The following is a 57671-nucleotide window of genomic DNA, read 5'->3' as shown; positions in this document are numbered from 1 at the left end:
ATGTACAATATTTCCATTATTACACCACAAGGTTCCTCCATTGTCACAACTGCCTATTGAAGGCGTGATATCAGAGTTGATTTCTGCTGTCCGCACTTGCTCGCAATTGATCCTAAAAGCGGCGCCCGGCGCCGGCAAGTCAACTTACTTTCCGTTGCAACTGCTCAAGCAAAAGGTAGTCGTAGGTAAGATAATCATGCTTGAGCCAAGAAGATTAGCCGCGCGTAATATTGCTCTTTATTTGGCTACGCAGTTGGGAGAGAGCGTCGGTCAGCGCGTTGGTTATCGAGTGCGTGGGGAAAACCGGGTCAGTCATGACACGCAGCTTGAGATCGTCACGGAAGGGGTGCTGACTCGAATGATCCAGTCGGATCCAGAGCTAACAGGCATTGATGTGGTGATCTTTGACGAGTTTCATGAACGTAGCATTCATGCCGATACGGCATTGGCCTTTTGTTTAGAAATCCAAGAGGCTCTGCGTGATGATCTGAAATTGGTGGTGATGTCGGCAACGCTCGATCAACACGCCTTGTCTCGTTTGATGCCGCAGGCGCACTACATTGAATCACAAGGTCGCAGCTACCCGGTGACGTATCGCTATGTGACGCCATCGCCCAACCAGCGCTTAGAGGCGTTAATGGCCAAGCAGATACTGAGCTTGATGGCCAGTGAGTCTGGATCGCTGCTGGCGTTTCTTCCAGGGGTTGCGGCAATTAAACGGGTTGCACAACGACTTGATGGTTTAAGCGCAGACATTGAGGTTTGCCCACTCTACGGTCAATTAGACTTTGCCCAGCAACAAGCGGCCATTTTGCCTGCCCCTGCCGGGAAGAGGAAAGTGGTGCTTGCGACCAACATTGCTGAAACCTCATTGACCATCGAAGGGATTCGTCTGGTGGTGGATTGTGGTTATGAACGGGTGGCCAAATTTGATCTTAAAAGTGGTGTGACTCGATTGGATCAGGTGCGTATTGCGCAATCTTCGGCTGAGCAGCGCGCCGGGCGAGCGGGCCGAGTTGAGCCGGGTTTGTGTGTGCGTTTGTACAGTGAAAGCCAGTTAGCGCAGCAACCCTATGTGCCCCAGCCAGAGATTTTGCATAGTGATTTAGCTAATTTAGTGATGGAGTTAGCACAGTGGGGAGCACAAGACCCGAGCGAATTGTCTTGGCTCGATGCCCCTGCTTCTGCCGCTGTCAATCAAGCGCGTGGTTTATTGACCCAGCTTGGCTTATTCGATGCGAAAGGTTCACTCAGTGATGCAGGAAAATTAGCGGGCCAGCTAGGGCTTGAGCCACGAATGTCAGCGATGCTAGCTAAGGCGGGTGAAGCGGTAACCACCGCGTTGGCCGTGGCGGCTTTACTGGAAGAGCCTGAGCGACAGATGATCAATTTTGTCCATAGTGTACAACGCTTTAAACAGGGGCAGCACAACCGACAAAAGCTCGTTTTGGTGCGAGTCCAGAATTTAGCCCGTCGGATGGGCGTGCAATTTCGTCTTTGCGAGGTGGATGAAGGGGCGGTCGCTTGGCTATTGGCGCTCGCCTTCCCCGACCGCATTGCTCAGGCTCGATCTAATCAATTGGGCCGCTTTGTTTTGGCTAATGGTCATGGCGCCGAACTGCAAGACAGTGAAAAGTTAGCCGCGAGTGATTATCTAGTCGTGCTGGATCTGATGCGTAGTCACTCTGATTCTTCAATGATTTTTAGCGCGATCGACGTGGATATCGCTGTTTTGCAAACGCGCTTTCCAGCGTTGTTTGACAGCGTACAGGTCGTGGATTGGGATGAACACAAGGGGCGCTTAGTGGCAGAGCAGCAGACTAAGCTCGGCCGACTGGTTATCGAGCGCAAAGCCTTGCCGGAGCCCTCTAGCGAAAAAATGACTCAAGCTTTACTTAACTATATTCGTCGTAAGGGGCTGAGTGTATTACATTGGACGCCAAATAGCCGCGAGCTGCTCGAACGATTACGTTGTGGGCGTGAGTGGTTGCCAGAGCAATCATGGCCAGAGCTTGATGAGCAAGGGTTACTTGATCATTTAGAACAGTGGTTAGCTCCCTACTTAAACGGCATTAATTCAGCCAAGGCGTTAACCAAGGTGGATTTACACGCAGCATTGCTCGCGTATTTGGAGTGGCCGTTAAACCAACAGATTAATCAGTGGCTGCCAACGCATTATCAATTACCGACAGGTAGCAACAAGAAAATTCGTTATCAACAAGGCCAAGAGCCCGTGTTATCGGTTCGTCTTCAAGAAGTGTTTGGCGAGCAAAGCTCTCCGGAGATTGCTCAAGGTCGTAAACGTTTAGTACTTGAGCTGCTATCTCCCGCGCAAAGGCCATTGCAAGTGACTCTCGACTTAGCCAGCTTTTGGGCTGGTGCTTACCGAGAAGTGCAAAAAGAGATGAAGGGCCGTTATCCCAAGCATGTTTGGCCTGATGACCCAGCCAACCATACCGCCACGACTAAAACCAAGCGACAGTTAGACAAATGACCAAGAAAAACACCAGTAATAACAAAGCGAATACGACCAAAAAAGCGCCGCGTAAACCTCGTGCATCATCAACAAAACGTGCCACCAAGTCGCCGCAACGCCGCTGGTTTAAAACCCTGTGGAGTGTCGCTTGGAAGCTCGGTTTGGCGGTGTTCGCGATACTCGTCGTGGTGGGGATTTACCTAGATAGCGTCGTGAAGCAACGCTTTGAAGGGCAACTGTTTGATCTGCCGACCGTGGTTTATGCACGGATTCTTAATTTGGCGCCCGGTGATAGCATCAGTATTCAAGAAGTGCGTAACGAGTTGGATGTACTTAACTATCGCAAGGTACGTCAACCTCATTACCCAGGAGAGTACTCATCTTCTGCAACGAAAATTGAGCTGATCCGTCGTCCGTTTGAATTTAGTGATGGGCCTGAGCCTGATCGCCGCGTGATGCTGCACTTCTCTTCTTCGGGGATAGAGCGCATTCAATCGCTAGAACAACGAGGGGAGTTAGGTTACCTGCGTATTGAACCTAAGATGCTTGGCATGCTAGAGAAAAACCAAGGTGAGCAACGTCTTTTTTTGCGTCGCGATCAATTTCCAGAAATGATCGTTGATGCGCTATTGGTCACCGAGGACCGCCATTTTTATCAGCATGATGGAGTGTCACCGTTAGCCATTGCACGTGCGATGGTGGCGAACATTAAAGCGGGACGCACGGTACAAGGGGGCAGCACCTTAACCCAGCAATTGGCGAAAAACCTGTTTCTCTCTAGTGACCGAACCTTATGGCGTAAAATACGTGAAGCTTATATTGCGCTGATTTTGGATTATCGTTACAGCAAAGATCGTATTCTCGAGGCCTATCTTAATGAAGTGTACCTTGGCCAAAGTCAAGGCCAAGCGATTCATGGCTTTGGATTAGCCGCGCGATTCTATTTTGGTCAACCGATTCAAGAGCTACGTATTGACCAACTTGCTCTGCTCGTTGGGATGGTTAAAGGACCATCTTATTACAACCCTGTGCGTTTTCCTGAACGCGCAAAGCAGCGCCGCGATCTTGTGTTACGGTTGATGATGCAGCACGACATCCTAACCGCTCGCGACTATGATATGGCGGCGAGTCGTCCGCTCGATATTCAAGATAATCCTCGAACCGCGAGTCGTCAGCCGGCCTATTTTCAACAGGTTAGTATCGAGCTAAAACAGAAAGTCGGTGATGTTTTTCAGGCGGATAGCGGGCTACGTGTGTTTACCTCTCTGGACCCTGTCTCGCAGCAGCAACTTGAGCGCGCATTGGCCAATAAGATCCCTCAATTAGCCAGTGTGGCAGGGAAGGCTCTCGAAGGTGCCGCGGTAGCCGTGGATCGTCACAGCGGTGAGATCCGCGCAATGGTGGGGGGGAAGCGTACTGGCTACGATGGTTTTAATCGGGCGCTTAATGCTCGTCGCCAAATTGGCTCGCTAGCTAAGCCTGCTGTCTATCTCACGGCATTACAGCAGCCAGAGAAATATAATTTAGCCACAACGTTACACGATAAGCCGATAAGCCTTAAAGGCAGCAAGGGGGATGTCTGGTCGCCGCGTAATTACGATCGAAAGTTCCGTGGTGATGTGCCGCTTTATCTCGCATTAGCTAAATCGCTCAATGTGCCTACTGTTGAACTGGGGATGCAGGTAGGAATTGCTAATGTGGTCAAAACACTAGAGCGATTGGGTGTCGATGAAAATGAAATTAGCCCAGTGCCTTCGATGTTTTTAGGTTCGTTTACCCTGACGCCATTTCAAGTGGCGCAGATGTATCAAACTCTGACTAACTCAGGTCAACGTGCCGAGCTATCTGCGCTGCGCTCGGTGATTGATCTCGACGGTAATATTCTTTATCAATCTCTGCCAAGAGCAACCCAAACCGTTGATCAGCAAGCGGCTTGGCTGACAACCTATGCTATGAAACGTGGGGTGATGGAAGGGACAGGACGCTACCTAAATAACCAATTCGCATGGGCGGCGCTAGCGGGAAAAACGGGTACCAGTAATGATACCCGAGACAGTTGGTTTGTTGGCGTTGATGGTCGTGAAGTGACGACGATCTGGCTTGGACGTGATGATAACAAGTCGACCAAACTGACCGGTTCAAGTGGCGCGCTACGTGTGTATGCGGAGTACCTCAAGCATCGTATTCCTGAGAAGTTATCTCTGCCTTGGCCGCAAGGAATAAGCACTCTTGGTTTTGCACCAACCACGCAAGGTAGCTTAAGTCTCAAGTGTGGGAGTGAATTCACATTGCCAGTTTGGGACGTTAATAACGCTCTGCAACAGCAATGTGATAACCAACCTAAACCGTGGTTGAAGAAGCTATTTAGTTGGTAATGTTATTATGTTGAATATTAGTGCTTTACCGCGTAGTCCGCGTTCAGTATAAACAGTCATTCGGCGAGAAAAAGGATCGTTATCGTGAGGAAACGGATAGGTATATTGTTGTGTCTTATCGCCAGTAGTGCGCTAAATGCGGCCACTGTCAGCAAGACAGAAACAGAGTCTCGTCCTAAAATTGCCGTGGTACTGGCGGGCGGTGGTGCTAAAGGTGCGGCGCATATCGGTGTTCTAAAAGCCTTAGAGGAACTCAAAATTCCTGTCGACATTATTACGGGCACCAGTATGGGGGCTTATGTCGGTGGTTTATATGCGACAGGAATGAGTGCGAGTGAAATTGAGTCGTTTATCGAAACGGTTGATTGGAATAGTGGTTATCGCGACCGAGTTGACCGCAGTCAGCGCAGAGTACAAGACAAAGAGTATGAAGACAGGTATCAACTGACAACGGACCTAGGACTCGGTTGGGGAGGAATTAAAGGTAAGCGCGGTCTGGTTCTGGGGCAGGGCATGCTTAAGTTATTGCGTGAAACCACTGGGAACTTACCGCCGTTTGACTCTTTTGACCAACTCGCCATCCAATATCGTTCGGTTGCGACTGACATCATTGCACTAGAACCTGTGATCCTCGACAAGGGCTATTTGATTGATGCCATGATGGCGAGTATGTCTGTGCCAGGCGCATTACCGCCTTATAAACTCGATGGGCGTCTGTTGGTCGATGGCGGTGTGACTAACAATATGCCAGTTGATATTGCACTCGAACTTGGCGCAGACATTATTATTGCCGTCGATATAAGTACCGAATACAAAAGTGAAGAGGACTTTAATACCTTCTTGACGGTGGCCGACCAACTGTCAAACTATTTGGTTCGCAGTACCAGCAACCGCCAAGCAAACTTATTGAGCGACAAGGATATATTTTTACGCCCTGAAGTCGGGGATATGGAAACCACCGAGTTTGATAGGATGCCGCAAGCGTTCGTTAAGGGTTATCAAACGGCGATGGCACATAAAGCACAGTTAGCCGCCATCAGTCTCTCTTCTGCTCAATATCAAGATTATATTGATGCTAAAGAAGAGAGTCGGCGTCAACTTCGTTATGGGGACGAAATTCGTGTCGAAAAAATCATCATTAATAACCACACTCACTACTCGCAAAAACTACTAGAAAACCGTTTGGATTTATCAGCGGGCAAACAGTACAGCCTAGAACAAGTTGAACAAAGTGTTCAAGATTTATACGCCTTAGACCGTTTCGAATTAGTCACTTATCGCTATGACATTATTGATGGTCAAGACAGCTTGGTAATTGATGTCGATGAGAAATCTTGGGGGCCAAACTACGTAAATTTTCGTTTTTTCCTTGAAGATGACTTTAGCACCGATAGCCAATATTCGATTGGAGTGTCGAGCAATTTTACTGATCTCAATAGCCATGGCGCAGAGTTAAGAACGAATCTTGAAATGGGTACTGATAAGCTGATTGAGGCCGAGTTTCACTCGCCTTTTTTTTCTAGTCAAAAAACCTTCACCTCACTGAGGGTCACCTACCATAATGAGAAGCGAAATGCACCAATTTCAGGCTTTGATGACACCAGCCTTGAGGCGACAAAAAACTACTTCCCAGTGACATTCAATAAATGGGAAACGGAGTGGGCGCTGGGTTATCAAGATACCTTATGGCGCCGCTTTAAGATTGGTGCGCGTTATAGTGATGGTGAAGGGCAATTCTCGACCCTGCCAAGTCTAGGGGATGTACAATTTAAACGTTTAGGTGCTTTTGCCAATTACCGTGTCGATACACTCGATAACTATAGTTTTCCGCGTAAAGGTTTCTATCTTGACCTTGATTATTTGATCTCACACGATGATAGCGTTGGTTATAGTGCTCTGATTGATGACCTGGGGGAAGATACCTCTTATGAGATGGGCGCTAAAATGATCGCCGCTCATACCTTTTCGCGCCATACTTTGGTCGCAAATATCGATTTAGGCGTTGTTAAAAGTAAAAAGTCATCACTGCCGATTGATCCACAAGAAATTGGTGGATTTTTGAACCTTTCAGGCATCCCTCGAAATAGTTTGATTGGTCAGAATAAAGTCTTTGGTCGATTGGTGTATCGTTATCGTTGGTTTGACAATGATTTTGGCTTGTTTGAGTCCCCTTTCTATGTTGGAGCATCGTTAGAGTATGGCGGCGTATGGTCTGACCCTGATATCAAAATAGAAGAAGCGCCGCTGTATGCTGCCGGCTCATTGTTTGCTGGAGTCGATTCACCGATTGGTCCTGTCATGTTGGGTTATGGTCGGACTGAGCAAAACTTCGATTCGTTTTACCTTATTATTGGTACGACATTCAAATAATATGCGGTTGACGAACGTGGCATTGGGGTGTCTTATTTGGTGGTAAATGAACGGATCTTATAAACAAAATCATAGAACTTTAGTCTTAAGTTGCTATGTTGGTCAAAGTGATGAGATTTTAATTTAAGGTTAAATTTGCTATCCTATTGCCCACAGTTTGGCCTCTCTGGCACTGTTTCTCAATCAGCATTGACTGAAAAATACGGCATGGAGAGCCAAGTTTCCAAGGATGTTCACTCCCTATTTTATCAATAACGAGTAATAAAAGGGAGGAACCGCAATGAGAGGAAAAAGTCGTGCTTGAAGCCTACCGTAAACACGTCGAAGAGCGTGCTGCTGAAGGAGTTGTTCCTAAACCACTAGATGCTGAGCAAGTCGCCGGCCTAGTTGAACTTCTCAAAAATCCCCCACAAGGTGAAGAAGCCTTTATTCTTGACCTATTAGAGAACCGAATCCCACCAGGTGTTGATGAAGCCGCTTATGTTAAAGCGGGTTTCTTAACTGCGCTGACAAAAGGTGAAGTGGAATCACCACTAGTCAGTCGTGAAAAAGCTGCTGAATTGCTCGGCACCATGCAAGGTGGTTACAATATTCAACCGCTGGTTAGTCTGCTCGATGATGAGGCGTTAGCACCTATCGCAGTTAAAGCCTTGTCTCATACTCTACTGATGTTTGATGCATTCTTCGATGTAGAAGAAAAAGCGAAAGCAGGCAATGCCCATGCACAAAAAGTGCTGCAATCTTGGGCTGATGCCGAGTGGTTTACCTCGAAAGAAAAAGTCGCGGAAAAAATCACCGTAAAAGTATTTAAAGTGACCGGTGAAACCAACACCGATGACTTATCTCCAGCGCCTGATGCTTGGTCACGTCCTGATATTCCAGTCCATGCGAAAGCGATGCTGAAGATGGAGCGTGAAGGTATCAACCCAGATCAACCAGGTAGCGTTGGTCCAATTAGCCAAATTGAACAACTGCAAAAAGATGGCATCCCACTGGCTTATGTTGGTGATGTTGTCGGCACGGGCTCTTCACGTAAATCAGCCACTAACTCAGTGCTTTGGTTTATGGGGGATGATATTCCTTATGTACCTAACAAGCGCACAGGCGGTATCTGTCTTGGTGGAAAGATCGCACCAATCTTCTACAACACAATGGAAGACTCAGGAGCATTGCCGATTGAACTGAATGTTCAAGACATGCATATGGGTGATGTTATCGACATTTACCCGTACGAAGGTGTGGTACGTAAAGGCGGCGCTGAGATTTCAAGCTTCAAATTGAGCAGTGTACTGCTAGATGAAGTCCGTGCTGGTGGTCGTATTCCTTTGATTATTGGTCGCGGCTTAACGGGTCGCGCTCGTGCCTCTCTGGGATTGGAAGAAACCGATCTGTTTGCCAAACCTACGGATCCTTTAGCCTCTGAAAAAGGTTACACACTGGCACAGAAAATGGTCGGCAAAGCGTGTGGCGTAGTAGGTGTTCGTGCAGGCCAGTATTGTGAACCAAAGATGACCACTGTTGGTTCTCAAGACACAACCGGCCCTATGACGCGTGATGAACTGAAAGATTTAGCATGTCTAGGTTTCTCAGCAGATCTAGTGATGCAATCATTCTGCCACACATCGGCTTACCCAAAACCAGTGGATGTGAATACACACCATACCCTACCTGATTTCATTATGAATCGTGGCGGCGTGTCATTGCGTCCAGGTGATGGTGTTATCCACTCATGGCTAAACCGTATGCTTCTGCCTGATACGGTCGGTACTGGTGGTGACTCACACACTCGTTTCCCTCTCGGTATTTCGTTCCCTGCAGGCTCTGGTTTGGTTGCGTTTGCCGCCGCGACTGGTGTGATGCCATTGGATATGCCAGAGTCAATTCTGGTGCGCTTCAAAGGCAAAATGCAGCCAGGTATTACCCTGCGTGATCTCGTTCATGCCATCCCATATTACGGCATTAAGCAAGGTCTGTTAACGGTAGAGAAAGCCGGTAAAATCAATGAGTTCTCAGGCCGCGTGCTTGAAATTGAAGGGGTTGAGCACTTAACGGTTGAGCAAGCGTTTGAGCTTTCAGACGCCTCAGCAGAGCGTAGTGCCGCCGGTTGTGCGGTTAAACTGTCTCAAGAGTCCGTTGAAGAGTACCTCAATTCAAACATCACCATGCTTAAGTGGATGATTGCGGAAGGTTACGGTGACCGCCGTACTATCGAACGCCGTATTGCCGCAATGCAAGAGTGGTTGGCAAACCCTGAGTTGATGGAAGCGGATAAAGATGCAGAGTACGCGCATGTTATCGAGATTGATCTTGCTGAAATCAATGAGCCAATCTTATGTGCGCCAAACGATCCTGATGATGCGCGTCTATTGTCTGACGTTCAAGGTACTCAAATTGATGAAGTCTTTATTGGTTCATGTATGACCAATATTGGTCATTTCCGCGCTGCAGGTAAATTGCTCGAGAAGTTCAATGGCCAGCTTGATACTCGTTTGTGGGTCGCTCCACCAACCAAGATGGACCGTGATCAGCTTACTGAAGAAGGTTATTACGGCATCTATGGTCGCGCTGGGGTTCGTATCGAAACGCCAGGGTGTTCACTGTGTATGGGTAACCAAGCGCGTGTTGCTGATAAATCGACAGTGATGTCGACTTCAACGCGTAACTTCCCTAACCGTTTAGGTACGGGAGCAAATGTGTATTTGGCTTCAGCTGAACTTTCAGCCGTTGGTGCAATTCTTGGTAAGATCCCAACTAAAGATGAGTATCTCGCTTACATGAAGCAGATCGATGCAACGGCAGCCGATACCTACCGTTACCTCAACTTCCATCGTATGGAGCAGTACACTAAGAAAGCCGACCAAGTGATTTTCCAAGAACCAGCGTAATTTGGTTGTCAACGTCTAACGAAACGCCTACTCATGAGTAGGCGTTTTTTTATCTCGTGATTTTGTACTTGTTCGCTCTTGGCGATATACTCGCGTCCTATTTTTTTGCAACCCACGAGTAGCACGATGGAATTTGAGTTTATTAGAAATACCTTGATGGGCGAATATTACGTCAAGTCCAGTATGGGGCATGAAATCATCGCTCGTTGGCTGCAAGAAGAAATTGGTAAAGATTGGTGCAAGATTGAGCAAGTTGAGGCGTTGGCTCAACAAGCTAAATGTGCACCACAGCAAGAGTTCAATCTATATGGCGCTGAAATATCTCTTACTATTCATGGAGATGAAGTAACCGTTCAAGAAAATGTACTCAGCCATGATAGCCAAGTGGAACTTGAAAGTGAGTTTGACTTTTACGATTGCGAAAGTACCGCTTGTTGTGGAATCGAAGACTTTGATGACCTTATCGTACAGTGGAAGACCTTTTTGACCACCCGATAATGCACTTATATGGTGAAGTCAGGCAGGACTGCTTTAAATTTGTGAATAAGGCGCACCCTTTTGGTGCGCCTTATTGGTTTCTGCGCATTGAAAACTTGTTGTTTTTATATAAATCAATAAGTTAAAAAGTTGGCACGTACCTTGGATTATATAGAACAAAAGGATGACAGCTTCAGAGAGGATACGATGAAACTTATAAATGCAATTATCAAACCGTTCAAATTGGATGATGTACGTGAGGCTCTCGCCGATGTTGGTATCGAGGGGATGACAGTGTCGGAAGTTAAAGGTTTTGGCCGTCAAAAAGGTCATACCGAGCTTTACCGTGGAGCGGAGTACCAAGTCGACTTTCTACCGAAAGTGAAATTGGAAATCGCTACACAGGCTGAAAACGTAGACCGCGTTATCGACGCTATATCAAAGGCGGCCCACACTGGCAAAATTGGTGATGGCAAAATCTTTGTTTACGACCTCAGTCAAGCAGTACGTATTCGTACCGGCGAAATGGACAATGAAGCGCTTTAAGAATTCAAAGGATTGGAGACAATAAAATGGAATTAACAACGACGGTAACAGAATTACGTTACGCACTAGACACTTTTTTCTTTCTCATTTCAGGTGCGTTAGTGATGTGGATGGCAGCCGGTTTCGCAATGTTAGAAGCAGGCTTAGTTCGCTCAAAGAATACCACGGAGATCTTAACCAAAAACGTCTGCTTGTACGCCATTGCTTGTACTATGTACTTGGTTGTGGGTTACAACATCATGTATGTCGATAACGGCTCAGGCGGTTGGCTACCTTCTTTTGGTGCGCTGATTGGCACCCAAGGTGAAGGCGCCGATCACTCACTAGAATCAGATTTCTTCTTCCAGGTCGTGTTCGTTGCGACAGCGATGTCAGTCGTATCGGGTGCGGTTGCTGAGCGTATGAAGCTGTGGTCATTCCTGATTTTCTCTGTGGTACTGACTGGATTTATCTACCCAATGGAAGGCTACTGGACTTGGGGTGGCGGTTTCCTATCGGAAGCAGGCTTTAGTGACTTCGCTGGTTCAGGTATTGTTCATATGGCTGGTGCTGCGGCGGCGTTAGCGGGGGTTATCTTACTTGGTGCTCGTAAAGGCAAATACGGTAAGAATGGCGAAATCTACCCGATTCCTGGTTCTAACATGCCACTGGCGACGTTAGGTACTTTCATCTTGTGGTTCGGTTGGTTTGGTTTTAACGGCGGTTCTCAGTTGATGGTTTCTGACTTCGAAAACGCAACGGCAGTCGGTCAAATCTTCCTTAACACTAATGCGGCGGCAGCCGCTGGTGCGATTGCAGCGTTGTTGGTGTGTAAGACCACTTGGGGCAAAGCTGATTTAACCATGATTTTGAACGGTGCCTTGGCTGGTCTGGTCGCGATTACCGCAGACCCACTATCACCATCACCACTTTATGCTGTCGCGATTGGCTGTGTGTCTGGTGCGCTAGTGGTGTTTAGTATCATCGGTCTAGACAAGCTTAAGATTGACGATCCAGTAGGTGCAATCTCAGTGCACGGTGTATGTGGCTTCTTTGGCCTGATGGTGGTGCCACTAAGTAATGGTGATGCTAGCTTTGGTGCTCAGCTTCTCGGTGCGGCAGTTATCTTTGCTTGGGTATTCGGAGCAAGTCTAGTGGTTTGGGCGGTATTGAAAGCAACCATGGGTATCCGTGTTACAGAAGACGAAGAGATGGAAGGTATGGATATGCATGACTGTGGTGTCGGTGCGTACCCTGAATTTGTTACGGTTAAGTAATTTACTTTAAATATGACCTAACATTTAGTTACAAAGAAAGTGATAAAAACCTGCTCGAATAAGCAGGTTTTTTTGTGTCACATCATTGTTTTCAAAACCCAGATGAATATAATAACGCAACTGATAGACATTATCATTTCGATATTAAAGGATTGCACCAATGAAAAATCTGCTAACTCTTTCTGCTTTAGTTTGTGCATCAATTGCACCTAGCGCAGCCATCGCTGCAGAAGAAGTGAACGTATACTCTTATCGTCAGCCTTTCCTTATTGAGCCCATGCTTAACGAATTTACCAAAGAGACCGGCATTAAAGTAAACGTTAAGTTTGCCAAAACAGGTTTAGCTGAAAAGCTAGCTCAAGAGGGTGAATACAGTCCAGCAGATGTGCTTCTAACCGTTGATATCATTCGTCTTTCTGAACTGACTGAAAAAGGTCTAGTTCAAGCCGTTGACAGTGAAGTGCTTGAGGAAAATATCCCAGCACAATACCAAGCCACCAACAATGAGTGGTTTGCACTAACTACGCGTACACGTAGCGTTTACTCTTCGCGTGATCGTGTTGGTCGTTTAGGTGCCGATTTTACTTACGCTGATCTAGCCAAGCCTGAATTCAAAGGAAAAATCTGTACTCGTAGTGGTAAGCACCCATACAACGTCTCCTTGGTTTCATCGATGATTGCTCACGAAGGTAAAGCTGAAACCAAGCAGTGGCTAGAAGGTGTTAAGGCTAATTTAGCCCGTAAACCTCAAGGTAATGACCGCGGACAAGTGAAAGCGATCAAAGAAGGTCTATGTGATGTGTCTTTGGGTAATAGTTACTATCTAGGTAAGATGGTTAACGACGCGGAGCAAAAAGCGTGGGCTGACGCGGTATACATTAACTTCCCTAACCAAGAGACCACAGGTACGCACGTTAACATCTCTGGTATGGCAATGGCGAAATACGCACCAAACAAAGACAATGCCGTTAAGTTGATGGAATTCCTATCAAACGATGCTGCACAAAGCCTATACGCAGAAGTAAACTATGAATACCCTGTTAAAGAGGGGGTTAAGCGTTCTGAGTTGGTTGCGTCTTGGGGGGACTTCAAGGCGGATACTATCTCTCTAGATGAAATCGCGGAACATCACGAAGCAGCCATCAAGCTGCTTGACGAAGTGAAGTTTGATCTGTAATCAAAACTCACAGCTTGAATTGAGATAGCCTCAAGTCGCTCTTTTGCTAGGGTGACTTGAGGTTATTGATTTATACAGGTATAAGTACCCTTAATCTATTAAAGGGATATGAGATTTATTTGCAAACGCATTTATGTTTCATACAGCCTCGTTGTATTTAGGCGATGAAAGAAAAAAATTACTTATGGAAAACCAGTAGTGGAGCGCTAGCCCTGCTACTGGTTTTGCCGATCTTAGCTATATTCACTACTGCTGTTGGCGAAACAAATGAGTTGTTTGCTCATTTGCTGTCAACGGTTATGCCGACTTATGCCTTCAATACCCTAGTGTTGGTGACCGGAACCATGTTGTTATCAATGTTACTGGGGATTCCGGCAGCTTGGGTGATGGCGATGTGCCGTGTTCCAGGTGAGCGTGTATTGCAATGGGCTTTGGTGCTGCCATTGGCGATGCCGGCGTATATTATTGGCTATATTTTTACTGACTGGTTTGATTTTGCTGGCCCGATCCAAATCTTATTACGGGATTTAACTGGTTGGAGTGCGGGAGAGTATTGGTTTCCTGATATTCGCACTCTCACTGGCGCGATTATTGTGCTTTCATTGGTGCTTTACCCCTATGTCTACTTGTTATGCCGCGCAGCATTTATGGAGCAAAACATCTCTTTGCTGCAATCAGCGAGATTACTCAAGTGCTCGCCTTGGGATAGCTTTCGCCGCATCTCATTACCATTAGTGCGTCCTTCGGTGGCGGTCGGATTGTCTTTAGTTGCTATGGAAACTTTAGGCGATTTCGGAACCGTGAGTTATTTTGCCGTCAACACCTTAACGACGGCGGTGTACGACACTTGGCTCGGTTATTCAAGCTTAACTGCCGCAGCAAAAATTTCAGCCATTATGCTGGTGGTTGTCATCGTATTGCTCAGCAGTGAGCGTTATAGCCGCCGTAAGCAAAAGCTATTTCAAAACCAATTTAGTAGCCGGGAAGATTTTCGCTATGACCTCACTGGTTGGAAAAAGTGGTTAGCCTTAATTTGGTGTTGGGGCTTAGTCTGCGTTGCTTTCTTATTTCCTCTTGGTCAGTTACTGATCTACGCCTATAAATATTTCGCGCAAAGCTGGACGGGTGAGTTCCGAGCATATGCGTTAAACAGCCTCTATGTTTCGCTGACCGCAGCAGTAATTGCCGTCTTGGTTGCCATCACTGTCAACTTTTGTCAGCGTTTATCGCCAAGTCGTTATAGTTTAGCCATGATGCGTTTATCGTCGATGGGCTATGCGGTGCCTGGAACCGTGTTGGCGATTGGTGTGATGGTTCCCGTGCTGTTTATGGATCATTTAGTCAACGATATCGCTAAAGCGATGCAGTGGAGCAGGCCGGGACTGATTTTCTCAGGTTCAATGTTTGCGTTGATTTTTGCTATGGTCGTGCGTTTTTCAGCAGTCGCGATTGGTAGTATCGAAAGTAGCTTAAGCAAAGTATCACCATCACTGGATATGGCGTCGCGCACCATGGGCTGTAATGGCAATCGCATGCTATGGCGAGTTCATTTCCCCTTAGTGCGTCGTGGTGCCTTGATCGCTGGGTTATTGGTGTTTATTGAATCAATGAAGGAGCTCAATGCCGCTTTGCTTTTGCGTCCATTCAACTTTGAAACGCTCGCGACTTATGTTTACAACTTTGCCTCTGACGAGCATCTTGAACTTGCAGCCTTACCGGCGGTTCTGCTGGTGTTTGTTGGCTTAATTCCGCTAGTTATTGTTAACCGTTCACTGGAGCATTCCCACTAATGAGCTGTGCATTATCGATCAATAATTTGACCTGCAAGTACGATCAACAAACAACGGTGCTTGAGTCGCTCTCATTAGAAGTGGAGCAGGGCGAAATTGTTTGCCTGCTGGGTGCCAGTGGTTGTGGAAAAACCACATTGTTGAAAGCGATCGCGGGTCTGCTGCCATTAAGTTCTGGCACCATGAGTCTCAACTGCATGTTGATTGATGATGGGGACAACTGGTTACCACCAGAGCAGCGCAATATCGGTATGATCTTCCAAGATTATGCGCTTTTCCCTCATTTGACTGTGGCGCAAAACGTAGCTTTTGGTTTGCGTGATATGAGCGCTGAGCAAAAACTGAAAAAAGTGTCTGAGATGCTAGATTTGGTTCATTTGGCCGGTTTTGAACAGCGTTATCCGCATCAACTCTCTGGTGGTCAGCAGCAACGAGTAGCCATTGCGCGCTCTTTAGCCTACAAACCCGATCTATTGTTACTGGATGAACCGTTTTCCAATATAGACACTCAAGTTCGTCATGAGTTGATTGGCGAGATCCGCAAGATTTTTAAAAACCAAGGTGTGACCGCGATCTTTGTTACCCATAGTCGTGAAGAAGCGTTCGCTTTTGCTGACAAAATGGCGGTAATGAACCATGGTGTGATTGAGCAATATGGTTCGGCCAGTGAGCTCTACTATCGTCCTTCGAGTAAATTCGTCGCCGACTTTCTTGGTGGCGGTAGCTACCTTCCGGCGACCCGACTTTCGGCGGGTGAATACCAAACTGAGTTAGGCACGATAGAAGCCAAAGCTCAGCAAACCATCGAAATTGGCCGCCAATGTGAATTACTATTACGTCCCCAACATGTACAGATTGCTGCCGCCGAAGAGAGCAGTGTCACGGTTCTAGAACAGCATTTTATGGGCGATCATTGTCGTTACGTGATTGATGCGGGTGGCAAACGTCTATTGGCCAGTTCGCCAGAACCTCTGACGATAGGACAACAAGTGTCGGTCAAAGTCGAAACTCAAGGCGTGCTGGCGTTTTAAGTTAAACGCTTTGGCCAAAGAAGAAAAAGCCCGGCAGTGATGCCGGGCAAGTGTTCTCACCTATAGGGTAGGGTAAAAGAGCGCAGTTATAGTTGCAAAAACGCTTTCATTTGTTGAAGAACATACTCTGCTGTCTCTTGGTCGGCCATTTCTGAAAAAATGCGCAACAAAGGTTCAGTGCCTGAAAAACGAGCAATCACCCATCCGCCATTTTTGAAGTAAACTTTAGCGCCATCTTCATAGCTGACTTTGTCTATTTCAAACTCAAATTCTGGCAACTGTTTCTCTACATAAATACGGTTGTAAAGCGTCTCTTTCTGAGCTGGTTTAAAGGTACAATCACCTTCTGCTGTATAGGCGTAGCCATATCTCGCATAGATCTCATCCAGCAGCTCAGAGAGTTTTTTGCCCGTCACTGAGATCATTTCGACCAACAAACTTGAAGCAAAGACGCCATCTTTGCCTTTGATATGACCACGAATGGTTAAACCGCCAGAGCTCTCGCCGCCGATTAACGAATCGTCCGCTTCCATTTGTGAGCTGATGTGTTTAAAGCCAACCGGAACCTCGAAGCACTTTTCGCCATGATCGGTCGCGATTTTATCCAGTAGATGTGTGGTCGCGATGTTACGCACGACGGAGCCTTTCCAGCCCTTGTATTCGAGTAGATAGTAGTAAAGTAAGATCAAAACTTCATTTGGGTGAATGAAATTACCTTTTTCATCGATGATGCCTAAGCGGTCAGCATCGCCGTCTGTACCAATACCGATATCGTAACCTTCTGCTGCGACTAAGTGCTTGAGACGATAAAGCGTCGCGGCATTGGGTGAGGGCATCAAACCGCCAAAGTCGGGGTTTTTGCCATCATTGATCACATCAACATCACAGCGACCATTGATCAGTACGGTTTGCAGCGCATTCTTGGCCACGCCAAACATAGGATCGATCAATACGCGAAGATTGGCTTTTTTGATCGCTTCAATATCAATAAAGTCGATGATGGAGTCGACAAACTCGTTCATAGGGTTGATCACTTCGATCAACTTATTTTCAATCGCTTGCTCAAAGTCGACAGATTTAACTTGGTCTTGAGTTAGGGCTGCGATTTGAGTTTCAATTTTCTCTGTGATGACTTCATCGGCGTCGCGTCCACCTTCAATGAACACCTTAACGCCATTATAATCCGCAGGGTTATGTGAAGCGGTAATGCAAGCCGAGTAAGCACAGCCCATCTCTTTTGCTTTAAACATCACGATCGGTGTTGGGACAAATTTATCGATAAAGCTGACAGTAACGCCATTCGCCGCAAGAACTTCAGCAAACCAGCGTCCTGCTTTGTCTGAAAGAAAACGACGGTCATAACCGATAACAAAGCCTTTATCCGCAACTTGTTCGTTGTTGATGATGTTCGCTAAAGATTGCGCCACTAAACGAACATTGTCTTTGGTGAACTCTTCACCAATAAATGCACGCCAGCCGCCTGTTCCAAATTTAATCATATTGATCATCCTTTAATCCAAGTTACGAGCCTCCAATGAGGCTCGCGCTTGGTCAATTAACCGAGAACAACGATAACTTCGTTGACGCTGCCTTCAGCTTGAACTGGAACTGCGCCGCTGATGAGCTCGCCGTTGACAGTAATGGATTTAACGCCCTTGCTAACGGAGCTTGGGTTCTCGACTTTGATGTCGTAGGTCGCACCTAGCCATTGGCGTGATACTTCAAAACCTGGCCAGCTGGTCGGAATACATGGGTCAATCGTTAAGCCATCAAAACCAGTACGCACACCCAAAATGAAGTTTGTAACAGCAAAGTAAGCCCAACCAGAGGTACCCGTTAACCATGGGTGGTTTGCACGACCATGATCTTGGTGATCGCGGCCCATAATGAACTGTACGTATGAGTAAGGTTCAGCAATACGCTTGTCGATGATGTCATTTTGATTGTATGGATTAAGGGCATCGTAAAACTTCATGGCGCGGTCACCGCGGCCCAATTTAGCTTCTGCAACCCAAGCCCAAGGGTTAGGGTGTGAGAAGATAGCACCGTTCTCTTTGACGCCTTGGTAAACGCGCGTGACAAAGCCGATATCATCGTTTGGTGTCGCGAAAGAAGGCGCATTGAGATGCAGACCATACTCAGAGAACAAGTTTTCATCTACTGCGTCCATCGCTTGTTTACCGCGCTGTTGAGAGACTGCGCCAGAAAGTACCGCGAGCGTATTTGACTCAAGATGAACACGGCCTTCTTCTTGCTGCGCAGTGCCAATCTTGTCGCCATTTTTAGTCAGACCACGAATGTACCAACCGCCTTCGTCATCCCACAGGTGCGTTTCACACGCTTCGCGCACGTTGGCTGCCATTTGTGTGTATTTCTCAACATCGGCATCGCGACTTAGGTACTTAGCTAAATCGATAAACTCTTGCAGTGCCCAGAAATGTAGGAAGGAAACCATCGATGATTCGCCACCACCTAGGTTCAAACAGTCGTTCCAGTCGGCGCGTAGGCCTTTACATATGCCTGTTTGACCCACGTATTCAGCCGAGAAATCAAGCGCAGCTTTCATGTGATCATAAACGCTAGCGTCACCGCCATCAGCGTATGGGATCATCTCATCAAAGAAGCTGTGCTCACCCGTTTCCATCACGTACTTACAAATGGTCGGCACCAGCCATAAATGATCGTCTGAACAAGTGTCTTCAATACCGTGGATCTTGTCTTCGTCTGAGGGTGTCGGTACCACTGTCGGAGACTTTGACGGTTTGACATCGGCTTTTTCTGGATCAAACCAGTCGGGATCAAACAGGTGTAAACCGTAGCCAGCTTTGACCTGACCTCGCAGTAAGTCGACTAAGCGTTTGCGTGTCATTGCCGCATTAGAATGTGGTACAGAGATAGCATCTTGCGCGGTATCGCGGTAACCCAGACCAGTACGGCCACCCACTTCGATAAAGGAAGCAAATCGAGACCAAACCACACAGGTTTCTGCTTGGTAGAGGGTCCACGTATTGATCATGGTGTCGAGGCCTTCATTCGGCGACTTAACTTGGAACTTGGCGCAGCGCTCATCCCAGTGATCTTTAATGCCTGCAAACGCCGCATCGACATTGGCCAAATCTTGGTATTTGGTGCGCAGACGTTCACCATTGCTTTTACCAATACCAAGAATGTAGGCAAAACGCACCTCTTCTCCTGGTTGGATAGTGAATTGTTTATGCAGTGAACCACAATGGTTGTAACAAGTTTGTGCACTGTTGAAGCACTGGCCTTGTTCAACGGCGATAGGGTTGGCTTCGTCGCGGTATAGACCGAGGAAGCTATCGCGCTGACCGTCATATGAATCAGGATCAAATGTTGATGCTAGGTAGTAAAAACCTTCGAAATCATTGGTGTTGTAGTACAAGTCGTATTCAATCACCCCTTGGCGGTATGAGGTCCCCGCAGAGTAGAGTGACATCTGGTGATTTTGATTGTCTGACTGAATATGACTAAATGAGAATTCAACGAAGGAAAAAGCGCTAATCGTACGCGGTTTATCTGATGTGTTTTTGATCACCACATCCCAAATTTCTGCGTCTTCACCTTTAGGCACAAATAGGGTTTTGGTTGCTTCGATGCCGTTGTAGTCACACTTAAATTTAGAGTAAGACAAGCCATGACGGACTTCGTAGCTGGCTTCATCAAGACTTTTAGCCACCGGCTGCCATGAAATAGACCAGTAATCACCACTTTGGTCATCACGCAGGTAAACGTAATGGCCTGGGCGGTCAAACGTCGCATTAGGGCGGAATTTAGTGACTCGGTTATATTCTGGTGAATTATAGAAAGAGTAACCGCCAGCATTGTGTGAGATAACCGTGCAAAACTTCTCGGTACCCAAGTAGTTGGTCCATGGCGCAGGGACATCAGGGCGTGTGATGACGTATTCACGATTGTCGTTATCGAAATAGCCGTATTTCATGTTAATTTCCTTTTTACCAAGCTACCACTTTGGTAGCCAAAACGTTTAAAGCTAGTGAAAACGGCGAATGATGGTCATTCGCGGTGATGGTTATTTCCAAGGTGGTCGATATTCAATCTTTTGTTTATCGAGCAACGGCAAGTGGCCTTTTAACCGCGCCAGATAGTCGAGCCAGTTGCGTTGTGATTTCTCTGTCCAACACGCTTCTGCTAATGCGGTTAATCGAGGGAAAATCATATAGTCGAGGCGTGACTGGTGAGTGACAATCTCACTCCATAGCGCGCACTGAATACCTAAAATACGTTTACGAATAGGGTCGTTGTCGGGAATGTGCGCTAAAGGCTCATAGCGGTAAGCATTTTCAAGTGGAATCACTGCCGCCCAATCAACGCCTGGCTCTTCAGGTCTGTAGTCTTGCGCCATATCGAGATAGGTTGATTGGCCAGGTTGTAAGACCACGTCAAAACCTTGCTTGGCGCAGTTGAGGGCCGCTTCTTCGCTCAACCAAGAGTAGATAACGGTATCTTTACTGACTTTGTTACCATGCTGTGCCTCTTCCCAACCGACCATGCGTTTGCCTAAAGAACGAAGCTTCTTCTCTGCATAGCGAAGCAGATGACCTTGCAAATCTTTAGCGCAGTGGTAGCCGTACTGTTGCATCAATTGCTGACAAGCTGGGCTCTCTAACCAGACACCATCGGGCACTTCGTCAGCACCGATGTGTACCCAAGGAGAAGGGAATAGCTCAGCGACCTCTTCAAGTACCTTGTCTAAAAACTGATAGGTGCCGGATAGCGCCGGAGAAAGCACATTATCACTGTAATGTTGAATGCTGCGATATTGAGAAGAATCTTGTCGGTCGACAAGCAGGTCAGGCAGTGATTTGAGCGCCGCGCGGCAGTGACCTGGGATGTCGATCTCAGGAATAATGTTAATCCCACGCTGTTTCGCGTATCCAATCACCTCGATAACCTCTTGCTGCGTGTAATAGCCGCCGTAGGTATTCGCGAGACTACTAAACTGAGGCTCTAGTGGATGATTAGCCCCACGATAGGCGCCACATTTAGTCAGTTGTGGAAAGGCTTTGATTTCGAGTCGCCAGCCTTCGTCATCGGTCAGGTGCCAATGGAAAGTATTAAATTTGTAGTGTGCTAATTGGTTGATTAAGCGCTTAACCATGTCGACCGAATGGAAATGACGGGCGCAGTCGAGCATCATTCCGCGGTACTTAAAGCGTGGTTTATCGCAAATTTTCACATAAGGTAGGGTGAGTGTACTGAGGTCCTCGTCATGATCGATAAGCTGCAATAAAGTTGCGCTGGCATGAACAAAGCCTGAGCGTGATCCCGCCTCAAGCCGTACGCCAGAACCAGTAATACTGATTTGGTATTCACCCTCGTCTAAAGTTGGGTTTTTACGATAGATGATGTCACTTTGACCGACCGTTTGGGCACGAAATTGATAGAGGCGTTCGATCTCTTGTTGTAACCACGTCGCGGCATGCTCGGCCAGTGAAGCTTGGAGCGTGATTTGGCTCGAAGTGGTTAAGTGAAACTTGCCATCAAGTCGCTCGATTCGGCTAGGCTTGGGGATCACCGCGAGCGCCGCCGGCTCAACGGAGGGCAGTTCGCTTTTTCCACGATAGGGTGAGGCCAGCATGATCGGCGTTAACGTCACCGTGTGCTGAGTCGCACCGCCATCAGCAATAATCAGCGCGTCTTTTAATCCATCGGTGTAAAAGCGCAGCGGCGCCGTGTTAATACTAAATTCGCAATAATAGTGTTGATTGGCAGGCAGCACTGCACGGTCAGGCGTTAGACAACAGAAACTGCCAGTCTGTTTGATAGCGCCGTGAGTAAAACTGTCGGGCTGAATGAATCGGTCGATAATGAACTGGAGGTGCCAGTCTGTGAGATTTTGGTCGCTGAGATTGTGCAGCGTTAAACCAAAGCGGCAAAAATGCTTTTTCTCGGCAAGTACGGCAAGTTCGACTCGATAGCTCATATTCGTATTCCTTAATACAAATTGTGTTCAGGCTTGCCAGCAAACATTAAGGCGCCTTCAATAGCGTCATACTGCGGCTCAACAATCCAGGCTTGAACAGGAGGCGATAACCAAGCTTTGATGCGCTCGGCGATACTGCCCATTAAACAGATACGCGTCGCCCCTTGGCGATTGAGCGCAACGAGAAACATTTCAATATCGGCAGCGGTGTGCTTGAGCATGGCAATAGCGAGAGTGTCACCTTGAGCTGCGTGTTGAAAAATAGCCGGTGAAAATTGGCCATAATCGCGCGGTAGTGCGTGTTTAGACCAACTAACAATTTGGTCTATGTCATGGTTGAAATGCTGCATTACGTGCTCTGTGAGCGGTGTTGCTTGACCAATTCCGTCTTGAACCAACAGCACCTGCTGAATCAAGCGCAGTCCCATCACGGCGCCGCCGCCTTGATCGGAAATAGGAAATTCTCGTCCGCCAACAACGTGTTGTTGCCCATCTGCGAGATAGATACCACAGGATCCGGTGCCGGCGATCATAATCGCGCCTTCATCGCCTTGGTGTGCACCCACACAGGCGCCATAAGCATCGGTATTAAGGACTATCGAAGCGAAAGGGTGCGCGACTTGCATAAATTCAAACCACGCGTTTTTTTGCTCTGCACCAGCAAGTGCAAGCCCTACATCCATGTCGGCAAAAGCGGACGCACTTAAACCGCCTTGAGCTGCGGCTTGGGTAATTGCGTCAACAATCGATGTCATGGCTGTTTCGACACCGAGTAATATATTGGCGCTGCCGCTTTTGCCTTCACCAATTAATTGACCATGTTGATCTCGAATGCGAGCACGGCAAGAGGTGCCACCACCGTCAATTCCGACTAGATACTGGCTCATGATTGACACCCCTTAAAGTAGTGGTACTGATGAGAAATGGCGAGTAAGTACCACGCGCCGTGAGGAATCCATTGCTCTCCCCAGCGCCAGTTTTGCAACATGTCCTCTTTTTGTGGTTCAGGATTGAAAGCGATATCTTGCTCATCCTCAAACCCACCAGTGATACCGTTACACACGCCGCCTTTTGCGTTGAAAAAACCCAGCTGAGGCAAGTAATCTGGGTTGTTATGCCCGTGCCCGTCGAGCATGCACATATGGTACGGATTAAGGCCAACAATCCAGTTAAGGCTGTTTTGGCTAAACTTGAGTAAGCGTTGCTGCGTGTCGCTTTGTTGAAGATAAGGTAAGGCACAAAAGGCCATGGCACTAAGAGACCCTAAACGGGCATTTTCACCTTGCCACCAGTAGCCAGATTCATTGTTATGCGCAACGAAGTAGGCGTCGCGCTTGGCTTCAGTTAGCCCTTTAACATATTGACGTGGATAACCAAATGGGTTGGCCACTTGGGTGGTAATGCTGAGTTCAAACTCGACGGCGCGAGCAATGGTCTGTTTTGCCAGCGCGGTTTTATTGCTGTCTGTTTCGATCTTTAAGTACTGGCATAGCGCAATCACAGGCAGGCCTGCTTCTGCAGCGTGATAGTAAGGTCGGCTGCCATCGTGATTGGCTGACCAAAAATGCGTTTGTTGTTCATCGCTGCATTGACGTAGCTGGAGGCGTTCGCTCCAGTAACGACTCTCTGCTAAATAGTCGCCGTTGCGGGTGGTTCGATATAACTCGACCGCTGCAAGTAGTGCGCAATATTCATCGATAATGTTCTCTTGACCATCATCAAGATAATCAAGATTGTGCTGTTTGAGGTGCCAGTATCCGGTTTGGGCTGCATTGAGGTAGTCGGCCTGAGTATATTGCCCGCTTTCATCAAGGCGCGCGGCAGCGGCAAGGGCTGCAATTGCCATCCCGCCACCTTGGCGAAACCCAGCTTGATAGTCGGCTGTTTTATCACCTTGTTGGGTTTGATAGGCGCAAATTTCACGTTGGTTGATATCTTTTGACCACTTATCAAACACCGTCATGTAGAAAAAGCCAGCTTGGTTTTGCATTCGGACTAAAAAGTCGGCGCCAAACAGCGCTTCTTCGATTAAACGCACGTGAGTGAAAGCCGCGACATCTGCGCTTTGGGCTAATAGCTCAAGTGCAGAAAGCATGTTCCAAACCACCATCGGAGTCTGCTGTGGGTTGAGATAATTGGCGTACGAGAGATGGCTGAGATACTTACTGATATCACCAGAGGCGTCATACCAGCCGCCATGGACATCGACCTGTTCGTCACTGCCCAATAAAGGAATATGATGATCTTGTTTGTCAAAACGGCCACCACAACGCTGTGATTTAAAGTAGTGCAACACGTCGGAAAAAGTGTTGTTAAACAACAGCCCAGTTACGAGCGAGAAAACCTCAGAGCGAAGGTTGTCTACCTTAAGGTAGTAGTTACCCGTTTGTTCAAAGTGCGAGAAATCAATGCGAAAAAAATACCCTTGGTGCCAATGTGCAACCTTAGTGCCTTTCTCAATGGCAAAAGTCGCGACAGTTTGATGGCTATCGGCACAGACTAACAGTGCAGTGGTAGAAGATAGACGCGCTTTACGAGTCATCAAAACAGCCTGCTTTGGCCCAAGGGGTTCATAACCAATATGGTTAGTAAGTAGCAGCATTAAATTCTCCGAAACATTTATTCATTATTGTTATTGAGCCAAGAGCGCTCTCTTGGCTCGGTCGGTTAATTTTCGTATAAGTAGCAACGTACAAAGTGGTTGTCAGACAACTGAGTCACCTCAGGTAATTTCTCACGACACTTGTCACTAGCTTGCTGACAACGACCTGCAAACGGACAGCCAACAGAAACGGGGGTCCAAAGAGGAATTTCCCCTTTATTGCCCTTGAGCTTCTCGTGGATCGACTTGCTTGGGTCAGGCACTGCCGAAACCAGCAGTTGAGTGTAGGGGTGCTGAGGATCGTGAATGATCTCTTCGGTGTCGCCCCATTCAACCATATGACCGACGTACATAACGGCAAGATCTTCGGCGATATAACGTGCAGTGGCGATATCGTGAGTGATGTAAAGCAGAGACATCTGTTTCTCAAATTTCATCTCTTCCATCAGGTTCAATACACCAGCACGAATCGAGACATCCAGCATAGAGGTTGGCTCATCAGCAAGAACCACTTCGGCGCCAACCGCAATGTTACGTGCGAGATTGACACGCTGACGTTGACCACCGGAAAGTTGATGTGGGAACTTCTGCGCGGTTTCTTTTGGTGGAATTAATCCCACTTGTTCAAGCAAGTCATAGACGCGTTCTTCGAGCTCTTTTTTGTTGCTCGGAGACACCTTGTGGTGAATCAATAAAGGACGCGCAATATGGTGAAAAATATTATGCGTTGGATTTAATGAACCGAACGGGTCTTGCCATACCATTTGCACACCTTCGCGGTAGTGCATGAGATCTTTTTTGGTGGTGATATCTTGAATATCGCGACCTTTGTACTCGATAACGCCATCGGTTGGGGCGTACATCTTGGCGATCATTTTCGCCGTGGTTGATTTGCCAGATCCTGACTCACCCACCACAGAAAGACCGCGGCTTTTGTACATTTTGAATGATACGTCGTTGATCGCACGCATCAGAGGTTGTTTTAGTGCGTTACTGTTGATTGGAAAATCTTTGACTAGATTTTTGCCTTCAATCAGTAGTTCGCCAAATGCTTTGCTCATAATTCTCTCCAGTAATATTCGTTCTTATTTATCAATCAATTGCTAGAGCTTGGCTTGAGCAATGGTTTCACCGTAAAGATGGCAATTTGAGAAACGATTTGGCTCAACTTGTCTTAACGCGGTCGGTACCTTAGTACAGGCTTCATGCACGCGGTCACAGCGAGCTTGAAAGCGACAACCTTGCGGAATTTCCAACAAGTTGAGAGGGTTGCCTGGAATACCGGTTAACTTGGTTTTTGGGCCGATTAATGGAGGAAAAGAACTGCCCAACCCTTTGGTGTAAGGGTGGAAAGGCGTTTGCAAAATCTCTTTAGAAGGTGCGACTTCGATTAATTCGCCCGAGTACATGATGCCAATTCGGTCTGAGAACTCGACCATCAGTGACAAGTCATGGGTAATGAACAAAATAGAGAAGCCAAACTCTTCTTTTAAAGCGTAGATTTTTTGCAGAATCTCGCGCTGTACCACTACATCCAGTGCCGTTGTTGGCTCATCCATGATGATCATTTTTGGATTTAGGGCTAACGCAATCGCAATCACCAAACGCTGGCGCATACCACCAGAGAATTGGTGCGGGTAGTCGGTTAAACGACTTGGGTGGATATCAACGATTTCCAGCAGACCTTCTGCACGCTTACGTGCCTGTTCACGAGTCATAGTGGTGTGACGCATGATGACGTCACAAAATTGATCTTCCATGGTCAAGACTGGGTTAAGCGCATTCATTGCACTCTGGAACACCATTGACATTTCACTCCAGCGGAAAGATTGCATTCTTTCGTCGCTGTATTGGAGGATATTTTCGCCGTTGAAGATGACCTCACCACCGCTAATATACGCGGGCGGCTTATGTAGGCGCATCAGCGAGAAGGCAACCGTCGATTTACCACAACCGGACTCTCCGGCAAGGCCAAAAACCTCGCCTGGAGCAATATCGAAGCTGACATTGTTACAGGCGCGCACGTCGCCAGCATCGGTAATATAATCAACGCAGAGATTGCGGATCGAAATAAGTGGATTCGTCATAATTATTTATCTCCGCTCCAAAGTGCATTTTGTGGTGCTAGTTGATCTGGTTTGCGCTGTTGTTTGTCTTGTTGAGCCAGTTTTTTCCAACGCTTCATACCCTTATGAGAGCGAAGCTGAGGATTGGCGATTTCGTCAACGGCAAAGTTAAGCAGAGCAAGGCCAGTAACAAGAATGGTTAATGCGACACAAGGAGCAAGTACTTCCCACCAGGCGCCAATCAGCATTGCTGAAGAGGTTTGAACGTTGTACAGCATGATGCCCCAACTGATGGTGCTTGGGTCGCCAAGGCCGAGGAATGAAATTATCGACTCCATACCAATGGCATACATCACCGAGCCGATAAAGCTCGCGCCAACGATAGGAATTAAGTTAGGTAAAATCTCAACGAAGATGATTCGGAATGAAGACTCCCCCAGTACTTCCGCCGCTTTAACAAACTCTTTTTCACGTAAGGCAAGAGTCTGTGAGCGGATAACCCTTGCTCCCCACGCCCAGGAGGTACAGCCGATAATAATGGCAATGGTTAGAGGCCCTGCCTCACCGATAAAGGCTGCTAAAACAAACAGTAGTGGGTATTGCGGAATAACTAACATGATGTTCATCGCGGCAGTTAATATGTCATCAACCCGTCCACCAAAATAACCCGCAGAGATTCCGATAACGGTGGCCAAGAAGCACACTGTCAAACCCGCACCGAAGCCGACACCAAGAGAGATGCGTGCGCCGTAAACTAGTTGAGACCATATATCGCGGCCCATGCGACTGGTACCTAATGTATGATCGGCCTTTTTCGACATGATCATTGTGCGGCGGTCAGTCGCTAAGTTCTCTGCGACCCAACCGGTTGGATTCGCTTGCGCGGCTTTTACGACGGTCGCAGGGTATTCATGAGGATTACCGGTGCGCTTGTCTGGAGCGTGTTTAGTAATCAACGGAGCCGCAATTGCCATGAAAATAAATAGCGAGACAATGGCTAAGCCAACACGAGCGTAGGCATTACCTAAGATGAGTTTAAATAGAGATTTCATAATTATTTCCCTCCCTTACGCAAGCGAGGATCAAGCACAACGTAAAGCATGTCGGCGATTAAGTTAAACGACAGCATAAATAGCGTCATGATGATCAACTGGCCCTGAAGAACTTGGTAATCACGTGCGTGAATCGCATTCAATAACACAGTGCCAAGTCCTGGGTAGTTAAAGATAATTTCAATGATCAACTGACCACCGATGGCCATACCAAGTGACATCGACAGAGCGGTGACACTTGGCAGGAGTGCATTGCGCGCAGCGTAGTTGAATACCACGCGGTTTTCGCTCAACCCTTTACCCTTTGCCATCGTAATGTAGTCTTCGGCCAATAAGTTGATCATGTTGTTACGCATGTTGACCAAGAAGCCGCCGATTTGAATGATAGAAGCACAGAAGAGAGGCAGCACGGCATGATAGCCGACGTCTTTATAGAACTCCCAGCTTGTCCAGTCAGGCGTGGTGCCAGCGGTATAGGCATAACCAGTTGGGAACCACTTCAAGCCGATAGCGAAAATGAACAATGCTAGCATCGCAATAACCACTTGAGGGACGGCTTGGACAATCAGCATGCCAGGTGTGACAAACGCATCGTATTTACTTCCTCGTTTCCAAGCGGCAAAGATACCTAGCGTAGAGCCAATAGAAAAAGAGAGGATAACCGCGCTACCTGCAAGGAAGAGTGACCAACCAAATGCGCCGCCTAGAAGCGTATTAACTGAAAGAGGGTAAAATTGGATTGAAGTCCCCAACTCCCAGCTCAGAATGTTTTTCATGTAGGCAATGTACTGTACGAACAGGCCACCATCGACAAAGCCGAGCAGTTCTTTCATGGCCGCGATACGTTCTGGTGTTACCTGAACGGATGCGTTGGCAAACATCATAGTGACTGGATCACCTGGCATTGCCCGAGGAATAATAAAGTTTAACGTCGCAGCAACTAACAGCGCGACAAAATAGAACGACAAACGTCTTAAAAAATAACCCATAACTCACACCTTACTTACCCAGATTTTCCCTGTTTCTGGTTTCAGGTCGCTCCTAGCTAAACGACAAATTTGGAGCGAAAAATCCCCTGACGACGGGCGTCATACTTTAAACAAGCTAAAGAGTGGGGATTGAGCGGCGCACAGAAAATGCGCCGCAAGATTGAACAACGACTTATTGAACTGGTTTTAGGTCCAGTACATGCAGTAGACGTTCTGGGATACCAGCCCAAATATTTGGACGACCTTGTGGATTCTCTTCGTTCCACCAACCCGTGAAGCGAGTTGTGTTGTATTGGTACATGTAAGCACCAGACATCACAGGAATCGTTACTTGGTCAGCCGCAATGATTTGCTGGATGCCGTGAGCGATTTCTAGCTGCTCATTCTTATCAGCGGTTTTATAGAAGCTGTTAAGAAGACCATCTAGCTTGTCGTTCTTGTAGAAGTGCATCGCGAAACGAGGCATACCATCACCCGCTTGTAATGCAGAGTTGTATGCACTGTTCCAGTAGGTATGCGGATCGGCACCATGGAAGTAGTTGGTGTACGCTACGTCATACGTTCCTTCTAGCATCGCTTGGTTGTAGACAGAGAAATCAGGAGTACGAGCTTTCGCTTTGATCCCGACTTCAGCAAGCTGTTCAACCGCAAGTTGTACTGTATTATTGAAATCAGTCCAACCGTTTGGTGATTGAATCAGCAGCTCAAATGATTTACCTGATGGAGTGTCAACGAAACCATCGTTGTTGACATCTTTAAAGCCGGCCTTTTTAAGCAGCGCTTTCGCACCCTCTTCATTGTACGTGTTGTAACCTTTGTACTTACCGTGGGTCTTTTCGTCAGACCAAGCTTCAAATGCGTAACCAAGACCAGAAGCGAAATCATTGACTGTACCGCCGCCGTAGAAAGCGATATCAATGATCGTTTGACGGTCAAGCGCCATAGAGAATGCACGACGGAAATCGACGTTATTCAGTGCTTCATTCTTCGCTGCGTCTGGGTTTTTGAAGTTCACGACGAACGCTTGAGTGCCTGATGGCGGGTACCAGTACTGGTGGTTTGGACTTGATGCTGCGTAAGTACGATCGATGTCTGGAATGAATGAAGAAGTCCAGTCCATTTCACCGTTAACCACTTTACCCAAGAACTGGTCGTTGTTAGCGATTTGTGGCACACGTAAACAGTCAATATCTAGGTTGTCTGCATCCCAGTAATTTGGGTTGGCACACTGGATGTAAAGTTGCGCTGTGAACGTATCGATCTCAGTGAAAGGCCCAGAACCTACAGGGTTTTCGTTAGTGAATGAGGCCGGATCTTTGATATCTTTCCATACGTGCTGAGGTACAACGGGTACTTTTGCAATTTCGTAAGGAACGTTTGAGTTCGCTTCTGTTAGGCGGAATTTAACTTGGTAATCATTGAGTTTCTCAACACTGGTTACCCAAGAATTAATACCACTTTGGTCCAGTTCAGGCTTCTCTTTAACTAAGTTGAATGAGAATACCACGTCGTTTGCATCAAATGTTTCACCGTCTGACCATTTTACGCCTTTACGAATGTCGAAAGTAACACTCATTAGGTCGTCAGACATTTTGTAGTTTTCTGCTAAACGGAATACTGGAGTGTTACCGTGCATTTCGTTAAACACGACAAGAGGCTCATACATAAAGTCTGTTGTTGTGTGCAGGTTAGTTGCACCCAAGAACGGGTTAAAGTTACGTACAAAAGTCGTAAATTCTTTAGGGTGTACAGTTAATTCACTGCGCTCAGCTGCTGTTGCAACAGAGGCAAAGCCTGTTGTTGCTGTAGCAATAATTGCTGTTGCTAGTGCTGTTTTTTTTATGTTGGCAAGCATAGCTGTTCCTTACTATTTGCTTTCATTTCACTAATGGATGGAATGTTATCAATTGATAAACACTCACTAAGGTCTACCTCTATCGTTAAAATTAAATCGGAGGGGATTTAATTTCTAGAGTGGCCTGTAGTCCTTAGGCAAGGTAAGAAAACACCTTAATGTTAAAATACGCAATCGCTATTCCCGTCAAAAACGTAAAAACTGCGCCATTCCACGTCAATACTGTTAAAAAACGTCATTGTGTTTAATTTTTGCACCAAAAACTGGCTTTGAACTCGGTCGCACAATGCTTTTTGAAGTTTGTTGGTGTGAGCGCTTACTTACTCCTTGGATCTTTATTTGACTGTTGTTTTTGGCGTTAGTCTTTGAGTGAGATCTAAGTCACGTGTGGTCTTGACGATTAATTCTCGTGGTTAAATAAAAACTGCCGTCTTGTTGTGATTGGTATCGCAATCTGAGTTCTTTGTGCCCGTTTTAGCATCAAAAAACCACTGGCAAAGCTTAAATGGGCGTAATTTAAGCGGTGGTTATCCTGTAGGAATATAGGTTGTTTTACGTAGCGTATTAACTCTTTCGTCAGTGAAGTTACGCTTAGCGATGGGATAAAAAAGCCCGCATAAGCGGGCTTCATCGTGTTGACTCGTTCGGACTTAGTTCGTCAGTAAGTGTTGTAATTTATCTTTTAGCGCCTCGATGTGGGCGCGCTCAGGGCTCTGCTCATTGCAATGCTCAAGAATGTAATCGAGTGAGCTAAGCACCGTTCGCCAGCGTGGGGTTTTTGGTAGCGTCTCTGGTCGAAGGTATTTGTCGAGCGTTCTTGTTTGCAAGGTACTGCGATCAAGATAAACGCGCCACAGACCACTTTGCTCAGCAAAGGTAAATTTGGTTTGTCCTGTCACCGACTCCCAGTAATCCAAAGCGCTGGTCATCGCATCAACCAGTACCTCACGCATCACTTCTTGCTTGGATTTGTTGTCACCCGCGACACGATCAGCCAAACGGGTAAACTCACCGCCGAGCTCTTTCAATTCCTGTAGCTTCGCTCGGTCGCCTTCAAATGCAAAGCTGGATAGCGCTTCGATTGCGGTTTCGAGGTTGTTGATGCGGTTCATATTAATGCTGCCGCCGACATTAAAGATATACATTGAACGTAATCCAGAGCCCGGGGGTAATTTGAGAATATCTGCCGAGAGGTGCTGTCTGACATCTTCAACATAGATATCGATTTGGCCACAATAGTGTTCTTGTTCAACATTGAGGTACTTAGGAGCGATGATCTCATCAGCGGTTGAGCGTTTGAGTTGTTCTGTAGAACGTTTGAACAGTTTCGAGGCGGCTTCGTTGGCAAAGCGAATCTTGTTATCGTCGCGAACACAAATAATCGCTTCAGGCGCTGTCTCTAATTGCTCGAGCAGACGACCTTGAGTTTCAAGCAAGCCCGCTTCTACCATTGCACGCTGCTTGAGTTCGTGTTGTAGCTGCTGATTTTCAATACGGCGTTGCTCGGCTTTGCTCGCCGTGAGATGGGCAATGATACGCGCCGCTAGTTCTTGTTTATTGAATGGTTTAGGCAAATAGTCATTTGCGCCAACGCTAAATCCGCGCACACGGTCATCGGTCTGATTTAGCGCGGTAAGCATGATGATCGGTAACTGCGCGTGATCATAGGTTTGACGTAGCGTCTCACACACTTGATAGCCACTCATGCCAGGCATCATGATATCGAGCAACATCAGTTCAGGTTTTTCCTTATTGATCGCCTCAAGCGCTTCATAACCATCTTTAGCGGTGCGAACACGATACCCTTCAAGGCGTAGGAAGCTATCAAGGACACGTAGGTTAACGGGTTCGTCATCAACCACCAGTAGCAGTGGGCCGTTACTGTTCTCTGGTAAGTTAGTTGGTTCTTCGAACTCGATGTCGTTATTTTCTGGTACTTTAAAGTGTGGCGCTTCATAGTGGTGAGTTGCTTGGATTTGCTCTTGCGTAGCCAACGGTAGTGTAAAACTAAAGGTGGTGCCAACCATTGGCTGACTACTCACATACAATGAGCCTTGCATTAATTCGATCAATTGACGGCTAATGGACAGACCTAACCCCGCTCCTTGACGATAACGGGTTGAATCATTGCCCGCTTGAATTAAGGGTTCAAAGATGTTCTCAAGTTGATCGGCGGGAATCCCTTGGCCAGTATCGACCACCTGCACGCGGATTTGATCATCGATCACACCGGCAGAGATGACAATTTTACCTTCACTGGTGTATTTGATCGCATTACCAACCAGGTTATACAGTACTTGCTCAAGACGCTGCGGATCCGCGCTGACCCAAACTGGATCTTTTGGTACTTGATTGATAATTCGAATGGGCTTATTACCCAGTAGGTGTGACGATAGCTCCAAAACCAAGCGGGTCGATCCGGCTAGATCAACGGCGCAGGTTTCTATGTCTAAATTGCCATAGCGCATTTTGTGATAATCAAGTAAGTCGTCAACTAAGGTCGCCAAACGCTGGCCACTGTTAATAATAATGTCGAGTTGATATTTGTGCTCGGCTGTTATTGGCCCATTGGCGCCAGAGGCCAACGCTTCAGCAATTCCCACCATGCCGTGCAGTGGCGTACGTAACTCGTGCGAGGTGGTCGCAAGGAATTCATCTTTGAGTTTATTGGCCAGTTGCAGCTCGTCATTCTGCTTTTGAATCAACGTAATGTTACTTTCTAGCTCTTTGTTTTGTTGTTTGATGAGCAGGATTTTTTCTCGGATAGAGCGCTGCATACGTTCAAAGCTGACCGCTAGGCGGCCAATCTCATCTTTACGCTGGGTGTTGATCATATCGGCATCAAGATCGCCCGCCGAGACTTTCTCTGCAGCCCAGGTTAATTTAAGCAAAGGAGAAGTAATAAAGTTAGATAAGTAGTGTGATGCCATCACAACCAGCAAAATAGCAATAAGCATGGCAAAAACAAACACGGTTTCAAGTTGGTGCACACGAGCAAAGGCAACTTTCTCTGGCACTTCGACGACGATCGCCCAGTCAATGCCTTTGACGGAAATAGGGCTATAGGCCGCAATGATAGACTCATTGTCAGTATTCGAATAGGTCCCCACATTGGTCTGGCCTGATAGCGCTAAATCAATGACGGCTTTACTCTTATCAATATCTTGCTGCTGATAAGCAAGCGAACGCGATTGATGGTCACTTCCAACCAATAAAGTGCGTTTGGGGTTATTCGGATCATCGGCGATGAGTTTGGTAATGCCGTTGTTTGGTAAGCGGAACATGGCAAAACTGTGCAGATAACCTTGTTGAATGATTGGGGCGCCAAGCCAAGCGACCGATTTACCGTCTTCGGCTGAAAAGTCAGAGATGATCACTGGCGTGAAATCTTCGTTGGTCTTACGCTTTTCATTAACAAGATTGCGCAGTTTGGCAAAGGTTTGACCAAGGTTGTTATCTTTATAACGGCCAGTAAGTAGATTGGTGGCAAAATTGTCATGCTTGTAGATGGAGTAAGTTACGTTACCATCGCGATCGATTAGTAAGACATCATCAAAGTCAGAGCGTTTGAGCAGTTCTAGATAGGCCCAATGGTAGCGTTTGTGGAGCAAACGGTAGCGTTCTGTACCATTAAATACGCTCGATTGTGGCAGTATCGAGGTTTTAATTTGGTCCCCTGAGCCTTGGATGTAGCGCTGCTGAGCGTTTTTACGCGCTTGTTCAATATCTAAGCCTAAATTACTAAACGCATTGACCAAGCCATAGAAACGGCCACCACTAGCATAAGCAAGTTCAGAGCGGACGAAGCCCATCACCTCAGATTCTTTGGCATATAAGTAATCAATCACCTGCTGCTGCTTGCTGTCGCGCACTGACACTAGGTGCGAGGTGCTCTGCTCTTGAAGATCCTTGGTATGGGACTGCAAGAAAAAGATCGCAATGATGGTAAGTGGGGTAATACTCAAGACCAAAAACGCCCACATTAACGTACTTTGCAGACGCTTAAATTTCTGCTTTCGATACAACTTAAACATGATTTCTCTAGACTTTCCGTGCGAATGCGGCTTACCAGAACGTCGTGAGTACTAGCAAGCAAGATAAAAACGTTATTTTTAATATGACAAAACTAACGAGTTTTTTTACTTTGACAAGTAAGTTGCAAGCAAAGCGTGCAGAGAGGCGCAGTTTTCAACTTGAGGGGTGGGGTAACGCCTAATCTTAGGCCAAAATTAGGCGTGAAAAGTTACTTTTTCGCGTGGTAGATGACGAATTTATTGGTCTTATTTAACGTCTCACAATTATTGTACGCTTGCTCAATGATTGGTGGGTATTTCAGAAAACTATTGGCAACAATAAACAACTCGCCACGTGCTGATTGATGCTTTGGTCCTTGGGCTAATAGCGTCTCAGTGGCGCTATAGCTTGTCTCTAGGCCTGAATGAAAAGGCGGATTACTGATGATATAGTCATACTGCTCACCTGTATCTGAGTAGACATCAGAAGCAAACACCTTGCCGCTGAGACCGTTGGCCGCCAAAGTGGCACGGCTAGACGCGACCGCAAGGGCGCTAATGTCACACATTTCCAGTTTGATGTCAGGGTTGAGTGAGGCCATCACAGAGCCAATCACGCCAGCACCGCAGCCGAAATCAAGTACAGTCCCTGATAGTGGTGGTAGGGTATCGAGCAATAATTGGCTGCCAATATCGAATTCGCCATGGCTAAACACGCCTGGCAGACTTTTAATGGTTAATTCGCATTCTCGATAGCGGACGGTATAGCTTTTGTACCACTGATCAATATGAAAGCTGTCAGGTGCGTGTTGGCAGATGCCCCAATAGAAAGAACAGCGCCGCGCAGAATCATATTTCTTGATTGAACCGTATGGTGCAAACATCTTCTCTGCGCTTTTTATCCCTGAGCGGTTTTCACCGACGATGACAATTTCTGTCTCACTGCCGAGTTTTGCCATCAGCATCGCCAGAAGGTATTCCGCCTCGGCTTTGGCTTTAGGCCAATAGAGCAGCACCATATCAGCCTGAGTTGGACGGTCAAATTCAGCGCCAAAAACACTGTTAACTTGAGAGTAGGCTTGCAGCTGGCGGTGATAGCCATAATGGGTAGTGAAAACAGTCACAGAAAGACAGTGTTGAGATAACTCAACAGGGAATAAGTCTTCAGCTTCACCAGCAACCAGAACATGTTTGCCAGCAAAATAGTCAAGTTGTCTTTGAGCGATTTGGCTAGGCGCAATATAGGCGGACATAACGGTCTCAGTATAAAAACGAAGGGAGGATTTTCGCATAATCCTCCCTGATCATAAACCAATCTTAGTCGTTAACTGCGATCTTGTTGATCCAAGAAACTTTGGAACTCTTCTTCATAAATATTAAACAGTACAATGGTGACGGCAAAAATAAGCGGGCCATAGATTAAACCGATTAAGCCGAACACGTGCAGACCGCCCAAAAGAGAGAAGAAGATCATCAAGGTGTTCATTCCGCCACTGCCTTGCATTAACAGAGGTCGGAGCAAGTTGTCGATGGAACCGACAATCACAATACTCCAGATAGTCAGGAAAATAGCCCAAGTAGTGTCGCCAATTAAGAACAGATAAATCGCGGCAGGAATCCAGATAAGCGCCGTTCCGATCACTGGGATAAACGAGGCAAACCCCATCATGGTCCCCCAAAACAGGCCAGGGAATCCTGCAATCCACATCCCAATCCCACCAGCTAAGCCTTGTGCAATAGCGGTTAAAAACGATCCCATCACTGCCGATTTCGACACTTGTTCTATTTCATCGAGCAGCTTGTCTTCTTGGCTGCGTGAGAGTGGCAAGATATGGCGTAACGCACTGATTATTTTGTCGTGATCGCGCAGCAAAAAGAACAACACAAACAACATCAAGAAAAAATTGACTAGGAAATTGGTCGCATCACCTAAGATCTTGGCGCTGATACCGACTAGGTTACTGCCAAACGAGGTCGCAAACTGGCCGATTTTTTGTGCAATCTCTTGCGGTTCGATGCTATCAAACGGCAAATAAGTGTTCGCAATCGAAAGTACTTTGACGACCCAAGGGTGAGCAAAAATCGTCTGGATGCCCCCATGGGTGACCCATTGATAGAGATTTTGTGAAAAGGTCGACCCTTGTTGAACAATGGCTGCAAAAACGAATAGTAACGGCACGACAATGATAAATGTCAGCACCACACAAGAGAGCAGCGAGGCAATATTGGCATGGTTTGGCAGCGTTTTTTCAAACCATTGATGTATAGGAAACATCAGTAGTGAAATAATAAACGCCATCACAATCGAGTTAATATAAGGCTCGACCAATAGAAAACAGGCAAAGGCTGCGACCAATAAGGCGACAACCAACACCCAGTGGCTGGAAGTAATTTTGATTTTATTTGACACAACCATTGTCCAAATGTTTGACATGTCCTTGTATAATGGCGTCAAACCAGTGAGACATCAACGTAAAATCAAAAAGTTAACCATAGGAGAGAAATCGATGGGCTGCTGTAACAAAGAGAAAAGCTGCCAGACACCTAAAGCGTCGATGCGCCGTATTCCGTGGTTTGGGTTGTTACTCGGCTTATTGGCCGTATTAGTGATCGTTAACTGGCGATAGCCGCGACCAAAAAAGGCTGCTCAGTGCGCAGCCTTTGATTGTCTGTATTGGCTTAAGGTTTTTACGCCTCGTCAGCGAGGATGGCAAAACAGCGATCGGCGGCTTCTAACGTCGCTTCGATCTCTTTGCTACCGTGTGCCAGTGAAGTAAAGCTCGCTTCAAACGCAGAAGGGGCGAGATAGACACCGTGCTTTAGCATCAAGTGGAAGAAGCGCTTAAAGCGTTCGATATCGCATTTAGCGACCTCTTCGTAACGCGTTACACTCTCTTGATCAGTAAAGAAGAAGCCGAACATCCCACCCACTTGGTTGACCACCAATGGAATTCCGTGCTCATCCGCGAGTGACTTAAAGCCTTCGGCGAGCTGTTTGGTTTTAGAGGCCAAACGTTTTTCGTTGCCTTCTTCTTTTAGCAGGTTCAAACACGCGTAACCTGCCGCCATTGCGACTGGGTTACCAGAAAGAGTACCTGCTTGGTAAACCGGACCCGTTGGTGCGATGTATTGCATCACATCTTTGCGACCGCCAAACGCGCCAACAGGCATGCCGCCGCCAATCACTTTACCAAGCGTGGTCAAATCTGGTTTGATGTTGTAATAACTTTGTGCACCGCCAAGAGCGACGCGGAAACCGGTCATTACTTCATCAAAAATCAGTAGTGCGCCTTCTTCATCACAGATTTGACGCAGACCCTGATGGAAGCCTTCAACTGGCGGAATACAGTTCATGTTGCCCGCGACTGGCTCAACGATAATACACGCGATCTCGCCTTTGTTCGCCGCGAACAATTGACGCACTGAGTCTAAATCGTTAAAGGTAGCGGTTAATGTGTACTTGGCGAAATCCGCGGGTACACCCGGAGAGCTCGGTTGACCAAGCGTAAGGGCGCCTGAGCCAGCTTTTACTAACAAGCTATCGGCATGGCCGTGGTAGCAGCCTTCAAATTTGATGATTTTGTCGCGACCGGTGTAGCCACGTGCCAAGCGAATTGCACTCATGGTCGCTTCGGTACCTGAGCTGACCATGCGGATTTGCTCCATTGATGGCACCAGTTCAGAAACCAGTTCAGCCATCGCAATTTCCATCTCCGTTGGCGCACCAAAACTGAGACCACGTTGCGCAGCATCAATGACGGCTTCGCGAATGACAGCATGGTTGTGACCCAAAATCATTGGACCCCATGAGCCTACATAGTCGATATACGCCTTGCCATCAGCATCAAAAATCAATGGACCGTCGGCGCGTTCAATAAAGATCGGGGCGCCGCCTACGCCGTTGAAAGCACGCACTGGAGAGTTAACTCCCCCAGGAATTTTTTGTTGTGCTTTTTCAAATAAGTCTGCTGATTTGGTCATAGGATATCCTCTTTATGATTGCTCGGACCAATTTGGGAAGGCATTGTACCTGTCGAACTCGATCGAATAAAACGCTTTGCGCCACATTATCAGCACTTTGGTAGCGAATAACGTTAGTTTTGCTGAAAAGTTGCTTACAAAGGTGGTGAATACTTGAACGCTTTACTCAGGTATTAGATAATCACGGTTAGTATTCTAAATATAAGGCTTCAAATGGAGTGATTCATTTGAAGACCGACGACTGAGAGAGGTCATCGTGAGCGAAGTAAATATTCCATTAACATTCTCTGATGCAGCCGCTAAACGAGTGGGAACTCTGATTGAAGAGGAAGAAAACCCAAACTTGAAGCTGCGCGTTTATATCACGGGGGGGGGCTGTAGCGGTTTTCAGTACGGTTTCACGTTTGACGAGAACGTCAATGAAGGCGACACCACGATTGTCAACAGTGGTGTCACGTTAGTCGTTGACCCAATGAGTTTGCAATACCTTGTCGGTGGTCAGGTCGATTATACCGAAGGTCTTGAAGGCTCGCGCTTTTTCATTGATAACCCCAATGCCACGACGACTTGTGGTTGTGGTGCTTCATTTAGCGTGTAGTTCTAATCACTAGGCTGTAGCCACTGCAGCCTAGTCATTTCATTGTCATATCACGACTTTTCCCTGCTAATTATTTCTGTATTGAGAATCCTGCTAAATAGTTGTCCATACAGCTATATTTTTATTTGATTAATTTATATCCTAGTTGTTCAAATTTACTGCAATGGTCAGTAAGTGCTAGATCTTCAACTTTTTGCTCGTCATTTGTCGTTCGCAATCAGTATTTGGATAGATAGAGACACACTAAGGATAGTTATGGCTAGATTCTCTCCACTGCGATTTATCGCGGTTAGACCTTATATCGTTTCACTTTTTATCGTTGTGATTCTCACTGTCTGGTTAGGTGTTGGTATGCTCAATGCCGATGATTCTGCGCCGCCAAACAGTGCTGAACCCATTCCTTTGGCGAAAGTGGCATTCCGCACGTTTGTTGCCGAGTCGACACATCAAACTCTTGAACTTTATGGACGAACTGCACCGAATAAGCAGGCTCGACTCGGCGCTGAAATTGCTGGAACGGTCGTCGCTTTGCAAGTGCAAAAAGGCGATGTCGTGACAAAGGGGCAGGCGATCGCCTTGATAGACAAAGGCGATTTAGAGATTCAATTACAGCGCGCTGAGGCGATGCGCAAAGTCCGCGAGCAAGAGTACAAAGCGGCGCAGTCATTAAAAAGCAAAGGGTTGCAAGGTGAGGTGGCTTTTACCAATGCTGAGGCCAACTTGGTTGAAGCCAAGGCCATAGTGAGTAATGCCAAGCGTGCATTAGCTAATACTCAAGTTTTAGCACCGTTTGCGGGTGTCATTGACCATTTATTTGTTGAAAGAGGCGATTTTGTTGCTATTGGTGACCCGGTTGCTACTTTGCTCGACCTAAGCAAAATTGTCATCGAAGCAGACGTCAGCGAGCGTCATATTCAGAATCTGCGCCTCAATCAACCCGCGCAGGTGCGGTTTATTGGTGACGAACAAACCACGGGAACTGTGCGTTATATATCGCGCGTCTCTTCTACTTCGACCAATACGTTTCCGATTGAAGTTGAATTGCCTAACCCACAGCAGCGTATTCCGGCGGGGATCAGCACCGAAGTGGCACTCAATCTTAAAGAGCAATTGGCTATCAAGATCACTCCGGCGATGCTGGCGTTAAATGAAGCCGGAGACTTAGGAGTAAAAACCTTGGTCGACGAGCGAGTGAAGTTTATTGCCATCAAACTGGTCAAAGCAGAGCAAGATGGAGTATGGCTCACAGGTCTCGGTAAGCAAGTAGACATTATTACCACAGGACAAGGTTTTGTGCGTGATGGTGACCCTGTGCTCGCCGTACGGCAGCAATAAGGAGACGAATATGTTTGCCTTAATTGATGCCGCGCTGTCGCGTACGCGCACCATGATGGTGCTATTGGTGTTTATTCTCATCGCTGGGGTCGGGACGTACATCACCATCCCCAAAGAGTCGAGTCCAGACATTACCATTCCAATCATTTATGTCTCTGTCGGCCACCAAGGCATTTCCCCTACCGATGCCGAGCGATTATTAGTTCGCCCGATTGAACAAGAGCTGCGTTCTATTGAGGGCGTAAAAGAGATGACCTCAACGGCGGCGGAAGGGCATGCGTCAGTGATGCTAGAATTCAGTGTCGGCGTTGACCTTAACAAAGCCATGGCCGATGTGCGTGAAGCGGTCGATTTGGCAAAGCCTAAATTGCCCAGTGACAGTGATGAGCCGACGGTTAACGAAGTCACCCTTGCGTCAGAAGAACCGGCTTTGTCGGTGGTACTTTATGGGACGGTACCTGAGCGAACCATAGTTCAAATTGCCCGTCAGCTTAGCGACAAGCTCGAAGGTTTCCGCCAAGTACTTGAAGTTGATATTGCTGGCGATCGTGAAGATATCATCGAGATCATTGTTGATCCGCTGTTGATGGAAAGCTACGGCCTTGATCAAGGCGATATCTATAACTTGATCGCCTTGAATAACCGAGTGGTTGCTGCTGGTTTTGTTGATACTGGCTATGGGCGTTTTTCGGTCAAAGTTCCTTCCGTGTTTGATTCCTTAAAAGATGTATTAGAACTGCCAGTTAAAGTGGATGGAAAGCAAGTGATCACTTTTGGCGATGTTGCCACGGTGAAGCGTGCGTTTCGCGATCCTGACAGTTATGCGCGATTAGATGGTAAATCGGCCGTGGTGCTCGACGTGAAAAAGCGTGCAGGCGAGAACAGTATTGAGACGGTCGCCTTAGTCAAAGAGGTCATCGCGCAAGCGCAGCAACGTGATGATTGGCCTAACAATCTATTGGTTAAATACACATGGGATCAATCTAAAGACGTTAAGATGATGCTTAACGATCTGCAAAATAATATCTTGTCAGCGATTATCTTAGTGGTGATCGTGATCATCGCTATTTTGGGTGTGCGAACCGCATTTTTGGTCGGTGTGTCGATTCCAGGCTCTTTCTTAACGGGTTTGCTAGTGTTATCGGTATTTGGCTTAACGGTCAATATCATCGTGTTATTTGCGTTGATCATGGCGGTGGGTATGCTGGTTGATGGTGCGATTGTTGTGACTGAGTTTGCCGATCGGCGCATGCAAGAGGGTATTTCAAGACAACAAGCGTATCGTGATGCGGCCAAACGTATGGCTTGGCCGATCACGGCGTCAACGGCGACCACATTAGCCGCTTTCGCTCCTTTGCTGTTCTGGCCGGATGTGACGGGCGAGTTCATGAAGTTTCTGCCCTTGACCTTAATCGCAACGTTAAGTGCGTCTTTGATGATGGCGCTCTTATTTGTGCCCGTGCTCGGCAGTGTGATTGGACGACCACAGCATGTGACCCAAGTACAGCGTGAAAAAATGGTCGCACTGCACGATGGCGATTTTTCTAAAGCGACCGGGATTACTAAGCTCTATTTCCAGACTTTAGATATTGCGCTCAAGCACCCGTTTAAGATTTTACTCAGCGCGATTTTACTGGCGATTGGTGTTGGTTTTACTTACGCCAAAGCGGGATTAGGCGCCGAATTTTTCCCGGAAGTCGATCCGCCGTTTTTTACGGTTAAAGTTCGTTCTTACGGTGATCTGTCACTGGATGAAAAAGACACTATTATTCGTGATATTGAAGCGGTAATGCTCGGTCATCAAGAGTTTGAAAGTGTCTACACTCGCACCGGGGGGGATGACGAAATTGGTCAGATTCAAATCACCCCAGTTGATTGGCAATATCGTCGCCCAGTCAAAACCATTATCGAAGAGCTGAAACAGCAGACCGATGGATACGCTGGTGTCGAGATAGAGTACAAGTTCCCAGACGCGGGACCGCCAGTCGAACACGACTTAGTCATTGAAATGTCAGCACGTATTCCTGACCAGCTTGACGAGTCCGCTAAACAGGTACGCCAATGGGCTGATAGCTATCCAGCATTTACCAACTTGAGCGATACCTCGAGTAAAGAAGGCATTGATTGGCAAATCGATATTCGTCGTGATGACGCGTCGCGTTTTGCGGCCGATGCGACCTTGGTTGGCAATACGGTACAGTTTGTGACGAATGGATTGAAGATCGGTGATTACCTACCCGATGACTCAAACGAAGAGGTCGATATTTTAGTTCGCTATCCGGCTGATAAGCGAGATATTGGCCGATTTGATCAACTGCGTGTCAAAACACCTGCAGGCTTAGTGCCGATCACCAATTTTGCCACGATTGTGCCAGAGCATAAGCAGGACACCATTCGTCGTATTGATGGTCATCGTGTGATCAATATTATGGCAGATATTAAAGAGGGGTATAACTTAGCGCTTGAACTACCCAAGATTGAGCAAGCGGTTGCCGAGCTCGATCTGCCTCCAGGTGTTGAGTTTAAAATTCGTGGCCAAAATGAAGAACAGGAAAACTCGTCGGCATTTTTACAAAATGCCTTCTTAGTTGCGCTGGTGGTCATGGCGCTTATTTTGATCACTCAGTTCAATAGTTTCTATCAAGCCTTCCTGATCTTAAGTGCGGTGCTGTTTTCGACCGTCGGAGTATTTGCTGGCTTGTTGGTGTTCCAAAAACCGTTCGGTATCGTGATGTCAGGCATCGGTGTTATAGCATTGGCAGGGATTGTGGTGAATAACAATATCGTTTTGATTGATACCTATAATCAACTGCTACGGCGCGGCTTAGATAAGCGCGAAGCGATTTTACGCACTGGAGTGCAACGTTTGCGACCGGTATTGTTAACCACAGTCACGACCATCTTAGGTTTGCTGCCGATGGTACTTGAAATGAACGTTGATCTTATCAATCAGAAAATTGAGTTTGGCGCGCCCAGTACCCAGTGGTGGTCACAATTAGCCACTGCGGTGGCCGGAGGCTTGGCTTTTGCCACCGTTCTGACGTTGGTTCTTACACCTTGTCTGTTGATGCTTGGCCGAGTGCATCAAGTGGAAGATAAGGCTAACCAAGTGATTGAAGTTGACCAGTGATTGACGCTTGAATCATCGGCCTAACCAAAAGACCCGCTTGAAGCGGGTCTTTTGGGTTTATGGGGTAGCGAGTAGTTGTCCGTATCGCTCAAGCTTATCTAAACGCAACTTTGCATTGGCGATAAAGGTGGTTTTAGCTTTACCAGCTAGCGATTTGGACTGGGGCAGTTTGACCGTGCGTGGATTTCTATGTACGCCATTAACTAAAAATTCATAGTGAAGATGAGGGCCTGTCACCCGGCCAGTGCCGCCTAATGTGCCAATGGTTTGGCCTTGTTTGACGCGTTGGCCTGTTTTTACAGTACGTTTGGTTAAGTGCAAGTATTTGGTGATGTAGGTATTGCTGTGTTTAATGAACACATAATTACCATTGAATTGGTTGTAGCTCGATTTTTGCACTATACCGTCACCTGCCGCCCAAATAGGGGTACCCACGGGAGCGGCATAATCGGTGCCTCGGTGAGCGCGTACTTTTCCAGTGACTGGATGACGACGGCTTGGGTTGAAGTTCGAGCTGACACGACGAAAATCGAGTGGAGAGCGTAGGAACGCTTTCTTCATTGCGCGTCCGTTTTCGTCATAGTAGCTGCCAGTTTTGTCATCCAAAATAGCTTTAAAGGTATCACCTTGGTTGGTAAACGTTGCGGCGATAATTTTGCCGCGATCAACCACTTCGCCTTCAACCACTTTCTCTTGGTAGAGAATTTTAAAAGTGTCTCCGCTGCGAATATCGAGCGAAAAATCGATATCCCAACCAAAAATTCCGGCTAATTCCATAATCTGATTCGGAGTAAGGCCCGCAGAGGCGGCCGCATTCCAGAAATTAGAAGTGATCATCGCCTCGGCATAATTATATTGATAATTGACCTCTTTTTTATCCAGCGACGAAACATAGCCATCTTCTGATTTCGTGATCAGGAAGGTTTCGAACGGGTTGATTTGACGAGCAATTTGAACCAATTGGTTGTCGCTATCAAACCCAAGTTGGAAGGCGTCACCAGGTCTAACTCGGGTCAATTGGCGTTCTATCTCTTTGTTAGTCGATGTGAGTTGATAGAGTAAGCGAGAAGAAAGTCCGGCTCGCTGAAACAGCAGCGCCATACTATCACCAGAACCAATAGTGTGCTTTTCCCAGCGTAAGAACACTAACTGAGGAACCGACTGTTGCTGAATCAGGGCATCGATATTAATCGATAAAGGGTACGCCTTTCCTACCTGATAGAAACTCTCATGTTGGCGAAGTTCTTGAGGAGCGGGTAATAATAGCGCTATCACCATAAAAGCACTGAAAAAAGCAATAAGAGCTCGATGAATCCAAGGCAGGCGAGCAAAAAGAGACAACATCGTATGTCCGTTCTAAAAAATCGTTAAAAAAGCATAGCTGTTTAGTCTAACTGGTTTCAAAAAGCATCGCTATTCAAGTAAGATGGCAAAATATCAAATTTTTGCCAAATCTGTGGGAGTGAACAAGAATGGCGAGCATTGAAGCTGCACTAGCCGAGATTAAACGCGGTGTTGAAGAGCTAATTCCAGAAGACGAACTGATTGCTAAATTAAAAGAAGGTCGCCCTTTACGCATTAAACTAGGTGCCGATCCAACCGCTCCTGATATTCATTTGGGCCATACCGTTATTTTGAACAAGCTGCGCGCTTTTCAAGAACTAGGTCATGATGTGACGTTTCTCATCGGTGATTTTACTGGCATGGTTGGTGACCCAACGGGTAAGAACACCACTCGTCCGCCGCTAACTCGTGAAGACGTTTTGCGTAACGCAGAAACGTATAAAGAGCAGGTGTTTAAGATTCTTGACCCCGCAAAGACTAAGATTCAATTTAACTCTGAGTGGCTTTCTGATCTAGGTGCAGAGGGAATGCTTCGTCTTGCCGCTAACCAAACGGTTGCTCGCATGCTTGAGCGTGACGACTTCAAAAAGCGTTACGCAGGTGGTCAGCCAATTGCTATCCATGAATTTATGTATCCACTCCTACAAGGCTATGACTCAGTCGCAATGGAAACGGATGTTGAGCTAGGTGGTACTGACCAGAAGTTTAATTTGCTGATGGGACGTGAATTGCAAAAAGCACACGGCCAGAAACCGCAAGTTGTTCTGACAATGCCGCTTCTTGTTGGCCTTGATGGCGAAAAGAAAATGTCGAAGTCTGCTCACAACTACATCGGAATTAGCGAAGCACCAGGTGAAATGTTCGGTAAGATCATGTCAATCTCTGACGATCTAATGTGGAGCTACTATGAGTTACTTTCCTTCCGCCCATTGGAAGAAATTGCTCAACTGAAAGCGGATGTTGCCGCTGGTAACAACCCACGTGACGTCAAAGTTGCGCTAGCGAAAGAGATCATCGCTCGTTTCCACTCACAGGCCGATGCTGATGCCGCAGAGCAAGAGTTTGTTAACCGTTTTGCGAAGAATCAAATCCCTGAAGAGATGCCAGAGTTTGATTTTGATTCAGGCTTACCAGTGAGTAATCTGCTAAAAGAAGCGGGTCTTTGTGCATCAACATCTGAAGCGATGCGTATGGTAAAACAAGGCGCAGCGAAGATTGATGGTGAAAAAGTCGGCGATTCTAAATTGACGCCTAAAGCGGGCACTTATGTGTTCCAAGTGGGTAAGCGAAAATTTGCTCGCATTACTATCAAATAGTAATGTTAAGTAACTGAAATTAATCTGAATTAAAGCGCTTTTTGGGCGCTTTTTTCATTACTACCGTTGGTAAAACATAGCGTAATGAAAAATCAGTTTTTTTGTACGATTTTGACTGTTTTTTCTCAGCACTTTTGTTATTATCCCCGCGCTGCCAGTTAGGCGGTTTATTCGGAGACTTTTATGAACAATATCGACCATCCTCCTAGTATGAAAGGGGAAAAATAAACCACCTCGGTATTGTCGTCTCACGTCTCTACTTCAGTGGTAGAGCCTTCTCTTTTTAATGTGAATCCTCACGTTTTTCTCCTTTAAATTCTAGAATTCAATTCAGCGTCAACCGCGAAACAGTGTGCTCTTTTTTTAATAATGCCTGCTGTTGTTAGCTACTGCTGTCGCTGTATTCGATGGTCGTTACCATTTGCCAATCGGGAGATTCGCCATGACGGTAATGAGCAATGCATACATTGAAAACAATCAACACTTCTCTCAGCAAGAGATCGGGGCAGCTCGTAATGCCTTTTTGCAATATGAGCAAAATCAACAAGTACACCTATTAACCGTTATGCCAGTTGAAGAGGCGGTTGCGATACTCAATCATTGTTCGATTGGCTATGTGCAACAACTTATTTCAGCATTGGAGCATGAGGGATATGACAAGCAGGCGCGCCATTATGCGCACCAGTTAGGCTTTATTCATTCAGAGGTGGAAACATCAAGTAGTTATCTTGAAACGTCGGTACTTGAGCATGTGAAACAGCGTATTGGGTGGATTATCGCTTTAGCCTTATTGGGCATAGTGTCGGGCTTAATCATTGCTCAATATGAAGACATTCTGAGTCAATTGGTCCTGCTGGCGGTTTATATGCCAGTGATTGCAGCGGCTGGGGGGAATACTGGAACTCAGGCGGCCACCTTGGTGATTCGTGCCTTAGCGACTGGTGAACTGCGTAAACGGCAGTGGTTAGCGGTGTTTTGGAAAGAGAGCCGCGTAGCGGTTTGTCTCGCACTTGCGATTGCGCTCGTGATTATTGGGCGAATCTTGTTGTTCAGTGATGCAAACAGTGCTGGTGGCTTTAACTTAGATATCATTGCCTTCGCGATTGCTGTGGCGCTGTTTATCCAAGTGACGATGTCGACGGCTTTAGGCGGGCTACTACCGATTTTAGCGCGGGCGTTTAAACTCGACCCTGCGGTATTGGTCAGCCCTGTGTTGGCATCAATAGTCGATATCACCGGGATGTGGATCTACTTTAATGTGGTTAACTATTTGTTAGGTATTGCCTGACTAAATTTGATCACATCTTGATAAAACAAGGTTTCAAACTGGGTAATGGGAGCCGTGGTCTTAGGGGCATCGCTGCTTTTTTTGACTGGATGATAATCCGCCACAAACTGGACAAACAAAGTGCTCGGTTGCCCTTGTGGGTTTAAACCAAAACCGGCCATATTATGGCTGCCGTACACAGAGCCGCTTTTAGCCACCAACTGACCTTTAATCGGTGATTGACGCATACTGCGGCGATATTTTAGTGTGCCATTGGTGCCTGAAGTCGGCATCAAGGCGATCAGATCAAGCTCACTATCGTGTTGCCAGATGTAGCGGAGAACGTCGGCCATCTTTTGGCTACTAAAACGGTTATTGCGTGATAGACCACTGCCATCCGCGAGTGGCAGCGAATCGAGGTTGATGCCCGTGTGCGAGAAGACAATTTGTTTGATCGCTTTGGTGCCATTAGCAAAGCTACCAGGTTGAATATAAAACGTTGCGCCTAAGGCCTTGGTTAAGTTATCGGCAATGAGATTGTCAGATTGTCTTAACATGGTTTCTAGCAACTTTGGTAGTGGTTCAGATTGATGGTTGGCAAGTGGGCGAGTGGCAAAAGGCGCCGGACCAATCTTTATTTCACCGTGCAAAGTGATACCGAGCTGAGCAAGAAAAGTGTGCACGATACGCTGGGTGTAAAGCGCAGGGTCTTGAATTGCAAATTTAAGCGGGAGTGGTTTACTTCTGCTTTGCAAACACCCTTGTAATTGATAGTGGTTATCTGGTGATGACAGCAGCTCTAAATCGCACTGGGTGCTCTCTTGCTCTATTTTTGACACCGACTTGGCCGAGGTTGTGACATAAATAGGTTGATGCTCAGGCACGTAGACGCGGGTTTTCCCCTCTTGCTCGGTGTAAATCGATGCCTGGACACAATTACCGTCGAGCGATATCGCTGACGCTGGTGCACTGTAACAGACGCCGAGTATGTCCCAAGGCCAACCAACCGCACGATCATAGCCAGTAAAGGCGCTGTTATCGAGCCATAAATTTCCTTCAATGGCGTCGATACCTTGTTGTTTTAGCTGAGCTAATAAGCGTTGAAGATCATCACTTGATAACGTTGGGTCGCCGGAAAAACGTACCACGATGTCTTGATTTGATTGCTCAAGTCGAGTCTCAAAACGAAACGTGTCGCCTAACTCAAGCTTAGCGGCTAATGCAGTGACTAATTTTAGTGTACTGGCGGGTGGAAAGAGTTGTTGTTGATTGTCGGTTTGTTGATAAACCGTCGACTGCTCTAAGCTTTCTACTCGAGTGGAGACTCGGCTACCTTGCGGTAATAGTTCGACACTGAGGCTCGCCAACGCTTGGGAAGTCAATAGCGTCAAACAAAAAGCGGTTAGCAAAGTATAGCGATAAAACAGCATGGGAAGATAACGGGTCAGTGAAGGTTAACCCCAGTATAGCGATAAAAAAAACCGCCTACTAGAGAGCAGGCGGTTTAGATTGGTGACGTAGAGTCAGCAAATTAGAAGTCGTAACGTAGACCTAGTGCTAGCTCGTCTTCAGCATCGGCTTTAGTAATACCTTTCGCTGCATCTTCATCAAGTAGGTTGAAGTTGTACGAGATGTAAGTGCGGAAGTTTGGCTTGAAGTAGTAAGTTGCGTCGATAGCGATATTGTCTGCAGCTTCTTCTTTCAGACCAGAACTTTTCTCTTCCAAGTAGTTGTATGTTGTGCTGAACACCGTTTTGTCTAGCTTGTAAGCTGCAGCAAATTCGTAACCAGTTAGATCTATTTTATCGCCAGTTGTTTTTTCTTTGTCTTGACCGTCAACAAATGTACCAGCAAAGTAGAAATCACTTACTACGTATGACGCGGCAAGCATGTACTGGTTGCGTTCATTCAATTCGTTGTCGATAAATTGGTTACCATCAGCGTAACCTGCAGCTAGTTTAACGCCAGAGTCACCGATTGCGTAGATAGCAGATAGAGAGTAGCCGTCCGCATCGTTATTATCGTAGCCGTTAACTTCTTTGTTTTCAGCGTCAGCGAAACGGTAGCTTGCTTTAAGACCTAGGTCAGCAAATTGGCCTTTGTAAGACACCATGTTATCAGTACGGTCTGCTACAGCAATTTTGTATGCTGCTGAGTTGCCGTGGTAAGACATGATATCGGTAAAGTCAGTGATAACACCTAGTGCACCCTCGTTTTTACCGTAAGTTACTTCACCGAAGTTACCGCCGATACCTGCGTAAGCGTAACGGTTAGTTAGGTCACTACCAGATTCGTCTGTGCCTTTACCGTTTTCCGCGGTGTTGAACTCACCTTCGTAGAAACCAACACCGTACAAGCTATCAGTGATTTGAGTCTTACCTAGGAAGTTTAGACGCACACGAGTTTTGTCTTCAGCTTTACCATCTTTGAGAGATAGACGGGCTTCAGCACGGCCACCGATCTCTAGAGAGTTACCGTTTGCGCTGTATACAGAAGTACCTTCGATACCGCCTGCTTGAATACCTTCTGCCGCGTTTGCGCCAGTTGCCACTGCTGCAGCTGCAACTGCTAGAGCAATCAGAGTTTTGTTCATCTTGTTAGTCCTAAATTTACTGTCCATAAATAGTTGTTATGCGAGCGACAACTCACAACGAGCTATCCTCTAACGATTACTCAAGTGAATCATGCCCATAAGTAAGATTGTAATCATATACATGAGCAGCCAAGAATCATCTTGCGAGCAATTGGTGACCAATGTTGTACCGCTAAAGTTCCAGTCAATGGTAGTAAAACGATATAAATCACACTATTGAACACTGTTTTGTTTTTCAAAAAAAATATCAAGCTTATGATTTTAAGTGTTTTTTATTATTTAGTGAGTATTGTGTAAATAGTGGGTGTTTTAGTTTTTTTTTGATGGGAGAAGGGATTGTTCTATCGTTGTGGTGAATGTTAATTAGCGTAGGCTAATTTAACCGAAGTGTTGACTTAACAATTACAAAGCAGAAAACGCGTTGGCATGGATTTAAGGTGATTTCAGTGCTAACTTTGTTTACACTAGAGAAAATTGGTTAGCTTATAACACTACCTAATCCCCGCGGTTGGGTGGTTTTGTTTTGTCCAAAGAAAGCTTTGGAATGAGGTATAAAATGGAAAAAGTCCCTATGACATTGCGTGGCGAACAAAAGCTACGTACCGAACTTGAACGACTATTAAAGCTTCGTCCGCAGATCTCTGAAGCAATCGCTGAAGCTCGTGAACTCGGTGATTTAAAAGAGAATGCTGAGTATCATGCTGCTCGCGAAGAGCAAGGTATCTGTGAAGCGCAAATTCGTGATATCGAATACAAGCTCTCTGTTGCTCAGGTTATCGATGTGACTAAAATGGATAACACGGGCAAGATCATTTTTGGTGCGACAGTGACCTTGATTGATTGCGATACCGAAGAAGAAAAGACTTACCAAATCGTTGGTGAAGACGAAGCAGATATTAAAGCTGGGCGTATCTCGGTAAGCTCACCGATTGCTCGTGGCCTGATTGGAAAAATGGAAGGTGATGAAGTCGTAATCTCGACGCCAGGTGGCGACCGCGACTTCGAAATCGACCGTGTTGAATATATCTAAGTACTCACGAGTGCACAAATATTAAAAAAGGTCGCCTTGGCGACCTTTTTTATTGCTCATTGCAGTACAATTACTTGCGTGGCAACTCGATTTTACGCTGGTCTGCTGATTGACGGAACAGTACCAAAGTTTTACCGATTACTTGGACCTTCTCTGCGCGAGTTTCGCGCACGATAGCTTCGATAATCAGGTTTTTGGTGTCGCGATCTTCAGAGGCAACTTTTATTTTGATCAGTTCATGATGATCAAGAGCAATTTCGATTTCCGCTAGAACAGCTTCAGTAAGTCCATTTGCGCCCATAAGCACAACAGGTTTTAGACTGTGCGCTAGGCCTTTTAGATGCTGCTTTTGTTTCGTGCTTAGGTTCATTACGCGGCCAATTTTCTATACTATGAGGGTTGAAAAATACCATTTTAGCGCCATCTAACCCTGAAGACTATAATTTATTGGGTTAGTTGCTCCCTCTCTCTATTAGGAAACGAATGAGTAAACAAAAACACTCAGCCAGCTCAGGCCGTTGGCTGAAAGAACATTTTGATGATAAGTATGCTAATGAAGCTCGTAAAAAAGGCTATCGTTCGCGTGCTTATTTCAAAATCGAAGAGATCCAAAGCAAAGATAAACTACTAAAACCTGGTATGACAGTGGTTGATTTAGGTGCTGCGCCAGGTGGTTGGTCTCAATATGCTGCTAAGATAGTAGGGGAACAAGGCCAGATCATCGCCTGTGATTTATTGCCGATGGACCCAATCGCGGGCGTCAGTTTCCTTCAAGGTGACTTTCGTGACGAGGCGGTTTTAGAAGCACTGCTTGAACGCATTCAGCCGTCAATGGTTGATGTGGTGATGTCTGATATGGCGCCCAATATTGCGGGTAACAACTCGGTCGATCAACCCCGTGCAATGTATTTGGTTGAATTGGCTTTAGATATGTGTCGACAAGTTCTAGCGCCTAATGGTAGCTTTGTGGTCAAGGTTTTCCAAGGCGAAGGGTTTGATCAATTCGTCAAAGAAGTCCGAAATGAATTTAAAGTCGTAAAAACGAGAAAACCAGACTCCTCGCGAGCTCGCTCAAGAGAGGTCTTTGTTGTAGCCACCGGTTACAAAGGTTAACTATTTAAGCCTTGATAGGTCAGTTAACACTATAGCTACAGGTTATGAACTGTAGTACCCTACCTTTAATTACAATTAGTTATCGAGAGGCTGACACCTTGAGTGACATGGCAAAAAATTTAATTCTGTGGCTTGTTATCGCCGTCGTGTTGATGTCGGTTTTCCAGAGCTTTGGCCCTGGAGAGAGCAATGGCAGAGCGGTGGACTACACCACGTTTGTACAGGAAGTTGGCCAAGGCCAGATTCAGGAAGCAACTTTTAAAGATGGTGAAATTTCCTTCACTCGTCGTGGCGGTGGCGGACGTTTTGTCACTTACATGCCAGTCTATGACCAGAAGCTGCTTGATGACCTCATTAATCAAAATGTGAAAGTACAAGGGACTCCGCCTGAAGAGCAGAGTCTGTTGGGAACTATTTTCATCTCTTGGTTCCCTATGATCTTACTGATTGGCGTATGGATTTTCTTTATGCGTCAAATGCAAGGCGGCGGTGGCAAAGGCGCCATGTCGTTTGGTAAGAGCAAAGCTCGTATGATGAGCGAAGAGCAAATAAAGACGACTTTTGCCGATGTTGCTGGCTGTGACGAAGCGAAAGAAGACGTTAAAGAGTTGGTTGATTATCTACGTGATCCGAGCCGATACCAAAAACTGGGCGGTAAAATTCCGACTGGTGTTTTGATGGTTGGTCCTCCGGGCACGGGTAAAACCTTGCTTGCAAAAGCTATTGCTGGTGAAGCCAAGGTACCATTCTTTACTATTTCTGGTTCTGATTTCGTTGAGATGTTTGTCGGTGTTGGTGCATCTCGTGTGCGTGACATGTTCGAACAAGCGAAGAAAGCGGCGCCTTGTATTATCTTTATCGATGAGATTGATGCAGTCGGTCGTCAGCGTGGTGCTGGTGTTGGTGGTGGTCACGATGAACGTGAACAAACACTAAACCAAATGCTGGTTGAGATGGATGGCTTCGAAGGTAATGAAGGCATTATCGTTATCGCGGCAACTAACCGCCCTGACGTTCTAGACCCAGCGTTACTACGCCCTGGTCGTTTCGACCGTCAAGTTGTGGTTGGATTGCCCGATGTTCGTGGTCGTGAGCAGATTTTAAAAGTCCACATGCGCAAAGTGCCTTTGGCTGGTGATGTAGAACCATCATTGATTGCACGTGGTACACCGGGTTTCTCTGGTGCAGATCTTGCGAACTTAGTTAACGAGGCGGCGTTATTTGCCGCCCGCGGTAACAAGCGCAACGTCTCTATGGTCGAGTTTGAACTGGCGAAAGACAAAATCATGATGGGTGCAGAGCGCCGTTCAATGGTGATGTCTGAAGAGACCAAAGCGTCAACGGCTTATCATGAATCGGGCCACGCAATTGTTGGTCGTTTGGTTCCAGAGCACGATCCTGTGTATAAAGTCTCGATCATCCCACGCGGTCGTGCGTTAGGTGTGACGATGTACTTACCAGAGCAAGACCGTGTCAGTATGTCACGTCAGCATCTTGAGTCGATGATCTCTAGTCTATACGGTGGTCGTCTTGCTGAAGAGTTGATTTACGGTGCCGACAAAGTGTCTACAGGTGCTTCTAACGATATTGAGCGTGCAACTGATATTGCACGTAAGATGGTGACGCAATGGGGCTTCTCTGAAAAGCTAGGTCCGCTTCTATACGCTGAAGATGAAGGTGAAGTTTTCCTTGGTCGTAGCGTAACGCAAACTAAGCATATGTCAGACGACACGGCTAAACTCATTGATGATGAAGTTCGTAGTATCATCGATCGTAACTATGCGCGTGCAAAGAAAATCCTTGAAGAAAACATGGATATCATGCACTCAATGAAAGATGCGTTGATGAAATATGAAACCATTGATGCCGGTCAGATAGACGACCTGATGGAACGTAAAGAAGACATTCGTCAGCCTGCTGGTTGGGGTGATAACCCGAGTAATAAGTCAGAGGCAAAAAGCGATGATACATCAGTGCAAGTGAGTCAAGAGCAACAGCCAGAAGCTCAAGACGACGCCACTGTTGAGCCTTCAGAGAAAAAAGATTCTGAATAATTAAGTATTATGATTAAACCCCGGGGCGACTCGGGGTTTTTGCGTTTATGATGAAAATTACTGCTAATAATAAAACCCTCGACCTTTCTCAAACCCATGTCATGGGTATTGTTAACGTTACCCCAGACTCTTTTTCAGACGGTGGTCAATATTGCCGTTTAGAAGATGCTCTCGCCCAAGCTAAGCAGATGATTAACGCTGGCGTTACTATTATCGATATTGGTGGCGAATCAACGCGACCAGGTGCGCCCGAGGTGGAACTTGAGCAAGAACTAGCGCGGGTAATTCCGCTGATCAAAGCGATTCGAGCTCAGTCTGATGTGTGGATTTCGATTGACACCAGTAAAGCTGAAGTGATGCGTCAAGCGGTTAACGCCGGGGCAGACCTGATTAATGATGTACGTGCACTGCAAGAGCCTGGAGCGCTTGAGGTTGCGGCTCAAGCTGGCGTGCCTATTTGTCTGATGCATATGCAAGGGCAGCCAAGAACCATGCAAGCCAGCCCTCATTATGATGATTTACTGACCGAGGTCGAGGAGTTCTTACAACAAAGAATAGAGGCGTGTGAGGCGGTCGGTATTCATCGTCAGCAACTGATCCTAGACCCAGGTTTTGGTTTCGGTAAAACTCTTGAACATAACTATCATATGCTCGCCCACCTTGAGCAGTTTCATCAATTCGGTCTCCCTCTGTTAGCGGGGATGTCACGTAAATCGATGCTGTTTAAGCTGCTCGATAAAAAGCCGGTAGAGTGTGTCGCGGCCAGTGTCAGTTGTGCAACCATCGCCGCGATGAAAGGAGCGCAGATTATTCGCGTTCACGATTTTGAACAAACGCTTGATGCGATAAAAATAGTCTCAATGGTTAACGCTAACCGTTGAGCTGAGAAAAAAGATAAAGGAATCACTATGTCGACGAAAAGACGTTATTTTGGTACAGACGGGGTGCGAGGCAAGGTGGGTCAATACCCAATTACGCCAGATTTTGTATTAAAACTAGGTTGGGCTGCAGGTCGTGTCTTGGCTAAACAAGGTACAAAGAAGGTCATTATCGGTAAAGATACACGCATTTCAGGCTACATGCTTGAATCAGCCTTAGAAGCAGGGTTGGCCGCTGCGGGTCTAAAGGCAACATTTACCGGCCCAATGCCGACGCCTGCGGTTGCCTACTTAACACAGACTTTCCGCGCTGAGGCGGGGATTGTTATCTCTGCCTCACACAACCCATACTATGATAATGGTATTAAGTTCTTTTCGTCAGAAGGCACTAAATTGCCTGATGATATTGAGTTGGCGATTGAAGCTGAGTTAGATAAAGATATTGAGTGCGTTGAATCTGCGCTGCTAGGTAAAGCCACTCGTCTCAACGACGCTGCTGGTCGTTATATCGAGTTTTGTAAAAGCACGTTCCCATCTGCGTTGAGTTTGGCGGGCATAAAAATCGTGGTTGACTGCGCTCATGGTGCGACGTATCACATTGCGCCAGCGGTGTTTAGCGAGTTAGGTGCAGATGTCATTGCGATGGGCGTTGAGCCAAACGGTACTAACATTAACGCTGAAGTCGGCGCCACTGATGTTCGTGCATTGCAAAAGCGCGTTGTTGAAGAGCAAGCGGCTCTTGGTCTAGCGTTTGATGGTGATGGTGACCGCATCATTATGGTTGATCACTTAGGTAACAAGGTCGATGGCGACCAAATTGCTTACATCATCGCACGTGACGCATTGCGTCGTGGTGAGTTGAAAGGCGGTGTTGTTGGTACACTGATGACCAACCTTGGCATGGAAAACGGCCTAAAGCAGTTGGGGATTCCATTTGTTCGCGCCGCTGTTGGTGACCGCTATGTGATGGAACAATTGATCGCCAAGGGTTGGAAGATCGGCGCCGAAAACTCGGGTCATGTGATTTTACTAGACAAAGTCACGACTGGTGACGCGATTGTGGCTGCGCTTCAGGTGCTTGCTTCGGTTATTGATAGCAACATGTCATTGTATGAGCTCTCTCAAGGTATGGCGCTTTACCCACAAGTTCTTGAGAATGTTCGTTTCTCCGGTGACTCTAACCCGTTAGAAGCCGATGCGGTCAAAGCCGCTGTGGTTGAAGTAGAAGCACAGCTGGGTGATAAAGGTCGAGTGTTGTTACGTAAATCGGGTACAGAGCCTCTGATTCGCGTGATGGTAGAAGGCGAAGATGCTCAATTGGTACAATCTTCTGCACTCAAGATCGCTGATGCAGTAAAAGCGAGTTTCTAATTGTAGTATCACTTTACCGCCACTTAGGTGGCGGTTTACTGATTAGGCCACGTTTGCCCATCTATCACGATTTTATGCTAGTATTCGGCTCTTCTAAGTAATGGCAAATTGTATGCAAATAGATCAGTTACCCTTGCTACATGAAATGGGCATTGATTACTACCAATTGGACCACCCTGAAAGATTGCAAGGTTATCAGGCTCCATCGATCACGATAGCTCCATCTTGTCGATTATTACTGGTTGCCCCCCAATGTCCCTGTGAGAAAAGTGCACAGCTTTTTGAGAGAGTACTCTCCAGTATCAATTTGACTCTGGCCGATGCGCGCTATCTCGCGCCGAATCAACTCAGTCTAGTGACTCAACATAACCTTGAGTGGATTTGGTTTGCAGGATGCGAAGTTGACGAGTCGATTAGTGCTAAGGCGCTAGTTTCTCCACGCTTAAGTGACATTGATGGCAATAACCAACAGCGCCGAGCGCTGTGGCAACAAATTTGCTCGTATCAATAAGTATGACATATTCAATCATCCCTTTAGCGAAGCAACACCTTGATCAAGTTTGGGCTATCGAGCGCGCCGCACATAGTCATCCTTGGTCTGAAAGTATGATTCGTGATTTAAACAGTCGTGGTGGCTGTCACCATGTTTTGATCAATAGTAACGATACTGTTGTCGGCTACTACTATGCGCAAAATATTGTCGGTGAAGTTACTTTGCTCAATATTGCGATAGCAA

41 protein-coding genes (1 of these 41 only partly in view) are annotated in these 57671 nt (G+C 46.7%); 23 read left to right on the top strand and 18 right to left on the bottom strand.

Annotated features, from left to right (window positions below; translation table 11 throughout):
- The first annotated feature begins 40 nt into the window (after positions 1-40).
- The 10 genes from hrpB (at position 41) to CDZ87_RS05110 (ending at position 16383) form a co-directional block, all read left to right on the top strand.
- Positions 41-2494, top strand: coding sequence for an ATP-dependent helicase HrpB (gene hrpB / locus CDZ87_RS05155; protein WP_100752490.1), 2454 nt, complete (start codon positions 41-43; stop codon positions 2492-2494).
- Entirely contained in the window at positions 2491-4851 is a 2361-nt protein-coding gene (mrcB, locus tag CDZ87_RS05150) for a penicillin-binding protein 1B (protein ID WP_100752489.1), read from the top strand. Before hrpB ends, mrcB begins: the two co-directional genes overlap by 4 nt.
- An 84-nt stretch (positions 4852-4935) precedes the next feature.
- Entirely contained in the window at positions 4936-7221 is a 2286-nt protein-coding gene (locus CDZ87_RS05145; protein ID WP_100752488.1) for a patatin-like phospholipase family protein, read from the top strand.
- A gap of 296 nt (positions 7222-7517) precedes the next feature.
- Entirely contained in the window at positions 7518-10106 is a 2589-nt protein-coding gene (gene acnB / locus CDZ87_RS05140; protein WP_100752487.1) for a bifunctional aconitate hydratase 2/2-methylisocitrate dehydratase, read from the top strand.
- 126 nt (positions 10107-10232) lie between these two features.
- Entirely contained in the window at positions 10233-10604 is a 372-nt protein-coding gene (locus tag CDZ87_RS05135) for a YacL family protein (RefSeq protein WP_038173865.1), read from the top strand.
- Between the two features lie 186 nt (positions 10605-10790).
- Positions 10791-11129 (top strand): P-II family nitrogen regulator, encoded by a 339-nt coding sequence (glnK, locus tag CDZ87_RS05130; protein WP_100752486.1) that lies wholly within the window; start codon positions 10791-10793, stop codon positions 11127-11129.
- A 26-nt stretch (positions 11130-11155) separates the two neighbouring features.
- Positions 11156-12385, top strand: a complete 1230-nt coding sequence (locus tag CDZ87_RS05125) for an ammonium transporter (RefSeq protein WP_038173868.1) — start codon at positions 11156-11158, stop codon at positions 12383-12385.
- A 160-nt stretch (positions 12386-12545) separates the two neighbouring features.
- A complete protein-coding gene (locus tag CDZ87_RS05120; protein ID WP_100752485.1) occupies positions 12546-13562 on the top strand; it encodes a Fe(3+) ABC transporter substrate-binding protein in 1017 nt (338 codons plus the stop codon).
- Positions 13563-13726: 164 nt separating this feature from the next.
- A complete protein-coding gene (locus tag CDZ87_RS05115) occupies positions 13727-15352 on the top strand; it encodes an ABC transporter permease (RefSeq protein ID WP_100752484.1) in 1626 nt (541 codons plus the stop codon).
- Entirely contained in the window at positions 15352-16383 is a 1032-nt protein-coding gene (locus CDZ87_RS05110; protein WP_100752483.1) for an ABC transporter ATP-binding protein, read from the top strand. Before CDZ87_RS05115 ends, CDZ87_RS05110 begins: the two co-directional genes overlap by 1 nt.
- An 86-nt stretch (positions 16384-16469) precedes the next feature.
- Here the strand turns inward: CDZ87_RS05110 and CDZ87_RS05105 are convergent, their stop codons facing one another.
- The 13 genes from CDZ87_RS05105 to CDZ87_RS05045 form a co-directional block, all read right to left on the bottom strand.
- On the bottom strand, positions 16470-17882 hold the full coding sequence (locus CDZ87_RS05105; RefSeq protein WP_100752482.1) for a phosphoglucomutase/phosphomannomutase family protein: 1413 nt from the start codon (positions 17880-17882) through the stop codon (positions 16470-16472).
- A 56-nt stretch (positions 17883-17938) separates the two neighbouring features.
- Entirely contained in the window at positions 17939-20344 is a 2406-nt protein-coding gene (locus CDZ87_RS05100; protein ID WP_100752481.1) for a glycoside hydrolase family 94 protein, read from the bottom strand.
- Positions 20345-20434: 90 nt separating this feature from the next.
- Positions 20435-22348: a beta-N-acetylhexosaminidase gene (locus CDZ87_RS05095; RefSeq protein WP_100752480.1), complete on the bottom strand. Its 1914-nt coding sequence runs from the start codon at positions 22346-22348 to the stop codon at positions 20435-20437.
- Positions 22349-22359: 11 nt separating this feature from the next.
- Complete coding sequence (locus CDZ87_RS05090) at positions 22360-23235, bottom strand: glucosamine kinase nucleotide-binding domain-containing protein (RefSeq protein ID WP_100752479.1); 876 nt, start codon at positions 23233-23235, stop codon at positions 22360-22362.
- Positions 23232-24950, bottom strand: coding sequence for a glycoside hydrolase family 9 protein (locus tag CDZ87_RS05085; protein ID WP_100752478.1), 1719 nt, complete (start codon positions 24948-24950; stop codon positions 23232-23234). The genes CDZ87_RS05090 and CDZ87_RS05085 overlap by 4 nt, the downstream gene beginning before the upstream one ends.
- A 65-nt stretch (positions 24951-25015) precedes the next feature.
- On the bottom strand, positions 25016-26011 hold the full coding sequence (locus CDZ87_RS05080) for an ABC transporter ATP-binding protein (RefSeq protein WP_100752477.1): 996 nt from the start codon (positions 26009-26011) through the stop codon (positions 25016-25018).
- A 42-nt stretch (positions 26012-26053) separates the two neighbouring features.
- Positions 26054-27037 carry an ABC transporter ATP-binding protein gene (locus tag CDZ87_RS05075; protein WP_100752476.1) on the bottom strand — a complete coding sequence of 328 codons (984 nt, stop codon included), beginning with the start codon at positions 27035-27037 and terminating at the stop codon, positions 26054-26056.
- Positions 27038-27039: 2 nt separating this feature from the next.
- The gene (locus tag CDZ87_RS05070; protein WP_100752475.1) at positions 27040-28068 is read right to left on the bottom strand and encodes an ABC transporter permease; all 1029 of its coding nucleotides are present in this window, start codon (positions 28066-28068) and stop codon (positions 27040-27042) included.
- A gap of 2 nt (positions 28069-28070) precedes the next feature.
- On the bottom strand, positions 28071-29057 hold the full coding sequence (locus CDZ87_RS05065; RefSeq protein WP_100752474.1) for an ABC transporter permease: 987 nt from the start codon (positions 29055-29057) through the stop codon (positions 28071-28073).
- 172 nt (positions 29058-29229) lie between these two features.
- Positions 29230-30912: an ABC transporter substrate-binding protein gene (locus tag CDZ87_RS05060; protein ID WP_100752473.1), complete on the bottom strand. Its 1683-nt coding sequence runs from the start codon at positions 30910-30912 to the stop codon at positions 29230-29232.
- A 650-nt stretch (positions 30913-31562) separates the two neighbouring features.
- Positions 31563-34946: a response regulator gene (locus tag CDZ87_RS05055; RefSeq protein WP_100752472.1), complete on the bottom strand. Its 3384-nt coding sequence runs from the start codon at positions 34944-34946 to the stop codon at positions 31563-31565.
- A gap of 209 nt (positions 34947-35155) precedes the next feature.
- Positions 35156-36178 (bottom strand): 16S rRNA (guanine(1207)-N(2))-methyltransferase RsmC, encoded by a 1023-nt coding sequence (gene rsmC / locus CDZ87_RS05050; protein ID WP_100752471.1) that lies wholly within the window; start codon positions 36176-36178, stop codon positions 35156-35158.
- 71 nt (positions 36179-36249) lie between these two features.
- The gene (locus CDZ87_RS05045; RefSeq protein WP_038173984.1) at positions 36250-37335 is read right to left on the bottom strand and encodes an AI-2E family transporter; all 1086 of its coding nucleotides are present in this window, start codon (positions 37333-37335) and stop codon (positions 36250-36252) included.
- Between the two features lie 49 nt (positions 37336-37384).
- Here CDZ87_RS05045 and CDZ87_RS05040 point away from each other — a divergent pair, with 49 nt between their 5' ends.
- Complete coding sequence (locus CDZ87_RS05040; protein ID WP_157631140.1) at positions 37385-37552, top strand: hypothetical protein; 168 nt, start codon at positions 37385-37387, stop codon at positions 37550-37552.
- Positions 37553-37613: 61 nt separating this feature from the next.
- On the opposite strand, the gene hemL is transcribed toward CDZ87_RS05040, so the two are convergent.
- A complete protein-coding gene (gene hemL, locus CDZ87_RS05035) occupies positions 37614-38906 on the bottom strand; it encodes a glutamate-1-semialdehyde 2,1-aminomutase (protein ID WP_100752469.1) in 1293 nt (430 codons plus the stop codon).
- Positions 38907-39162: 256 nt separating this feature from the next.
- Here hemL and erpA point away from each other — a divergent pair, with 256 nt between their 5' ends.
- The 3 genes from erpA to CDZ87_RS05020 all read left to right on the top strand — a co-directional run bounded on the left by erpA (position 39163) and on the right by CDZ87_RS05020 (position 43969).
- Positions 39163-39504, top strand: a complete 342-nt coding sequence (erpA, locus tag CDZ87_RS05030) for an iron-sulfur cluster insertion protein ErpA (RefSeq protein WP_038173884.1) — start codon at positions 39163-39165, stop codon at positions 39502-39504.
- A gap of 255 nt (positions 39505-39759) precedes the next feature.
- Positions 39760-40839 (top strand): efflux RND transporter periplasmic adaptor subunit, encoded by a 1080-nt coding sequence (locus CDZ87_RS05025; protein WP_100752468.1) that lies wholly within the window; start codon positions 39760-39762, stop codon positions 40837-40839.
- Positions 40840-40849: 10 nt separating this feature from the next.
- A complete protein-coding gene (locus CDZ87_RS05020; protein ID WP_100752467.1) occupies positions 40850-43969 on the top strand; it encodes an efflux RND transporter permease subunit in 3120 nt (1039 codons plus the stop codon).
- Between the two features lie 57 nt (positions 43970-44026).
- On the opposite strand, the gene shyC is transcribed toward CDZ87_RS05020, so the two are convergent.
- Entirely contained in the window at positions 44027-45313 is a 1287-nt protein-coding gene (gene shyC, locus CDZ87_RS05015; protein ID WP_100752466.1) for a peptidoglycan DD-endopeptidase ShyC, read from the bottom strand.
- Between the two features lie 128 nt (positions 45314-45441).
- On the opposite strand from shyC, the gene tyrS reads away from it, so the two are divergent.
- Positions 45442-46629, top strand: a complete 1188-nt coding sequence (gene tyrS, locus CDZ87_RS05010) for a tyrosine--tRNA ligase (RefSeq protein WP_100752465.1) — start codon at positions 45442-45444, stop codon at positions 46627-46629.
- A gap of 442 nt (positions 46630-47071) precedes the next feature.
- On the top strand, positions 47072-47917 hold the full coding sequence (locus CDZ87_RS05005; RefSeq protein WP_100752464.1) for a magnesium transporter: 846 nt from the start codon (positions 47072-47074) through the stop codon (positions 47915-47917).
- Here the strand turns inward: CDZ87_RS05005 and dacB are convergent.
- Positions 47896-49326 (bottom strand): serine-type D-Ala-D-Ala carboxypeptidase, encoded by a 1431-nt coding sequence (gene dacB, locus CDZ87_RS05000; RefSeq protein WP_100752463.1) that lies wholly within the window; start codon positions 49324-49326, stop codon positions 47896-47898. The two genes, CDZ87_RS05005 and dacB, sit on opposite strands and share 22 nt — an antisense overlap.
- A 101-nt stretch (positions 49327-49427) precedes the next feature.
- Positions 49428-50489, bottom strand: a complete 1062-nt coding sequence (locus CDZ87_RS04995) for a porin (protein WP_100752462.1) — start codon at positions 50487-50489, stop codon at positions 49428-49430.
- A gap of 556 nt (positions 50490-51045) precedes the next feature.
- On the opposite strand from CDZ87_RS04995, the gene greA reads away from it, so the two are divergent.
- The gene (gene greA, locus CDZ87_RS04990) at positions 51046-51519 is read left to right on the top strand and encodes a transcription elongation factor GreA (protein WP_100752461.1); all 474 of its coding nucleotides are present in this window, start codon (positions 51046-51048) and stop codon (positions 51517-51519) included.
- Between the two features lie 70 nt (positions 51520-51589).
- On the opposite strand, the gene yhbY is transcribed toward greA, so the two are convergent.
- Positions 51590-51889: a ribosome assembly RNA-binding protein YhbY gene (yhbY, locus tag CDZ87_RS04985; protein ID WP_038173894.1), complete on the bottom strand. Its 300-nt coding sequence runs from the start codon at positions 51887-51889 to the stop codon at positions 51590-51592.
- A gap of 113 nt (positions 51890-52002) precedes the next feature.
- Here yhbY and rlmE point away from each other — a divergent pair, with 113 nt between their 5' ends.
- From rlmE to rimI, 6 genes are all read left to right on the top strand, one after another.
- Positions 52003-52632, top strand: a complete 630-nt coding sequence (gene rlmE / locus CDZ87_RS04980; RefSeq protein WP_100752460.1) for a 23S rRNA (uridine(2552)-2'-O)-methyltransferase RlmE — start codon at positions 52003-52005, stop codon at positions 52630-52632.
- 107 nt (positions 52633-52739) lie between these two features.
- Positions 52740-54686, top strand: a complete 1947-nt coding sequence (gene ftsH / locus CDZ87_RS04975) for an ATP-dependent zinc metalloprotease FtsH (protein ID WP_172953553.1) — start codon at positions 52740-52742, stop codon at positions 54684-54686.
- 50 nt (positions 54687-54736) lie between these two features.
- On the top strand, positions 54737-55567 hold the full coding sequence (gene folP, locus CDZ87_RS04970; RefSeq protein ID WP_100752565.1) for a dihydropteroate synthase: 831 nt from the start codon (positions 54737-54739) through the stop codon (positions 55565-55567).
- Positions 55568-55594: 27 nt separating this feature from the next.
- Positions 55595-56935, top strand: coding sequence for a phosphoglucosamine mutase (gene glmM, locus CDZ87_RS04965; RefSeq protein ID WP_100752459.1), 1341 nt, complete (start codon positions 55595-55597; stop codon positions 56933-56935).
- A 112-nt stretch (positions 56936-57047) separates the two neighbouring features.
- Entirely contained in the window at positions 57048-57446 is a 399-nt protein-coding gene (locus tag CDZ87_RS04960; protein WP_100752458.1) for a DNA polymerase III subunit psi, read from the top strand.
- A gap of 2 nt (positions 57447-57448) precedes the next feature.
- Positions 57449-57671: the beginning of a ribosomal protein S18-alanine N-acetyltransferase gene (rimI, locus tag CDZ87_RS04955; protein WP_100752457.1), read on the top strand. It continues 230 nt past the right edge of the window; the window shows 223 of its 453 coding nt (coding positions 1-223); its start codon is at positions 57449-57451; the stop codon falls past the right edge of the window.

Source organism: Vibrio salilacus (assembly GCF_002811245.1).
Classification (GTDB): domain Bacteria; phylum Pseudomonadota; class Gammaproteobacteria; order Enterobacterales; family Vibrionaceae; genus Vibrio; species Vibrio salilacus.
Note: the sequence above shows the minus strand (reverse complement) of the source record. Positions and strands in the feature narration are given on the sequence as shown.

Coding starts and splice junctions, on each gene's coding strand:
- mrcB (WP_100752489.1), top strand. CDS start 2,491: ATGACCAAGAAAAACACCAGTAATAACAAAGCGAATACGACCAAAAAA.
- CDZ87_RS05135 (WP_038173865.1), top strand. CDS start 10,233: ATGGAATTTGAGTTTATTAGAAATACCTTGATGGGCGAATATTACGTC.
- glnK (WP_100752486.1), top strand. CDS start 10,791: ATGAAACTTATAAATGCAATTATCAAACCGTTCAAATTGGATGATGTA.
- CDZ87_RS05125 (WP_038173868.1), top strand. CDS start 11,156: ATGGAATTAACAACGACGGTAACAGAATTACGTTACGCACTAGACACT.
- CDZ87_RS05120 (WP_100752485.1), top strand. CDS start 12,546: ATGAAAAATCTGCTAACTCTTTCTGCTTTAGTTTGTGCATCAATTGCA.
- CDZ87_RS05115 (WP_100752484.1), top strand. CDS start 13,727: ATGAAAGAAAAAAATTACTTATGGAAAACCAGTAGTGGAGCGCTAGCC.
- CDZ87_RS05110 (WP_100752483.1), top strand. CDS start 15,352: ATGAGCTGTGCATTATCGATCAATAATTTGACCTGCAAGTACGATCAA.
- CDZ87_RS05105 (WP_100752482.1), bottom strand. CDS start 17,882: ATGATTAAATTTGGAACAGGCGGCTGGCGTGCATTTATTGGTGAAGAG.
- CDZ87_RS05100 (WP_100752481.1), bottom strand. CDS start 20,344: ATGAAATACGGCTATTTCGATAACGACAATCGTGAATACGTCATCACA.
- CDZ87_RS05095 (WP_100752480.1), bottom strand. CDS start 22,348: ATGAGCTATCGAGTCGAACTTGCCGTACTTGCCGAGAAAAAGCATTTT.
- CDZ87_RS05090 (WP_100752479.1), bottom strand. CDS start 23,235: ATGAGCCAGTATCTAGTCGGAATTGACGGTGGTGGCACCTCTTGCCGT.
- CDZ87_RS05085 (WP_100752478.1), bottom strand. CDS start 24,950: ATGCTGCTACTTACTAACCATATTGGTTATGAACCCCTTGGGCCAAAG.
- CDZ87_RS05080 (WP_100752477.1), bottom strand. CDS start 26,011: ATGAGCAAAGCATTTGGCGAACTACTGATTGAAGGCAAAAATCTAGTC.
- CDZ87_RS05075 (WP_100752476.1), bottom strand. CDS start 27,037: ATGACGAATCCACTTATTTCGATCCGCAATCTCTGCGTTGATTATATT.
- CDZ87_RS05070 (WP_100752475.1), bottom strand. CDS start 28,068: ATGAAATCTCTATTTAAACTCATCTTAGGTAATGCCTACGCTCGTGTT.
- CDZ87_RS05065 (WP_100752474.1), bottom strand. CDS start 29,057: ATGGGTTATTTTTTAAGACGTTTGTCGTTCTATTTTGTCGCGCTGTTA.
- CDZ87_RS05060 (WP_100752473.1), bottom strand. CDS start 30,912: ATGCTTGCCAACATAAAAAAAACAGCACTAGCAACAGCAATTATTGCT.
- CDZ87_RS05055 (WP_100752472.1), bottom strand. CDS start 34,946: ATGTTTAAGTTGTATCGAAAGCAGAAATTTAAGCGTCTGCAAAGTACG.
- rsmC (WP_100752471.1), bottom strand. CDS start 36,178: ATGTCCGCCTATATTGCGCCTAGCCAAATCGCTCAAAGACAACTTGAC.
- hemL (WP_100752469.1), bottom strand. CDS start 38,906: ATGACCAAATCAGCAGACTTATTTGAAAAAGCACAACAAAAAATTCCT.
- CDZ87_RS05025 (WP_100752468.1), top strand. CDS start 39,760: ATGGCTAGATTCTCTCCACTGCGATTTATCGCGGTTAGACCTTATATC.
- CDZ87_RS05020 (WP_100752467.1), top strand. CDS start 40,850: ATGTTTGCCTTAATTGATGCCGCGCTGTCGCGTACGCGCACCATGATG.
- shyC (WP_100752466.1), bottom strand. CDS start 45,313: ATGTTGTCTCTTTTTGCTCGCCTGCCTTGGATTCATCGAGCTCTTATT.
- tyrS (WP_100752465.1), top strand. CDS start 45,442: ATGGCGAGCATTGAAGCTGCACTAGCCGAGATTAAACGCGGTGTTGAA.
- CDZ87_RS05005 (WP_100752464.1), top strand. CDS start 47,072: ATGACGGTAATGAGCAATGCATACATTGAAAACAATCAACACTTCTCT.
- dacB (WP_100752463.1), bottom strand. CDS start 49,326: ATGCTGTTTTATCGCTATACTTTGCTAACCGCTTTTTGTTTGACGCTA.
- CDZ87_RS04995 (WP_100752462.1), bottom strand. CDS start 50,489: ATGAACAAAACTCTGATTGCTCTAGCAGTTGCAGCTGCAGCAGTGGCA.
- greA (WP_100752461.1), top strand. CDS start 51,046: ATGGAAAAAGTCCCTATGACATTGCGTGGCGAACAAAAGCTACGTACC.
- yhbY (WP_038173894.1), bottom strand. CDS start 51,889: ATGAACCTAAGCACGAAACAAAAGCAGCATCTAAAAGGCCTAGCGCAC.
- rlmE (WP_100752460.1), top strand. CDS start 52,003: ATGAGTAAACAAAAACACTCAGCCAGCTCAGGCCGTTGGCTGAAAGAA.
- ftsH (WP_172953553.1), top strand. CDS start 52,740: ATGGCAAAAAATTTAATTCTGTGGCTTGTTATCGCCGTCGTGTTGATG.
- folP (WP_100752565.1), top strand. CDS start 54,737: ATGAAAATTACTGCTAATAATAAAACCCTCGACCTTTCTCAAACCCAT.
- glmM (WP_100752459.1), top strand. CDS start 55,595: ATGTCGACGAAAAGACGTTATTTTGGTACAGACGGGGTGCGAGGCAAG.
- CDZ87_RS04960 (WP_100752458.1), top strand. CDS start 57,048: ATGCAAATAGATCAGTTACCCTTGCTACATGAAATGGGCATTGATTAC.